This is a genomic window from Mixta tenebrionis (assembly GCF_006517625.1).
In the GTDB taxonomy this organism is placed as follows: domain Bacteria; phylum Pseudomonadota; class Gammaproteobacteria; order Enterobacterales; family Enterobacteriaceae; genus Mixta; species Mixta tenebrionis.
In genome coordinates this window covers 1-57,671 of sequence record NZ_VHQI01000017.1, presented here as the reverse complement: position 1 = coordinate 57,671, position 57,671 = coordinate 1, and the positions used below count along the sequence as shown (strand labels likewise).

Here is a 57,671-nt window from a genome sequence, read left to right as displayed (position 1 = left end):
CGGTTTCGGTTTCGGCTGTTCGATCGGTTTCGGCTTTGGCGTCTCTGCCGGCTTCGGTTTCGGCGGCTCGACGCGCGGCCTGGTGGAAACCACCGGCGGCGGTGCAACAACCGACGGCGCGCTGTTCTGCTGCGGCACGGTAGATCCGCTGTCCGCCGACTGCGGCGGACGGTTGCTGTTGCCGCCAATCGCCGCGCCAGCCCCTTCCGGCGGCTGGGTCGGCAGCGCCTGGGTTACCGGCGGCACCATATCGCCGTCCTGCTGATCGTCCGGCTTCGGCACCAGCGGAATCGCAGCGAACTCCTCTTTATAGTGCTTTTTTTGACCGTCAAGCAGGCCTGGCAAAACGATGACGCCGACGGCGACCAGGATGATCGTGCCGACCAGGCGGTTCTGAAACTTACTTGCCACTGCCCTTCTCCATATCTATCGCTTCCATGACCTGTGCTACCGTGTGGAAGGATCCACACACCAGCACGATATCCTGTTTCGCAGCCTGCTGCATCGCCGCCTGCCAGGCTGCGGCAACCGAGCCAAAGGCATCGGCGCGGTCCGTCGCCAGCACGGCCAGCAGCTGCTCGGCGCTGGCGCCGCGCGGGCCTTCCAGCGGCGCAACATACCAGCGATCAACCTGCGGCGCGAGATTTGCAAGCGTACCGGCGATATCTTTATCGTGCAGCATTCCCACCACCGCGCGCACCATGCCCGATTTCGGCAGCTGCGCCAGCCGCGAGGCGAGATAGCTGGCGGCATGCGGGTTATGCGCCACATCCAGAATCACCTGCGGCGCCTGCGCGACGGTCTGAAAACGCCCCGGCAAAATCGCCTTATCGAGGTGCTGACGAATTATCGCCTCGCTGACCTGCAGCCCGGAAACGCTGAGCGCAGCCAGCGCGGTCGCCGCGTTGGGCAGCGGCACCTGAGGCAGCGGCAGGTTCTCCAGCGTGAGGCGGCCATCGCTGAAGCGCCAGCCGTTCTCCTGCTGCTGCCAGCGCCAGTCGCGCCCCAGCTGCCACAGCCGGGCGCCTTTTTCTTGCGCCACGTCGGCAATGGTGTGCGGCATCTCCGGCTCGCCGACCACCGCCGGTTTCGCCGCGCGAAATACGCCCGCCTTTTCCCGCCCGATACTTTCGCGATCCGGCCCCAGCCAGTCGGTGTGATCCAGCGCAATACTGGTGATCACCGCCACGTCCGCATCAACAATATTAGTGGCGTCAAGACGCCCGCCCAGTCCAACCTCAAGGATCACGACGTCCAGCGCCGCCTGTTTGAACAGCTGTAGCGCCGACAGCGTACTGTATTCAAAGTAGGTCAGCGAGGTGGCGCCGCGCCCCGCTTCAATCGCGGCGAAGCTGGCGGTGTGGGCCGCCTCAGGCAGCTCTTCGCCCTGCACCCGTACCCGTTCGGTATAGCGCAGCAGGTGCGGCGAGCTGTAAACGCCGACGCGATAGCCCGCCGCCAGCAGCAGCGTTTCCAGCGTGCGGCAGGTGGTGCCTTTGCCGTTAGTGCCGGCAACGGTAAACACAAAGGGAGCGGGTTTTAACAGATCGAGCGAGCGGGCAACGCGTTCGATACGCGTCAGTCCTAAATCGATGGCCTGCGTATGCAGACGCTCAAGATAATAAAGCCACGCGGCCAGAGGCGACGTGGCTTGAGGAAGTTGAGGATTTTCCATGGGTCCCGTTCACAAAGTTACGGTTCACTGGAGAAAGGCGCCGCGCGCGACGCCTTTCCATCATCTGTCAGGCCTCGTGGCTCTCCGCTTCCGTCGGCTCAGGACGATCTTCGCTGTCCTGCAGCGGCGCGGGCAGATTTTGCATTTTCGCCAGCAGGCTCGCCAGTTTAAAACGCATTTCCGGGCGCCGGATAATCATATCGATAGCGCCCTTTTCAATCAGGAATTCGCTACGCTGGAAGCCCGGCGGCAGTTTTTCACGCACGGTTTGCTCAATAACGCGAGGGCCGGCAAAGCCGATCAGCGCCTTCGGCTCCGCCACGTTCAGATCGCCCAGCATTGCGAAGCTGGCGGAGACGCCGCCCATGGTCGGATCGGTCAGCACCGAAATATAAGGCAGGCCGCGCTCGCGCATTTTCGCCAGCGCGGCGCTGGTTTTCGCCATCTGCATCAGCGACATCAGCGCTTCCTGCATACGGGCGCCGCCGCTGGCGGAGAAACAGATCAGCGGGCAGTTATCTTCCAGCGCCTGTTCCACGGCACGCACGAAGCGCGCGCCTACTACCGAGCCCATAGAGCCGCCCATAAAGGCGAATTCAAACGCGGCGGCGACTACCGGCATGCTGTGCAGCGTACCTTTCATCACCACCAGCGCATCTTTTTCATCCGTCTCTTTCTGCGCCGCAGCCAGACGATCTTTATACTTTTTCGAGTCGCGGAACTTAAGAACGTCTTTCGGCTCCAGCTCGCTGCCCAGCTCGACCAGCGTGCCCTGATCTAACAGGCTGTGCAGGCGCTCGCGCGCGTGCATACGCATGTGGTGGTCGCATTTAGGACAAACTTCCAGGTTGCGTTCCAGCTCGGCACGGTAAAGTACCTGTCCGCAGCTGTCGCATTTCGTCCACACCCCTTCCGGGATATTTGCTCTGCGCGACGGGGTAATTGTGCTCTTATTGAGAATTCGTTCAATCCAGCTCATTGATGACCTTTCTGTTTGAACCTGGTGAGACCAGTTTTTCTTGTTGCTGCTAAAGCCGTCTTCAGCAGACCATAATTGTTGCTCATTAAACCATAACCGCTCAGCGCTGTGGATAAAAATCTGGTCATACCCCTGCGCCGCGCCGGCTTAAGACTGCTTTTGCCGCCGCGCCGCCCGACGATGGCGCCATACTTCAATCACGCCCGGCAGGATTGAAACCACAATAATCGCCACGATCAGCAGCTTCAGGTTTTCCTGCACCATCGGCAACGCGCCGAAGAAATAGCCCGCGTAGGAGAATAACACTACCCACAGCAGCGCGCCGGCCACGTTAAACAGCGCAAAATGGCGGTAGGACATATGCCCCATCCCGGCGACAAACGGCGCAAAAGTGCGAACGATCGGCACGAAGCGCGCCAGAATAATCGTTTTTCCGCCGTGACGCTCGTAAAAAGCGTGGGTTTTATCCAGATAGCTACGACGAAAAATACGCGAATTCGGGTTGCTGAACAACCTTTCGCCAAACAGGCGGCCGATCATATAGTTGACCGCATCGCCCAGCACCGCGGCAATCACCAGCAGCGTCACCATCATATGCACATTCAGATCGTTATCCGGCAGCGCCGCCAGCGCGCCCGCGACGAACAGCAGCGAATCGCCCGGCAGAAACGGCGTAACCACCAGTCCGGTTTCACAAAACAGAATCAAAAACAGAATGGCATACACCCAAATCCCATACTGCGCTACCAGCTCGGCGAGATGGACATCAATGTGCAGAATAAAATCAATAATGAACTGGATGAACTCCATAACTGTTCCTTAGCGGCAGCGCCTGAATGTTAATCTTCAAGAAAGAGTGGCCCCATTGGCGGGGAAGGTAAGGCGAAACGCGCCGGATAGTCGACGGCGACCAGATAAAGGCCCTCCGCCCTTGCCGTTGCGGCCGCCAGCTTGCGATCTTTAGCCGCCAGCAATTCAGCCATCCAGCCTTCGGGCTGATTGCCGCAGCCAATTTCCAACAGGCTGCCGACGATATTACGCACCATATGATGCACAAAGGCGTTCGCCTTGATATCCACCACCACGTAAGCGCCGTGACGGCTGACGTTCAGGTGCATCACATTACGCCACGGCGTACGCGACTGGCACTGCACGGCGCGAAACGAGGTAAAATCGTTCTCGCCCAGCAGACACTGACCGGCGCGATGCATTTTTTCCGCATCCAGCGGAAAGTGAAAGTGCGTGACGCCGCCGTGCAAAATCGCCGGGCGCAGCCGATGATTATAGATGACGTAACGGTAACGGCGCGCCGTTGCGCTGAAACGCGCGTGAAACTCCTCCGGCACCGCCTTTACCCAGCGCACCGCGATATCATCCGGCAGGTTGGCGTTGACGCCCAGCGTCCAGGCCGCATCTTTACGTTGCGAAGTGGTTTCAAAATGCACTACCTGCCCGGTGCCGTGTACGCCTGCGTCGGTGCGTCCGGCGCAGAACACCGTTACCTCGTGGTTCGCCACCTGCGACAGCGCCTGCTCCAGCCGCGCCTGTACGCTGCGTACCTCCTGCTGCCGCTGCCAACCGTAGTAGCGGCTGCCGTCATATTCAATGCCCAGCGCCAGTTTATAGGCGTCTGGATTTACCGCCTGCGTCATCAGTAGAGATACTCCTGCACCAGCTTCTCAGCGGTTTTGATCGCCATCAGCGCGCCGCCGAAGCGGATATTGTCAGCCACCGACCAGAACTGCAGCAGTTCCGGTATGCCGTAGTCGTTGCGCAGGCAGCCAAGGTTAAGATTGCAGTTGTCGGAAGCGTCGCTCACCGGGGTCGGATAAGTATATTCATCCGACAGTACAATCTCTTCGCTGCGCGCCAGCTCGTCACGCGCCTCTTCCGCCGACAGCGGACGCAGGGCTTCCAGGTGGACGATCTGCGCATTGCCGTAAAATACCGGCGCCTGCACGCTGCTCACCGCGATCGGCAGCCCTTCATCCTGCAGCACCTTACGCACCTGATCGACCAGCCGTCGCTCGCTGGCAACGCTGCCCGTTTCATCCGCCAGCTGCGGCAGCAGGTTAAACGCCAGCTGACGGCCGAAATAGTGCTCTTCCGCCGGTATGCCGTTGAGCAAACGCGCGCTCTCGCCCGCCAGCGAATCAACCGCCGCTTTGCCCTGCGACGACACGGAAAGCAGATTAGTTACCTGCAGTCGGGCCAGGCCCGCCTGATCGATCAGCGGCTTGATGGCGCACAGCAGCTGGCTGGTCAGGCTGTCGGCAACGCTAATAATATTGCGGTTGCGGTAATCAGCCAGCACCTGCGAATTAACGTCCGGCACCACCAGCGGCACGTCCGGCTCCAGCGCGAACAGATCGCTGCTGTCGATCACCAGACAGCCCGCGCTGGCCGCTTCTTCGGCATAGCGCGCCGACGCCTCGCGTCCGGCGGCGAAAAACGCCAGCTGCGCCTGCGCCCAGTCAAACTCGCCGGCCTCCTGCACGCGCAGCGATTTTCCGGCAAAGCGCACGCTCTCTCCGGCGCTGCGCTCGCTCGCCAGCAGATAAATTTCACCAACCGGGAACTGGCGTTCAGCCAGCAGCTCCAGTAAAGCGCTCCCCACTGCGCCTGTCGCGCCCAGTAGGGCAATATTCCAGCCGTCAGACATGGTGATTTACTCCAGACAATGACATAAAAACAGAAGGCGGTGATATTCACCGCCCGTTGATTCAGATTATTCCCCTGCGACGGCCAGCGACCGGGCAGCGCAGGAAAAATAAGAATTATGCTGGCCGCCAGACCGCATTAAAGCCCAGCTTTTGCAGCAGCTCTGCCGCCGCCGCGTCATCACACTGTACGCGCAGCGATGACCACTCGCGACGTTCCTGATACTGCTTGCGCAGGCGATCGAATTCGCCCGGCTGCCCGGCGACTTTTCGCAGCGGCGCATCGTCGCGGCGCACATCATACACCAGATGCGCCAGACGTTTTAGCGTTGCCTGATCGAGCGCGCCGTGAAGGGTGATATCACCAAACTCCGGCGCGGGCAGCAGCGTATCCAGCGCCACCTGCTGCGCGGCGCCGATAAAGCGCGTCCAGGCCTCAAATACCTGAGTGGTGCCGCGCGCTTTGCCTTCCAGCGTATAGCCGGCAATATGGGCGGTGCCGATATCGACGCGCTGCAGCAGCTCTACATTGAGATCCGGCTCCGGCTCCCAGACATCCAGCACCACGCTGAGATCGTTGCGCTGGCGCAGCACCCGCAGCAGCGCGGCGTTATCCACCACCGGCCCGCGGCAGGCGTTGATCAGAATGGCGTTCGGCCGCAGCGCGCGCAGCAAGGTGTCGTCCGCCATATGCAGCGTTTTGTAAGGGCCATCTTTAAACAGCGGCGTATGGAAGGTCAGCACGTCCGCCTGCGCCACCAGCGCTTCCAGCGGCTGAAAATCACCTTCATCGCCCCGATCGGCGCGCGGCGGATCGCACAGCAATGTTTTCACGCCCAGCGCTTCCAGCCGCTTTTGCAGGCGGCCGCCGACGTTGCCGACGCCGACAATGCCCACGGTGCGATCGGTAAGCTGAAAGCCGTCGCGCTCCGCCAGCATCAGCAGCGCAGAAAAAACATACTCCACTACCGCAATCGCGTTGCAACCCGGCGCGGCGGAAAAGCCGATGCCCGCGCGGGCGAGAAAATCCTCATCAACATGATCGGTACCGGCGGTGGCGGTGCCGACAAAGCGGATTTTTTTGCCGCTCAGCAGCGCCTCATTAACCTTAGTGACGGAGCGCACCATCAGCGCATCGGCGTCATCCAGCGCCGCCGTTGGAATGGGACGGCCGGGAACCGCAACCACCTCGCCCGTGCGGCTGAACAGCTCACGGGCATAGGGCATATTTTCATCTACCAGAATTTTCACTGCGACTTACCTGCATCGACGGAAAAGAGTAGCTTATGGTGCCACACTCCCTGCGAAAATTCATGCCGCCGCGTGCCGCCGGCGCGCGCGACGGCGGGTAAAAATTTTGCGGATTTTAACTATCCGCTGATAAACGGAGCAGCGTACACTGGCGCCCTCTGTTTTAAGGCGATATCACCATGAGCTTTCTTTTTCCTCTTTTTGCCGTCCTGATCTGGTCGGTTAACGCTATCGTCAGCAAACTCTCGGCTGGCGCCATCGATCCGGCAGCGATCTCCTTTTATCGCTGGCTACTGGCGCTGCTGACGCTGACGCCGTTTGTGCTGCCCGCCCTCTGGCGCAACCGCCGCCAGGTGATGTCGGTGTGGTGGAAGCTGCTGGTGCTGGGGCTGCTGGGCATGGTGCTCTATCAGTGCTTAACTTACTATGCGGCGCACAGCGTCAGCGCGCTGTTTATGGGCATTCTGAGCGCGTTGATCCCGCTGCTGACGGTGCTGCTGAGCGTGTTTATTCTGCGCCTCGCGCCGACGCTGGGCATTCTGCTCGGCACGCTGCTTTCATTCGGCGGGCTGGTATGGCTGGTAAGCCAGGGACAGCCCGCGCAGCTGCTGACGCACGGGCTGGGCAAAGGCGAACTGATGATGTTTGCCGCCTCTGGCTCATACGCGCTGTATGGCGTGCTGACCAGGCGCTGGGCGATCGATCTGCCTGGCTGGCAGAGTCTCTATATGCAGATTTTCTTCGGCGTGCTGCTGCTGCTGCCCGGCTTCCTGCTGGCGCCGGAGGTCGGCCTGACCGCGCAAAATATTCCGCTGGTGCTGTTCGCCGGCATTCCCGCCTCGATTATCGCGCCCTTTCTCTGGATTCAGGGCGTGCTGCGCATGGGCGCCAGCACCGCCAGCATTTTTATGAATCTGACGCCGATTTTCACCGCCGTCATCGCCGTGCTGTTGCTGCATGAAGAACTGCACGGCTACCACTTTATCGGCGGCGGCGTCACGCTGCTGGGCGTGATGCTGGCGCAGCGTCTGCGTCGGCCGCTGTTTAAACGCCGGTCGGATGGGGTAGCGAACAACGATTCGGCGGCCTGAGCCATTGGTAACGGCTTTGTCGCCCGATGCGGGACAGCCTTCATCACAGAAAAACCGGGCGCGGCGACGGTCGCGCCCCTGGATTTTTTACGCTCAGGATTGTTATTATGTCACTCTATTCCACCTTTCCGGTCGCCCCGGATATTGACCCGCCGTGTTAAGGATTCCGCCATGCAACCTCTTACTGGCCCAGGCGCGCCCCAGGGCGATCGCACAACTGTAGCCGGCCAGCCTTCGCGCGGCGGCACGCCCGGCGAGCAGCCGCTTTCTCCGACGCAGCGCACCACGCTGGAACGGCTGATCGTGCGCATTATGTCGCTCAGCCCGCTGAAGGCGCCGGAGCTGTGGGCCGGGCTGCGCCATGAGGTGGGAGTAAAAAACGATGCGGAGCTGCAGTCGCGCCATTTTCCCGCCGCCGAAAACTTTCTCAACGGCAGGCTGACGCAGGTGCAGAATAACCACGCCACGCGCCAGCTGTTGCAGCAGCTGACCGGACTGCTGCCGCAGGGCAACAATCGTCAGGCGGTGAGCGATTTTATTCGTCAGCAGTTCGGGCATACCGTGCTGAGTTCGCTGTCGCCGGATCAGCTGCGTCAGGTGCTGACCATGCTGCAAAACGGTCAGATGACCATTCCGCAGCCGCAGCTTAGCCGCAACAGCGATCGCACGCTGCTGCCCGCGGAGCATCAAACCCTGAATCAGCAGGTAGTGAAGCTGGCCGCCGCTACCGGCGAACAGCCCTCCGCCATCTGGACCTCCGTCCTGAAGCTGGTGGGGCTGAAAAGCGGCGATCCGATTCCCTCGCGCCATTTTCCGCTGTTAACTCAGTATCTGCAGGTGCGTCAGACGTTGAGCCAGCAGCATACGCCTACGCTACAGATGCTGGAGGCGGCGCTGAAGCATCCGCCGGACAGCACCGAACAACGACTGCTGGAGGATTACAGCCAGCAGCGTTTTCAGGCGACGCCGCAGACGGTACTCACCGCCGCGCAGGCGCAGGATCTGCTGAACCTGCTCTTCTCCCGCCGCGCAGAACGTGCCGGCGAAAGCGAAGCGCCGCGCGCCGCCGGCGAGATGAACCCGCAGCCGATTTACAACCCGCTGGTCGCCTGGCTGCCGACGCCGCTGCAGCCGCTGGCCGGCAAGCCGGTGCTGGCGCTGTTTATCGCCATGCTGCTGGCCGCTCTGCTAATCTGGCTGCTGGCGTAATCAGCAGCCGCAGTCGGGCAAGCTCTCCCGCCGTGGCCACTCTCCCGGCATCTCGCCGGCGACAACCGGATGACGGTCGCGCCGCCAAAAATCCAGCCCGCCGATCAGCTCCTTAACGCGCAGCCCGGCGCTGGCCAACTTCCATGCCGCTTTGGTCGAGCCGTTGCAGCCGATGCCGTCGCAGTAGGTGATATAAACTTTGCTGCGATCGAGCGTCGCCAGGCTTTGCGGCGTCATATCGCGATGCGGGAAGTTGACGGCGCCGCAGATATGTCCCGCGCGCCAGGCCTGCGGCGAGCGCGCATCGATTACCACAATCTCCGTTACGCCGTTGGCTAAATCTTCAGCGACATCCCAGGCATCAGCATAGCGGGCCAGTTTGCGCGCCAGCCATGCGGCGCTGTCGGCAGCGGCGGGCGGGGGAAAAGCAAGTACGGCGGAAGTTGTAGTCATGGTTTTCTCCAGTGAATGTTCTTTCATCATAGCGGCATATTGGTATGATGTCGGATACCCATTTCATCCCATTAATAAGACCGATTTTGGCCTCTCTCAGCGCGCGCATCATGATGCTGTACGACTCGCAAAGCGGCGTCACCCGCCGCCATCGTCTCTGCTGCGCGCTGCGTCAGGCGATCAACGAAGGCAGCCTGACGGCAGGCGCCCGCCTGCCATCTTCGCGCCTGCTGGCCGCTGAGCTGGGGCTGTCGCGCGTTACGGCGGAGGCTGCCTATAGCCAGCTGGAGAGCGAAGGTTATCTGCTGCGCCAGACCGGTCGCGGCACCTTTGTCGCCATTGCCCTGCGCGCGACGAAAATCGATGCCGCCGCGGCGGACGCGCCGCCTCCCGTGGCGCTTTCCCGTCGTGCCGCGGCGATAGTCGCCAGCGGCGGCTGTCAGGATCCCGCATTTCCCCACGCCTTCGCCGCCGGCTCGCCGGAGCTTCGCGCCTTCCCCCATCTGCTGTGGCGCAGGTTAACCGCTCGCCAGCAAAAACAGGGCAGCGCCCTGATGCGCTATGGCGATCCGCAGGGCTATCTGCCGCTGCGTCAGGCAATCGCCGCTTATCTGGCGCAGGCGCGCGGCGTGCGTGCATTGCCTGAACAGGTGATGGTTTTAACCAGCTCGCAGCAGGCGCTGCAAATGCTGGCGCTGCTGCTGCTGGATGATGGCGCAGAGGTCTGGATGGAAAACCCCGGCTATCCGGGCGCGCGCCACGCTTTTACCAGCGCGGGCGCTGACCTGACCGGCATTGCCGTGGACGATCGGGGCGCGATCCCCGCCGCTGGCGCGCCGCGGCTGATCTATCTGACGCCTTCGCACCACTATCCCACCGGAGCGGCGCTCAGTCTGGAAAGAAGGCTGGCATGGCTGCAGCTGGCGGAGCAGCAGCAGAGCTGGATTATAGAGGATGATTACGACAGCGAATTTTGGTACGACGCGCAGCCGATGCCTGCGATGCAGGGACTGGCGCGACACGGGCGCGTTATTTATCTCGGCACCTTTTCCAAATCGCTGTTCCCTTCACTGCGGCTGGCGTGGCTGGTGGCGCCCGAGGCGCTTATCGAGCCATTGATACGGCTGCGCAGCATTATGGATGGGCACAGCGCACAGCTGCCGCAGGCGGTGACCGCTGACTTTATTGAACAGGGGCACTATGCGGCGCACCTGCGCCTGATGCGCCAGCTCTACCACAGCCGCCGCGATTTACTGCAGGAGCAGCTCAACGCACGCCTCGCCGATCGGCTGCATCTGCTGCCCTGCCGCGGCGGCCTGCAGCTGACCGTGCTGCTGCGCCAGGGCGATGAGGAGACGCTGACCCGTCAGGCGGCGCGTCAACAGCTGTTGCTGCCGCCTCTGAATCCCTGCTGGCTACCCGCTTCATCCGCCGTACAGCAGGGTTGGCTGCTGGGCTTTTCCGCGCTGGATCGCATGGAAATCGTCAGCGGCGTAAACAAACTCGCGGCGCTGTTTTAAGCCGCCTTTTTCATCAGCAGCGACAGCAGGATACCGAGCGCGGCGCAGGCGGCAGCGGCAAGGTAAACCGAGCCGTAGCCCAGCGAGGTCGCCAGCAGCCCGGTTAGCGGACCGGTTACGCCATAGGCGATATCCTGGAAGGCGGCAAAGCCGCCCAGCGCCGTGCCGCGCACCTGCGGCGCCACCCGTTTTACTACTTCCACGCCAAGCGCCGGGAAAACCAGCGAGCAGCCGCAGCCGGTTAACGCCGCTCCGGCCAGCGCCATCCAGCCGTTGCTGGAAAATCCCAGCAGCAGCAGGCCAGCAACTTCAACCAGCAGCGACACCACCGCCACGCGCGTGCCGCCCAGGCGATCCGGCAGCGCGCCGAACAAGACACGCACCATAACAAAGGCGCAGCCGAACGCGCTCAGCGCAAAACCGGCGTTGCCCCAGTGACGCTCGGCAAACCACAGCGAGGTAAAGGTTCCGATCGCGGCAAAGCCGACGCCCTGCAGGGCCAGCGCGCTGCCGGGCGACAAAATCTGCCCCACCACGCGCCATAGCGCCGGGCGTTCGCCGCCCTGCACCGGCACCGCACGAATCCAGCAGTTGAGCGCCAGCGAAATCAGCGGCATCACCAGCGCTACCGCGCCAAGGCCGGTAAAGCCCCAGCGCGCATAGATCAGCAGCCCAAGCGGCGCGCCCGCCGCCAGCGCGCCGTAAATCGCCATGCCGTTCCAGGACATTACCAATCCGGAGCGCCGCGGCCCTACCAGCCCCAGCCCCCAGGTAAGATTGCCGGTCAGCAACAGGCTTTCACCAAAGCCAAGCAGCAGCCGCCCTACCACCAGCAGCGCAAACTTTCCCGCCGCGGCCAGCGGCAGCTGCGCCGCCAGCAGGTAAGCGACGCCCACCAGCACAATCGCCATCATGCCCTGCTGCGTAGTGATCTTGGCGCCGTGCCGATCGGCGCGCCTGCCCGCCAGGCCACGCGTCAGCAGCGTGGCAAGAAACTGAATACCGACGGCGATACCTACCATTAAATTGCTGTAACCCAGCTGCTGGTGAACAAACAGCGGTATAACGGGCAAAGCCAGCCCGGCGGTCAAATAGGTTAAAAAGACCGCAAATGAGGTACAGGCGATAAGTCCTGTCCCTTTTCTCGATGTGTTGATTGTCGTTTCAGACATTCGTCACGGTTCTCCTGCTATTGCGGGCGCACGTCAGCCGCGCGCCCTTTATGCCCGGCATTATCTGCCGAACCGGGTGCGTTGATTAACGTGAACGCTTACGCAACATCATGACGATGATGTTAATTAAAAGAAAAAACCACGTTAAAAAATAGGGTGTCTGCCAGCAGACGGCAGGAGTGTAATAGAAGTGACCGGGAGCACCAACAGCACCGGACGCTTTTTACCCTGCGGAGGGGAAAATGCGCACTGTTAAACAAAAATCAACTCCAGCGTCATCGCGCAGACACAAAAAAGCCCGGCGCAGGCCGGGCTGATATTAACGCTGCGCTTACTGATACTTACGCATTGTCAGCGTTGCGTTGGTGCCGCCAAAACCGAAGCTGTTGGACATTACCGTAGTCAGTTTACGCTCGGTGGTTTCAGTGATCAGGTTCATCCCTTCCGCCGCCGGATCGCGTTCTTCAACGTTGATGCTCGGTGCAATAAAGCCGTGCTCCAGCATCAGCAGCGTATAGATGGCTTCCTGTACGCCCGCCGCGCCCAGCGAGTGGCCGGTCATCGCTTTAGTAGCGGAGATAGCAGGCTGCTGGTCGCCGAACACTTCGCGAATCGCGCCCAGCTCTTTCACATCGCCAACCGGCGTGGAAGTGCCGTGCGTATTCAGGTAGTCGATCGGCGTATCAAGGCCCTGCATCGCCATCTTCATGCAGCGCACCGCGCCTTCGCCCGATGGCGCCACCATATCCGCGCCGTCAGAAGTGGCGCCGTAGCCGACGATCTCCGCATAGATATGCGCGCCGCGCGCCAGCGCGTGCTCCAGCTCTTCCACTACCACCATGCCGCCGCCGCCGGCGATAACAAAACCGTCGCGGTTAGCGTCATAGGTACGGGACGCTTTTTCCGGCGTTTCGTTATATTTGGTAGAGAGCGCGCCCATCGCATCAAATTCACAGGCCATTTCCCAGCTCAGCTCTTCGCCGCCGCCAGCAAAGACGATGTCCTGTTTGCCCAGCTGGATCTGCTCTACCGCGTTGCCGATGCAGTGCGCGGAGGTGGCGCAGGCGGAGCTGATGGAGTAGTTCACGCCGTGGATTTTAAACGGCGTCGCCAGACAGGCGGAAACGCCGGAGGCCATCGCTTTGGTCACCACATAAGGGCCAACGGCTTTCAGGCCGCGCGGACTGCGCATGGCATCAGCGCCAAACACCTGGAAACGCGGGGAGCCGCCGCCGGAACCGGCAATCAGGCCTACACGCGGGTTATTCTGGTACGCTTCTTCGCTCAGACCAGCGTCTTTAATCGCTTCAGCCATGGAGAGGTAAGCATAAATGGACGCATCACTCATAAAGCGCACGACTTTGCGATCGATGAGGCCGGCGGTATCGAGTTTTACGTTACCCCAGACGTGACTACGCATGCCGGAATCTTTCATTTCCTGAGAGAAGGTGATGCCAGAGCGGCCTTCACGCAGAGATGCCAGCACTTCTTCCTGGTTGTTACCAATGCTGGAAACGATTCCCAGGCCAGTAATCACCGCACGTTTCATTAAAATACCTCTTCCAACTCACTATTAGGATTTGACAGGCACTTTAGCGTACACTTGTAAGCCGAACAAGTCCGATCAGCAAAATTGTTGCGTAAATTTGCGTGAGCCTGCCGCTCCCGATAAAATCCTGGCACTGCCTGATAAATGAGCCATTCCCGTTGAATAACTCACCGATTGAACACGCTAAACTGGACTGGAACGATCAGGGTACACCTGTATCCCGAGAATTTGACGACGTCTATTTTTCTAATCAGAACGGCCTGCAGGAGACCGACTATGTTTTTCTCGGCGGCAACGGCCTGCCCGACCGCTTTGCTGACCATCCGCGCGCGCTGTTTATCGCTGCGGAAACCGGCTTCGGCACCGGCCTCAATTTTCTGACGCTGTGGCGGACGTTTCATCACTTCCGCCAGGCGCAGCCGCAGGCGCGGTTACGGCGCCTGCACTTTATCAGCATGGAAAAATTTCCCCTTACCCAGGCGGATCTCGCCGCCGCGCACGCGCGCTGGCCGGAGCTGGCGCCCTGGGCCGACGAACTGCGTCAGCAGTGGCCGCAGGCGCTGCCGGGCTGCCATCGCCTGCTGCTGGATGAAGGCCGGGTAACGCTGGACCTGTGGTTCGGCGATGTTAACCAACTAATTAACGATTTTGATGACAGCATGCAGCGCAGCGTCGACGCCTGGTTTCTCGACGGCTTCGCGCCGGCGAAAAACCCCGCAATGTGGACGCCCGCGCTGTTTAATGCCATGGCGCGGCTGGCGCGTCCTGACGCCACCTTCGCCACCTTTACCGCCGCCGGCTTTGTGCGACGCGGGCTACAGCAGGCGGGATTTACCGTCAGCAGGCGTAAAGGTTTCGGATCGAAGCGCGAAATGCTGTGCGGTAGGCTGGCCGCGGCGCCGGCGCGCTCCCTTGACACGCCCTGGTACGCACGCTTCCCCGCCGAAGGCGACGATATCGCATTAATCGGCGGCGGCGTCGCCAGCGTGCTGCTGGCGCTGGCGCTGCTGCGACGCGGCAAAAAGGTCACGCTCTACTGCGCCGACAGCGCTCCGGCGCAGAATGCTTCCGGCAACCGCCAGGGAGCGCTCTATCCGCTGCTTAACCAGCACGACCCGGCGCTGGCGCGCTTTTTCCCCGCCGCCTTTGATTTTGCGCGGCGGCTCTACGATCGTTTGCCGGTCGACTTCGCTCATCAATGGTGCGGCGTTACCCAGCTTGCCTGGGATAACAAAAGCGCGGAGAAAATCCGCCATATGCTGGCGATGGGATTGCCGGAAGCGCTGGCGCGGGCGGTGGATGCAGACGAGGCCTCACGGCTGGCTGGCGTACCGCTGGCCTGCGGCGGCATTCACTATCCTGCCGGCGGCTGGCTGGCGCCGCAGCAGCTGACGACCGCGCTGTTTGAGCTGGCCCAACAGCAGGGATTGCTGATTCACTGGCGGCACCGGCTGGAGGCGCTGGAGGCTGAAGATGGCGGCTGGCGGCTGCGTTTCGCCGATGAAAGCGCGACGCGGCATCAGAACGTGGTGCTGGCGAACGGGCATGCGATAACGTCGCTGGCGCAGAGCGCCAGGCTGCCGGTCTATCCGGTTAGCGGTCAGGTAAGCCATATCCCTACCCGCCCCGGCCTGACGGCGCTGAAGCAGGTGCTCTGCTATGAAGGCTATCTGACGCCGCTCAGCCCGGCGTTCGGCAGCCACTGTATCGGCGCCAGCTACCATCGCGGCGATACCTCCATCGCCTATCGTGAAGACGATCAGCAGGAAAACCGCGAGCGGCTGCGGCGCTGCCTGCCGGACTGCGCATGGACTGAGGCGGTAGACGTCAGCGCCGGCGAGGCGCGTAACGGCGTGCGCTGCGCCACGCGCGATCATCTGCCGTTCGCCGGCAACCTGCCCGACTATGAGGCTATACTGCGCTGCTATCAGGATCTGCCGCGCCAGCGTCAGCAGCAGCAGGAGATTGCTCCTGCGCCGGTCTGGCCCGGTCTGTTCGTACTCGGCGCGCTCGGCTCGCGCGGCCTGTGCAGCGGGCCGCTGGCGGCGGAAACGCTGGCGGCGCAGCTGTGCGACGAGCCGCTGCCGCTCGATCGCGCCACGCTGGCCGCGCTGCATCCTGGCCGTTACTGGGTGCGTAAACTGCTGAAGGGCAGGCCGGCAGGCTGATGCCGAACAAAGAAAGGGAGAAAACAATTGCGGCCCGCATCAGCGCTTCAGTAAAGCGGCCTTGCGGGTGAAGAGATGTGCAAGCTAAAGCGGCCCGCGGGCCGCTTTGTTATTCGGGTCAGGCTGGCTGACGCGCCTGCAGGAACAGATTATCCCACATGCCGATGACCAGCGCCTGATCGCGCGGCGAGAGTTCGCCGGCGGCGATGGCGTTTTGCAGACTATTCTGCACGTGGATCTGCAGGGCTTCCGCGGTATGTTCGCCGCTTTGCTCCAGCTCGGCGACCGCCAGAGTGAGGTGACCGCGCAGGTAGCCGCTGGCAAAAAGCTCATCATCCGTGGCATGTTCAACCATATCGTCAATCAGGGCCAGAATACGCGTTTCAAATTCTGCGATCATCTCAATTCCTCATTCAGTCGCGCCTCCGTTCAGCGCAGATCTTCCGGCCAGGGAAACTGCGCCGCCGTCAGCGGGGGCGTTTGATAAAAATGCTGAAGCTCAGCGATAAAACGAGCCGGACGCGCCGGGATCCCGTCTGCAAGATAGCGCATAACCTGTGCATGAACCTGACGCTGAAACGCAATGCGGTCCGGCTCATAATCTCCGTTGAGATTGTCACAGCTTACGTTGAAGGGAAAGCCTGCCGCCACGCTGAACATCCACTCCAGCGCCTGCGGTTTGATTTCTACTGACTCAAACTTATTCTGCGTTGCGGCATCGCGCCCGTCAGGGCAGTACCAGTAACCAAAATCGACCTGCTTACGACGCTCGGCCCCGGCGATGCACCAGTGCGAAATTTCGTGCAGCGCGCTGGCGTAGTAACCGTGGGCGAAGACTACGCGGTGCCACGGAGAGTCGTCGTCTGCCGGCAGATAGATCGGTTCGTCGTCGCCCTTAATTAAGCGGGTCTGAAATTCATCCTGAAAGCAGCGATCGAATAAGGTAATCAAATCCTGATAGTGATGTGTTGTGCTCATATCCATATATCGGTCAGCGGTAAAAAACGTGCAATTGTCGCATTTAGCATGCAGGTTGACGAGCATTATCAGCCGAAGTGGCTCAGCCACTGGCCGACAGCCGCGCCGTAATCTTCATACAGCAGCTTACCGCTCATCACTACCGCCACGATAACCACCATCGGGCGAATCAGCTTCTGCCCGCGCGTCAGTACCATGCGCGCGCCGAGCCGGGCGCCGCAAACCGAGCCAGCCAGCATCACCAGCCCAACGCCCCATACCACCTTGCCGCCAAGAATAAAAAATAGCAGGCTGGTCAGATTAGAGGTGAAATTCAGAACTTTGGCATGGGCGGTGGATTTAGCCAGGTTAAAGCCTGCCAGCGTTACGAAGGCCAGCGCATAGAAGGAGCCGGCGCCGGGGCCGAAAAAGCCGTCATAAAAACCAACCGCGCCGCCCGCTACCAGCGCAAAGGCCAGGCCATCCAGCCGCCGCTGGCGATCTTCCTCTCCCAGCCGCGGCATCAGCAGAAAGTAGAGGCCGATACCGATAATCAACAGCGGCAGCACCTGCCGCAGAAAGCCCGACTGGATATGCTGCACCAGCAGCGTGCCGCAGAGCGCGCCGATAAAGGTCATCGCAATATTGAGCCGCTGCTCGCGCAGCTTTACCGCGCCGCGCCGGACAAAATAGAGGCTGGCGGAAAAGGAGCCGCCGACCGCCTGCAGCTTGTTGGTTGCCAGCACCTGCGCGGGCGACAGCCCGGCGGAAAGCAGCGCGGGCACGGTTAACAAGCCGCCGCCGCCCGCAATCGAATCGATAAACGAGGCCAGCATGGCGATAACAAACAGCACTGCCAGCATGCCGGGAGAGACAATCCACCAGTCCATATCCGTTCCTAAAGTAAATGATTGTCCAGCAGCGCCTGACAGGATGGCGGTAACGGCGGCGGCGTGCGTTTTACCGGCGCGCCGCTGCCTGGTTTTTTCGGTATAAACCAGCTTTCCAGTTCGGCGCCGCAGCCGTCGCCCGGCGGCGGCGGAGCCTGCTCCTGACATTCCAGGCTTTCCGGCGGACAGCGCAGGCGCACGTGCATATGAGCGCGATGGCCAAACCACGGGCGCACCTTGCGCAGCCAGTCTCGATCGCTGCCGGCGTCGGCGCACAGCTGTTTTTTAATCGCCGGGTTAACGAAGATGCGCGTTACCTCATCATCTTTCGCCGCCAGCTTAATCAGGCTGGCGATCTCCGGCTGCCAGTGACGCGCCACCACGCGCTTGCCGTCCGCGCTGACTAAATCCAGCGGCTGCGGTTTCAGCAGCATCTGCGGAGTCCAGCGGCTTTTCGGCAGCTGCAGCCAGATATCCACATCCAGCCCGCTCTGATGGCTGGCGTGACCGCTGCTGAAGCGCCCGCCGGCCGCCATACCCATATCGCCGATCAGTACCTGACCCAGCCCCAGATTATGTACCTGCATGGTCAGGCGCTGAATAAACAGCACCAGATCGGGATGACCGTAATAGCGGCGCTGATCCTGGCGCATGACCTGATAGGCGGGATTATTCAGCGGCAGCGCCTCGGCGCCGACGATACAGCCGTTGGCGAAAGCGCCAATCGCCTGCGGCGCGCCGGGAATGGGCCGGGTAATGCTTTGCCACGGCGTGGCGGCCAGCGCGGCGCCGCTAAGCAGCAGACCCGCCAACAGAAGTAATCTTTTTTTCATGCTTTACCAACGAGGAACCGTGGTGGCGACGTCGGCGCACTGGGCGCGATGACGCAGCAGGTGATCCATCAGCACGATCGCCATCATCGCTTCGGCGATCGGTACGGCGCGGATGCCAACGCAGGGATCGTGGCGTCCTTTGGTGATCATCTCCACCTCTTCGCCGTCGCGGGTAATGGTTTTACCCGGCACGGTAATACTGGAGGTGGGCTTCATCGCCAGATGGGCGATCAGCGGCTGACCGCTGCTGATGCCGCCCAGAATGCCGCCGGCATGGTTGCTCTGAAAACCGCTGGCGCGGATCTCATCGCGATGCTGGCTGCCGCGCTGATTAATTACCGCGAAGCCGTCGCCGATTTCCACGCCCTTTACCGCGTTGATACTCATCAGCGCATGGGCCAGATCGGCGTCAAGGCGATCGAAAACCGGCTCGCCGAGGCCCGGCGGCACATGATCCGCCACGACGGTAACCCTGGCGCCGATGGAGTCGCCCTCTTTTTTCAGCGCGCGCATCAGCTCGTCCAGCGCCTCCAGCTTATCGGGATCGGGGCAGAAAAAGGGGTTTTGCTCCACCTGATCCCACGCTTTCAGCTCGCAGGCGATATCGCCCATCTGCGCCAGATAGCCGCGCACCGCCACGCCGAACTTCATGCGCAGATACTTTTTCGCAATCGCTCCCGCCGCGACGCGCATCGCCGTTTCACGCGCCGATGAGCGACCGCCGCCGCGATAGTCGCGCAGGCCATACTTCTGCTCATAAGTGTAATCAGCGTGGCCGGGGCGGAAGAGATCTTTAATCGCGCCGTAATCCTGCGAGCGCTGATCGGTATTTTCGATCAGCAGGCCGATGCTGGTGCCGGTGGTGACGCCGTCAAACACGCCGGACAGAATGCGCACCTGGTCCGGTTCGCGGCGTTGGGTGGTGTAGCGCGAGGTGCCCGGACGCCGCCGGTCCAGATCGTGCTGCAAATCCGCCTCGGTAAGCGGAATGCCCGGCGGCACGCCGTCGACGATGCAGCCCAGCGCAATGCCATGCGACTCACCAAAGGTGGTGACGCGAAAAATCTCTCCAATCGTGTTGCCTGCCATCTCGGCTCCGTTCTTGTGCGATTAATCTTTGAAGTATTTAAAGTGATGTTGTGCGTTGATAATCTGCTCGCGGGTAAGCATAAAGACGCCGTCGCCGCCGTTATCAAACTCCAGCCAGGTAAAGGGCACGTCGGGATACTGCTCGATCATATGCACCATGCTGTTGCCGACTTCGCAAATCAGCACGCCCTCTTCCTGCAGATAGTCTGGCGCGCAGGCGAGAATGCGCCGCACCAGTTTCAGACCGTCGCTGCCCGCCGCCAGACCCAGCTCCGGCTCATGGCGATATTCGCCCGGCAGATCGTCCATATCATCCGCATCTACATAGGGCGGATTGGTAACGATCAGATCGTATTGCAGCTTCGGCAGATCGCGGAACAGATCGGAGCGGATCGGCGTGACGTGATGGATCAGCCCGTGCTCTTCAATGTTCTGCTCGGCCACCGCCAGCGCGTCGACAGAGAGATCTACCGCATCCACTTCGGCCTGCGGGAAAGCATAAGCGCAGGCGATAGCGATGCAGGCGCTGCCGGTGCACATATCCAGGATATGCTGCGGCGGCTGGTTCAGCAAACCGGCGAAACGGTTGTTGATCAGTTCGCCAATCGGCGAACGCGGCACCAGCACGCGCTCGTCGACGTAGAACTCGTGACCGCAGAACCAGGCTTTATTGGTCAGATAGGCGACCGGAATACGCTCGTTAACGCGGCGAATGACGCGCTCAACGATACGGTGGCGTTCGCTGGAGGTGAGGCGCGCGTTGCGCATCTCTTCAGGAATATCAAGCGGCAGATACAGGGTTGGCAAAACCAGCTGAACAGCTTCGTCCCAGGGATTATCCGTGCCGTGGCCATACCAGATATTCGCCGCAGCAAAACGGCTGACCGCCCAGCGCAGCATGTCCTGAATGGTGTGCAGCTCATTCACTGCTTCATCGACGAAAATTTTGTCCAAGTTGCCCTCCACAGGCCGTTCCGTAATGACGGCGGTTAGTTTGCCATGAAGCGCGCCAGAATTCAGCGCAGCAGGGTGAAAAAGCTAACTTTTGTTTACAATGCGGGGTATCGTAGCCCTCAGGCCGTACAGGCCATGACGTTTAACATACAGAAATCAGGCAATATGAAGAGAAAAGAGCAGCTCAGCGACGACGATAAAGCGCTGTTTCGCCAGCTGATGACCGGCACCCGCAAGCTGAAGCAGGATACGATGGCGCATAAGCCCGCGCGTAAAAAAGCGCAGGTGTCGCTAAAGCGCCAGCTGTTGGAACAGGCGGATAACAGCCACTATTTTTCGGATGAATTTCAGCCGCTGCTGGCGGAGGTTGGGCCGGTGCGCTACGTGCGCAGCGACGTCAGCCATTATGAACTGAAAAAGCTGCGGCGCGGCGACTATACGCCGGAAATTTTTCTCGATCTGCACGGGCTAACGCAGCAGCAGGCCAAGCAGGAGCTGGGCGCGCTGATCGCCGCCTGTCGTCGCGAACATATTTTCTGCGCCAGCGTAATGCACGGGCACGGCAAACATATTCTGAAGCAGCAGACGCCGCTGTGGCTGGCGCAGCACCCGAACGTGATGGCCTTTCATCAGGCGCCCAAAGTGTTCGGCGGCGATGCGGCTCTGCTGGTGTTGATAGAGGTGGAAGAGTGGCAGCCGCCAGAGTTACCCTGACGGCCAGTGGCGTTACATCGCCTTCGCCAGCTTAGAGGGGCTGACCTGCCACTTCAGGCTGCCTTCGCCTCTGTCCGCATCAAAATCGATGCAGGCGATAGCGGAAGTGGCGAACATCGGCGGCGGCTCCTGCGGGCAAAGTTCCGCCACCAGATAGCCGACCAGGGGAAGGTGTGAAATTACCAGCACGGAAGCAACGCCCTCTTTGGCCAGCGCCTGCAGATAGCAGGCCACCAGCGCCGGATCGCCGCCCGGCGTCAGCTCAGGCAGCACCTCCTGCTCCGGCGGCAGCGGCAACGCCTCGCGTACCGTCATTAACGTCTGTTCCGCCCGTAAATAAGGGCTGACCAGCACCCGCTCAATATCCAGTGTCTGGCTGTTCAGCCAGCTCGCCATCTGGCGCGATTCATCACAGCCGCAATGGGTAAGAGGCCGAACCGAATCACTGGCTGCCTCAAGTGCAGCGTCGCCGTGACGCATGATAAAAACTTGCATAAAGCACCGCTGTTGTTTAACAAAATCGACGGATCATCGTGCTGTCCGACGCTTCATTCTGTGAATGAAGGCTGTGTTGTAACCTAATGGCTTGAGTATAGTCAACCGATTGTTTATTAAACGAGCTATTGGCAAAATATCGCGTCCTGCGTAGCAAAATCCCCGTTCGCTAAGCCGCTGAATCATTATGGTTATTCGTTTCTTCTGGAGATTTGTAAAATTTCTCGCCCTCTCCGGCGCGCGCGCGCAGCGCGGCACAGGGGGCAAAACGATCGCCATATTGATGCATCAGATTCCCTAATGTATTAACGACATTTGCCGCTCCCAGCCGATCGATATAATGAAAAGGGCCGCCGAGAAAAGGCGGAAAACCGATGCCGAAGACCGCGCCGATATCACCGTCGCGCGCGCTGCGCACGATCCCCTCATCCAGACAGCGCGCCGCCTCGTTGAGCATCATCATTACGCAGCGCTGCGCAATCAGCGCGCCATCGAGGCGATGCTGCGGCTGAATATGCAGCAGCGGGTAAATCGCTTTATCGGCGCGTTTCCCCTTGCCCGCTCCGTCATAGCGATAAAAACCGCGCCGGTTTTTCCGTCCTTTACGATTATCGTTCAGCACGGCGGCAAACGCCTGCGGCGCGGCGAAGCGCTCTCCCCAGGCCTGTTCCAGCACTGGCATAATTTTTGTGCCGACATCAATACCCACCTCATCCAGCAACCGCACCGGCCCCAGCGGAAAGCCAAACTTCACCAGCGCCTCATCAACCTTTTCAATCGGTTCCCCCTCCAGCACGCAGCGCATCGCTTCATTTATATAGGGGGCCAGAATGCGGTTAACGTAAAAGCCGGGGCGATCGGCTACTACGATAGCTATTTTTCCCTGGCGCTTAGCCAGCGCCACCGCGGCGGCGACAGTCGCGTCGGCAGTCCCCTGATGCGGTATCACCTCCACCAGCGTCATTTTGTCTACCGGACTGAAATAGTGCAGGCCGATAATTTTTTCGGGCCGCTGCGCCTGCGCGGCAATTTCCCCAATCGGCAACGAGGAGGTGTTAGAGGCAAAAATGGTGTGGGACGCGCAGTGCTGCTCAACCTCCGCCACCATCTGTCGCTTCAGGGCTAAATCTTCAAATACCGCTTCGATAATGACATCGCGCCGGGCGAAGCCGCGATAGTCAGTAGCGCCGGTAATCAGCGCCATCTGCCGCTGGCGCTGCGCCGCGGTTATCTGGCGACGTTTCACCCTGGCATCCAGCAGCTGCCAGCTATATTTCATTGCATGGCCGACGCCTTCCGCGCTGATATCCCTGATGCGCACCGGCAGCTGCGCCCTGATGGCGGTAACGGCAGCGATACCGCCGCCCATCAGTCCGCCGCCCAGCACGCCAATCGTCCGCAGCGGCGCAGGCTCGGCATCGGCGCCGCGATCTTTTTTCAACGCGTTAGAGGCGAAGAACAGATGGCGCAGCGCGACCGACTGCGGCGTCATCGCCAGCTCGCCAAAGGCGATCGCCTCAGCCTCATGACCAGCGCGCATGCCCTGCTCCAGCCCGATACGCACCGTTTCCAGCATGCGCCGCGTTGCCGGATAGTTGCCCTGGGTTTTCGCCTCGCTCTGGCGCGCCGCAAGGTTAAACAGCAGCGCGCGGCCCGCCGGCCCGTTCATCATGCGCTCACGCAGCGGCAGCCGGCGACGCGTTTTTTTTCCCTGTAGCGCCAGCGCCGCCGCCGTTTCCAGCAGGATGGCGTGCGGCACCGCCTCATCCACCAGCCCCAGCCTTAACGCCTGCTGCGCCCGCAGCGCCTTGCCGGTCAGCATCAGATTCAGCGCCTGCGAGGCGCCGATCAGCCGCGGCAGCCGCTGCGTGCCGCCGCTGCCCGGCAGCAGGCCCAGCTGTACTTCCGGCAGCCCCAGTCGGGTTTTATCATCCAGCGTGCAGACGCGCCTGTCGCAGGCCAGCGCCAGCTCCAGTCCGCCGCCGAGGCAGGCCCCATGGATCGCAGCCACCACCGGCAGCGGCAGCGCGGCGATTTCCGACATAATGCGCTGCCCCTGCTCCGCCAGCTGGCGCGCCTCATCAGCGCTGCGGCAGGCGTCAATCATGCTGATATCCGCGCCGGCAATAAAAGAATCCGGCTTGCCGGAGATAAAAATCAGCCCGGCCAGCTCCCGCTGCTGGCGCACCTGGGCGATAACGTTGCGAATCTCCTGAACAAACGCCGCTCTGAGGGTATTAATTTTTTCATTGGGCACGTCGATGGTCACCACGGCGATATTGTCGCCGCGCACGCTGAAATGAAATGCGGATTGCTGTGCCATAGTGTTATTCAACCTCCAGTACCATCGCCGCGCCCAGACCGCCCGCCGCGCAGGCGGTAACCAGCCCCAGCCCGCCGCCGCGCCGGCGCAGTTCGTTCAGCGTTTGAGTGATCATACGCGCGCCGGTGGCGGCAAAGGGGTGACCGTAAGCGATAGAACCGCCCAGCACGTTGAATTTCTCCTCATCCACCTCGCCCAGCGCCCGCTCGCGGTTGAGCTGCTCACGGGCGAAGCGCGCATCGTTAAACAGCTGCAGATTAGCCAGCGTCTGCGCGGCAAAGGCTTCGTGCATATCAATCAGGGTTAGATCGTTTAGCGTGACGCCGGCGCGATCCAGCGCCAGCGGCGAAGCGTAGGCCGGCCCCAGCAGCATATCCTGCCAGACATCGGTAGCGGTAAAAGCGTAGCTGCGCAGGTAGCCGAGCGGCGTAATCTCCAGCGCGCGCGCGCGGCTTTCCGTCATCAGCACCACCGCTGCTGCGCCGTCGGTAAGCGGCGTGCTGTTAGCCGCCGTCACGCTGCCGTGCCGCCGATCGAAGGCGGGGTGCAGCCGGGCGTAATCGTCAACGGCGCTGTTTTCACGCACGTTGTTATCCTGACGCAGCGCGTCACGCCACGGCGCCGCCCAGACGGTCATCACCTCGTCATCAAGTCGCCCTTCGCGCCATGCCTGCGCCGCGCGCTGGTGGGAACGATGCGCCAGCGCATCCTGGCGTTCGCGGCTGATGCCGTAGCTTTTCGCCATCTGCTCGGCGGTATCGCCCATGCGCAGGCCGGTAGAGTATTCCGCCACCGCTGGCGGCACCGGCAGCAGATCGCGCGGGCGCAGCCGGCTGAAGAGCTTAAGTTTTTTACCCAGGGTACGCGTTTTGCTGAGATCGACCAGCGTTCGGCTCAGCTTTTTGCTGACGCCGATCGGCAGTACTGAAGAGGAATCCGCGCCGCCGGCGATGCCGGCGCTGACATTGCCAGCCAGCATACTTTCCGCCAGGTTAGCGACCGCCTGAAAACTGGTGGCGCAGGCGCGGCTGACGCTGTAAGCGTCGGTGCTGATATTCAGCCCGCTGCTAAGAACGATTTCACGGGCGATATTGGGCGCTTCCGGCATTTGAATGACCTGGCCAAAGACCAGCTGCTCGATAATCTCTGCTGGTATTTCACTGCGCGCCATCAGCTCGCTGACCACCATACGCCCCAGCTCGATAGCCGGAATACCATGCAGCGCCGTGGCCTGACGGGCGAAAGGCGTGCGAAGCCCGTGGGTAATGGCGATGCGATCGCCCTGACGCGTCAGCAAAGGAAGCGCTCTGCTCATTATTTCCACCTGTTAACCACGACCGCAGCATCATTGCCAAAGAGGTCAGATCCGACCAGTGTTAACCAGTTTGTAACAAGCCGCCAGCGGCGCGCGCAGAAAATGAGAGCAGCAACACAGTTGCCATCGGCAGGAAAAATTAGCGGAAAATGAAGCAGGCGGGCGGAACAGACGGCGCCGTGGTACAGGACGCCGCCGCAGGAAGCTTAACGCAGGCCCAGCTGGAAAATCAGCGTTTCAGCCTGGCAGCTGAAGGTAAAATCGACGTCGAGAAGAACGCCTTCCGGCTGGTCAGTAAAACGCGCGTTAATTTCGCAGGGTTCAGATTCAACGCCGCGCGCTTTTTCGGTCAGCGTCGCCAGCATCGCTTCCGCCTGCTGACGGTCGTCAAACAGCCGCGACCAGGAAGCGGTGCAGTCGCTGTTATCCATTACGGTGCCCACATCCACACAGCAGCAGGCCGCCGTTTCATTGGCGCTACATTTATTCAGAGCATCACTCATTATTATCTCCCACTATTCGCTTTCAACGGCATGAATAAACTGTTCGCCATTTTACGCCGTTCATTCATTCATCACTAAATAGTGTGAGCGTTATCACTGATATTATTGATCTGGCGCAGAAATAAGGCGCGGCGACGGCGAAATTGCGCGCGTTTTTGTTACGTGGATCTTATTTCATCGATCACATTTGAAATATTTTAAAAACAATATTGCAACATACATGCAGGTCAGACCTATACTGTGCGCACTGGTCTGATTTGTGCGTCGTATTTCAGCCCCTACAATCCCCGGTCCCTTGTTACGTCGTGTAACAGAATTTATAAAAATCACATAATGAGGTTGTGGTCATGAACCATAAAAACCTGTGTGCAAAAACAGCGTTGGCGGCTGCAGTGGCGCTAGCTTCCGGCAATCTTTACGCAGCGGGCTTTCAGCTCAATGAATTTTCCTCGGTTGGTTTAGGACGCGCCTATTCTGGCGAAGGCGCAATCGGCGATACGGCGGCATCCGCCAGCCGCAACCCGGCTACCATGGCATTAATGGATCGCCCGATGTTTTCTATCGGTGCGGTATTTATCGATCCTGATGTAAATATCGATGGCGACACCGCCTCCGGCAACAGCCTGAAGGCGGAAAATATCGCGCCTACGGAGTGGGTGCCGAATATTCATTATGTGCATCCGATTAACGATCGCTGGTGGGTAGGCGCATCCGCCACTACCAATTACGGTCTGGCTACCGAGTTTAATAATGACTACGCCGGCGGCGCCTACGGCGGCAAAACCGATCTGCTGACCACTAACCTGAATTTAAGTACCGCCTGGCGTATGAATCAGCATTTCAGCTTCGGCGTGGGCTTTGATGCCGTTTATGCCAGGGCGAAGATTGAGCGCTATCTGGGCGAATATAGCGGCCTGGTTACCGCAGCGACCGGCATTCCGGCCCGTGCCGATACGCAGGTGGCGCACCTGAAAGGCGACGAGTGGGGCTACGGCTGGAACGCCGGCATCCTCTATGAAGTGGATGAGAATAACCGCTTCGGTCTGACCTATCGTTCTGAAGTAAAAATCGATTTCGACGGCGACTATAAGAGTTCGATTCCGCCGCAGCTGAATGCCATTACCGGCCCGCTCGGCCTGCCTTTCGGCACCGGCGGCAGTACCATTCCCGGCGCGCTGACGCTGAATCTGCCGGAGATGTGGGAAGTTTCAGGCTATCATAAAGTCGCGCCGCAGTGGGCGGTGCACTATAGCCTCGCCTATACCAGCTGGAGCCAGTTCCAGGAGCTGAAGGCCACCGGCAATAACGGTCAGGAGCTGTTCTATAAGCAAGAAGGCTATAAGGATGCTTACCGCATCGCGCTGGGCACCACTTATTTTTACGATAAGAACTGGACATTCCGCGCCGGTATCGCCTTCGACGACAGCCCGGTTCCGGCTGACAAGCGTTCAATTTCCATTCCCGATCAGGATCGTTTGTGGCTGAGCGCCGGCGCTTCCTACGCCTTTAACGATAATGCCTCGCTGGACGTTGGCGTCTCTTATATGCACGGGCAGAAAGTGACGGTTCACGAAGGGGTAGATCCGGTTGCCACCGCACGTAACGGCGCGCCCACCCCGTATGAATTCGATTCAGAAGGTAAAGCCTGGCTGTACGGCGCCAACTTTAACTATCGCTTCTGATAGCAGAGCTGAAAGGCAAAAAAGTAAAAAAGCGGGAGATTTCCCGCTTTTAACCGATAACGACCGTGACTGAGTAGGGAGGCCGGGCCGATCGTAAAGACGCAAAACATGTCATCCCTCACCGCTCGGCCCGCGCCGTCTCTGGCGCGGGACGCTTTACTCTTCTGCCCGGCCTCCCTGCGCCTTAAGTCTGTGCCACCATAAAGCGGAAACCTCCCGCTCTCTGATCTTACTCCGCATCAGCCGCGTCGATATCGTCCAGATCGCCTTCTATCGCCTGCGCGTTCGGATTCTCCATCGGCTTCAGCTTGCCGCCGTTCGCCAGGAAATCGTGCCGCTGGAAATAGGCGTTACGCACAAACGCATAGGGATCGCTGGTGTTGCGCAAAATCGCATCGGAATCGAGCAGCTGCGCGCGCGTCTCGACGCCCTCCAGCATCCATTTCCCGGCGGTCATCGGCCAGCTCAGCCAGCCCAGCACCGGATAGAGCGTATCTACGTAGTCGCCGCCATCCTCACGCGGCGTAAAACTGCCGTAGCCGGGCAGCACCACGTAAGGCCCGTAACCAACGCCCCAGGCGCCCAGCGTGCCGCCGAAACGCTGCGGCTCTTCGCGCGCCAGCTTCTCGTTAGCCATCCCGGCGACGTCAATAAAGCCGCCCATGCCCAGCACGGTATTCAGGAAAAAGCGGTTAAAGTGAATCATGCCGCGGTAGGGATCGCCGCGCAGAAAGGAGTTCACCATCGCCGCCGGCTCATCAAGATTGCCCAGGAAATTGCTGAGGCCGGTACGCGCCGGTACGGGCACGTAGTCGCGCCACGCCACCGCTACCGGACGCAAAACATAGGGATCCAGCACGTTGTAGTTAAAATTGAACATCGTGCGGTTAAACCCTTCCAGCGAATCGGAACGCCCCTGCGCTTCGCGGTTATCCTGAGAACTGGCGCAGCCGACTAACAGTATGCTCGCCAGCGCCAATCCCGTCAGGCGGTAGTTCATAATCTTCTCCCTGTACTGATTAAGTGCTTACCGCTTCAGGGCTGCTGCCGATCGATCTCAACAGCCAGATGCTGCTTGCCATCGAAGGGCGTTAGCGCGCTTTCGCCAAACCAGTCGCCGGTTTGCGGAGTAGCGCTGCCGTCGCGCACGATGCGCACGCGCGCCAGCACCTGATGCTGCGTGGAAAGCAGACGATCCGGCACCATGGCGTTGCTGTCATCCAGCGTCAGCGATAGCGGAAAATGACTCAGCGGCACTCTTTTGGCCGCTACCGGAACCGGTGAAACACCGTCGAAAACAGAAATATACATGACTCCGCCCTGCGGTAACATTTTTTCTGCTTCCGGCGCCAGCGTGATGGTTAGCGACAGCCGGCTGGTTTGCAGCCCTGCGGCGGTTTTCGCCTGTTCAATATTGCGCTTCACCTGCGCAACGCGCGTATCGCCTGCGGGCAACAGCAGCAGCATCGATTGCCATGCGCCGATGGCGCGCTGGTACTGCTGCTGCTCGAAAGCGTTAAACGCCGCAAGGCTAAGTATGCGCACATTATCGGGATTCTGCTTTAACATTGCGTTAAGCATCGCCTGCGCTTCGCGGTTATCCTGCGGATCGCTGGAGCGGGTCAGCACATCCGCATAGCTGAGCCTGATCTCTTCATTATTTGGCGCCAGCTGTAACGCACGCTGAAATGCCTGCACGGCGGTATTGCGATTGTTCAACACCATGCCGATGCGCCCCAGAATCAGCCAGTCATGCACGCTATCCTTATTCTGCTGCAGCGCGGTACGCAGACCCAGCCCCAGACGCGCCAGCTCCTCTACCGACATCGGCTTCGCCTGCGCATCCAGCAGACGCGCGCGCAGCGCGGGATATTCCGCCTGCACCTGCTGCCAGCCGACCAGCCCCGGCAGATCGCCGGTTTTCAGATAACAGCCCAGGCTGACCAGCACCAGCACCAGCGCGCCCGGCAGCAGCACCCAGCGGCTCAGCGGCCGTACGGGCGTGGCGGGCGTCGCATCGGCGGGAATATCCGCCAGCAGCGTCTGCTGCAGCTCCTGCACCATCGGCTGACGCGCGGCGATAACGCCCTGCGCCTCATCCTGTTCCAGCTCCGCCAGACGCTGCTGATAAAAAAGCTTATTCAGCGCATCGCGATCGACGGCGACAGGCCGCTCGCCGCGCCAGCCCGCCGCCAGCAACAGCACAATCGCTACCGCCAGCAGCGCCATCACTACCATCCAGAAAAGCGTCATTATGGTTTCCTGTCGCCGTTCAGCAGCGCGTCCAGCCGCTGCTGCTCCGCTTCATCCAGCCGCTCGCTCTCTGCCGGCAGACGGCGGCTGCGTAAAAAAATCACCAGCCCGCCCGCCAGAATAAACAGCAGCGGTCCGGCCCACAGCACCAGCGTCGATGCTCTTACCGGCGGCTGGTAGGTAACGAAATCGCCGTAGCGCGCTATCATATATTGCGTTATCTGCTCCTCGCTCTGTCCCTGCTTCAGCAGCTGATAGACTTTCATCCGCATATCGGCGGCGATCATCGCATTGGAATCGCCAATGCTGTTGTTCTGACATTTGGGGCAGCGCAGCGAGGCGGTCAGCTCGCGATATTGCTGCTCCTGCTGCGCGGAATCAAACTGCCAGGTTTCGATGGTCGCCAGCGCGCTCATGCTAACCAGCATCGCCGCCAGCAACAGAATTATTTTTCTCATCTCTCCGCCTCTTTGCTGTATTTTTGCCACAGCGGCGCCAGCTCCTGCTGCCAGACGCGATCGTTTAAATCGCCCGCATGGCGATAACGAATAGTGCCCTGGCCGTCGATCAGAAAGGTTTCCGGCGCGCCGTACACGCCCAGATCCAGACCGAGCATGCCGCTGCCGTCATACAGGCTGAGTGCGTAGGGATTGCCCAGCGTATTCAACCAGTTAATCGCTTTTGCGCGATCGTCTTTGTAGTTCAGCCCAACCACGCGCACGCCCTGCTCCGCCAGGCCGTTGAGGTATTGATGTTCGGCGCGACAGGTGGGGCACCAGGTCGCCCAGACGTTCAGCAGCAGCGGCCTGCCGTCCGCCAGCACCGACTGATCGAAAGTTTTGCCCGGCGACTCCAGCGACTCCAGCTTAAACAGCGGCACCGGCTTGCCGATTAGCGCCGATTCCAGCCGCGTCGGATCGTCGCCGTCGGCGTTGCGCGACAGCTGCCACATCAGCGCGGCAGCCAGCAGTAAAAACAGAATCAGCGGAATAAAAAGGATCTTCTTGTTCATACCGGTTCCCGTTGCGCTTTGTTACGGCTGCGATAGCGCGGATCGAGCAGGCAAAGCAGACCGCCGCAGGCCATAAGCAGGCCGCCGTACCATATCCAGCGCACAAAAGGTTTGTAATAAATCCGCACCGCCCAGGAGCCGTCGCTCAGCTCCTCGCCAAGCGCAGCATAGAGATCGCGCGTCAGCCCGCCGTCAATCGCCGCTTCGGTCATCATGCTGCGCGCCGCGCTGTAATAGCGTTTCTCCGCCCGCAGCGTCGCCTCCGGCTTGCCGTTGCGCGTCACGTCGATCAGCGCCACGCCGCCGCTGTAGTTCGGTCCCTGCAGCTCCCGCACTTCGCGGAACAGGAAGCGATAGTGGTGGATATCAACGCTGTCGCCGCTCTGCATACGTACGTCGCGTTCCACGCTGTAGTTCTGGCTGAAGGCGATACCGATTACCGTAACGGCCACGCCGAGATGGCCCAGCACCATGCCCCAGTGGCTGCGCGATAGTTTGGCAATGCCGCGCAGCAGGCTGTGCCGGTGCGTGGCGCGCTCGTGCAGTTCCAGCAGCGTCAATAGTATTACCCACAGCGCCATCATCAGCCCTACCACCGTCATCGCCTCGATGCGATCCTGCATCAGCCACGGCAGCAGCAGCGACAGCAACAGGGCGACCAGCAGCGCCAGCGTCAGCCGTTTCCACAGCTTTTGCGGCTCATCACGCCGCCAGCGTACCAGCGGGCCGACGCCCAGCATCAGCGCAAACGGCGCCATCAGCCAGCTGAACATGGTGTTGAAAAAGGGTTCGCCGATAGAGATCGAGCCAAGGCCCAGCTGCTTGTGCACCAGCGGCAGCAGCGTTCCCAACAGCACAATCAGCATCGCGGCGATCAGCAGCACGTTATTACCAAGCAGGAAAGATTCGCGCGACCAGAAAGCGTTTTGCACCCGGCTGCGCACCCGTCCCCCCTTGAGGGCATACAGCAGCAGCGAACTGCCGATCACTATCACCAGGAAAACGAGAATAAACATGCCGCGCGCCGGATCGGAGGCGAAGGCGTGAACCGATACCAGCACGCCCGAACGCACCAGGAAGGTGCCGAGCAGGCTGAGCGAAAAAGCGGTAATCGCCAGCAGCACCGTCCAGGCTTTAAAGGTGCCGCGCTTCTCCGTTACCGCCAGCGAGTGCATCAGCGCCGTCCCCGCCAGCCACGGCATAAAGGAGGCATTTTCCACCGGGTCCCAGAACCACCAGCCGCCCCAGCCAAGCTCGTAATAGGCCCAGGCCGAGCCCAGCACGATACCGATAGTCAGAAACAGCCAGGCGGCAATGGTCCACGGACGCGACCAGCGCGCCCAGGCGGTATCAAGGCGCCCGGCCATCAGCGAGGCGATGGCAAAGGCAAAGGCGACAGAGAAACCGACATAGCCCATATAGAGCAGCGGCGGGTGAAAAATCAGCCCGATATCCTGCAGCATTGGATTCAGATCGCGCCCGTCGATGGGAAAATCGGGCAGCGTGCGGGCAAAGGGATTAGAGGTAAAAATGATAAACAGCAGAAAGCCGAAGCTGATCATCCCCATCACCGCCAGCACGCGCGCAATGGCATCCTGCGGCATCGCGCGGCTAAAGATCGCTACCGCCAGCGTCCAGCCGCTGAGCATCAGCAGCCACAGCAGCAGCGAACCTTCATGCGCCCCCCAGGTGGCGGCGATGCGGTAGCCGAGCGGCAGCTGGCTGTTGGAGTTATTCGCCACGTAGGCGACGGTAAAATCATTAACGATAAAGGCGTGCGCCAGCAGCATAAAACTGCCCGCCACGCAGAGAAACAGCCCAACGGCAAGCGGACGCGCCAGCCCGATCAGGCGGCTATCCTGGCGCGATACGCCCCACAGCGGATAAACGCTTAACAGCAGCGATACGGCCAGCGCCAGGCAGAGCAGAAAATGCCCGATTTCCGGCATCATGGACGGTCACCCTGCGGCAGCGCCATCGCCGCCGGACGTTGATGGTTTTTCTTCATCGCGTCAGCGATTTCCGGCGGAGTATACTTCTCATCATGCTTCGCCAGCACCTCTTTGGCATGGATCTGATTGCCCGTCAGCAGCTCGCCCTGCGCCACGACGCCCTGCCCTTCCCGAAACAGATCGGGCAGGATGCCTTCATAGCTGACATCGACAACGCCGGTCGCGTCATAGAGCTTAAAATTAACGCGCAGCGTTTTCTCATCGCGCTTGACGCTGCCGGGCATCACCATGCCGCCGACGCGCAGCCGCTGGCCCGGCTCAGGCTTCGCCAGCGCCTCGCCTTTGCCGTTAATAATTTCGCCGGGAGTGTAGAAAAGATCGATATTCGAGCGCAGCGCGTACATCACCAGCGTTGTCGCCAGGCCCAGCCCCATAAGGATCGCCACCACCACATAAAGCCGATTTTTACGACGGGTATTCACATTATTCTCCTGCCGCCTGGCCTGCGGCCTGTTTCATTTTTGCCGCCCTGATGCGACGTTCACGCGCCTGATGCTGCCGGACGCTGTTTAACAGCTGGCGGCGCTGCCAGCAGGTATGCGCAATCAGCAGCGCCAGCGGCAGCAGGGTAAAACAGACGGCCAGCCAGACATAAAAGCCGTAGCCGCCCATCGCCAGAAAATCCTGCCATGATGCAAACGCGAGGCTCATGCGGCGTCTCCTTTTCTGTTTACCAGCGCGACAACCCAGGGGCGATGACGCTCGGTCAGTAAAATCAGGTTACGCAGGCGCATCAGCGTCAGCGAGATAAACAGCAGCAGATAGCCAAGGATGGACCAGCGCAGCGGGCTGCGCATTACGGGGGCAATGGCCTGCTGCATCACGCCCGAAGAGCCCTGATGCAGCGTGTTCCACCACTGAACGGAAAAATGGATGATGGGAATATTGACTACGCCGACAAGAATTAAAATTCCGGCGGCGCGGCCGGCAAGACGCCGATCGCTAAAAGCGTTATACAGCGCGATAACGCCCATATAGAGGAACAGCAGCACCAGCTCCGAGGTTAAGCGCGCATCCCAGATCCACCAGGTGCCCCACATCGGCTTGCCCCAGGCGGAGCCGGTAACCAGCGCGATAAAGGTAAAGGTGGCGCCGACCGGCGCCATAGCGGCGGCGGCTAAATCCGCCATTTTCATCTGCCACACCAGGCCGATAAAGGCGGCCACGGCCATCGCGCTGTAAACGCCCATCGACCAGATAGCCGCCGGCACATGAATATAGATGATGCGATAGCTCTCGCCCTGCTGATAGTCCGGCGGAGCAAAAGCAAATCCCCATCCCCAGCCGATAAACAGCGCCGCCGCCGCCGCCAGGGCAAACCAGGGAACCAGTCGGCCGCAAAACTGATAAAGCCGTTCCGGCTTAGCCAGCTGATGTATCCATTTCCACATGATTATCGCTCACAGTAAAATATAAAACGGTTGCGCTCAGTGCAGGCTGATACGCAGCGCCGCCGCCGTAGCGAAAGGCGCAAGAGTTGCGCTGGCCGCCAGCATAGCGCCCAGAATCGCCAGATAGCCGTTAATCGGCAGCCCCATACCGGCTGCGTCGATGGCCGCGCTGGCGAAAATAAGCACCGGCACCGCCAGCGGCAGCACCAGTAAACTCAGCAAGACGCCGCCGCGGCGCAGACCGACGGTTAACGCCACGCCAATAGCGCCCAGCAGGCTGAAGACCGGCGTGCCCAACAATAGCGTCAGCGCCAGCGCCCACCAGCTGGCAAAATTAAGCGACAGCAGCAGCGCCGCCAGCGGCGAGAGCAGCAACAGCGGCAGGCCGGTAATCATCCAGTGCGCAATAACCTTGCCCAGCACCGTGACCGGCAACGGCGTCGGCAGCAGCAGCAGCTGTTCCAGCGATCCATCGGCAAAGTCGTCGCGAAACAGCCGCTCCAGCGCCAGCAGCGAAGAGAGCAGCGCGGCTACCCACACCACGCCCGGCGCAATACGCGCCAGCAGCTGCGGCTCAGGGCCGATGCCCAGCGGAAACAGCGTAATCACGATTAAGAAAAACCACAGCGGGTTAATAACTTCAGCGCCGCTAAGAAAAGCGATGCGCAGCTCCCGCCGAATAACGCGCCACAGCATCAATTCGCCTCTCCCGCCGTCAGGCTTATTTTTCGCAGCGGCCAGGCGGCAGAGGGCAGCGGCTGGTGCGTCGTCAAAATAACGAGGCCGCCGCGCTGAGCGTGCTGCACAAAGAGCGCCATCAGTTTTCCCACTCCGTTAACATCTATCGCCGTCAGAGGTTCATCAAGGATCCAGACCGGCGCTTCGCTGAGCCACAGCCGCGCCAGCGCGACGCGACGCTGCTGACCAGCCGAAAGCTGCGCCACGGCTACCTCTTCAAAGCCCAGCAAATCGACAGCCTCCAGCGCGGCAAAGCGCTGCTCTTCATGACATTCAGCGTGATAAAAGGCGAGGTTTTCCAGCGGCGAAAGCACGTTTTTTACCCCCGGCTGGTGCCCCAAAAACAGCAGATCGCGGTGCCAGCGTTCCCGCTGTCGCCGTAGCGCCTCTCCCTGCCAGCGCACCTCGCCGCGATCGGCGCCGCTGAGGCCCGTCAGCACGCGTAGCAGCGTGGTTTTACCTGCGCCGTTCGGTCCTTCAATCTGGACGATATCGCCACGGTTTATCGCAAAATGAAGTTCGCTGAACAGCGTGCGTTCATCGCGTATACAGGTCAGATTGATGGCTTCCAGCATGGGGGGAAATATCGCACTCTTAAATCGGGTCGCGATAATAACATAAGTCAGTATCACTCCGAAGCCTGTCCGGCGGCTGCGAACTGTTTGATTTGCTTAAACAACCTGTATCAGATCAAGTTTTTGGCGAAAAATACAACGATCTTAAAGCCCCGTTACTTTTTTGCCAAAAAACAGTCACATTTTACTTACCTGAAACCTGGCTACGCTTAAATCACCATTTAAAGCCATCGGGGGCGCTATGTCATCGCAGCAGCAGGAACATGAACCGGAAGTCGAAAGCGAAGAAAAGGAACAGGGAGAAGAGATAGAGGTTGACGAAGAGCGGCTTCCCTCACGCGCGGCGGCCATTCACGAACAGATACGTCAGGATGGGGAGAAAGAGCTGGAACGAGACGGCATGGCGCTTCTGTGGTCGGCGATCGCCGCCGGACTTTCGATGGGCGCCTCGCTGATGGCGAAAGGTATCTTTCAGACCCACCTGGCTGACGTGCCGGGCGCTTTTTTGCTGGAAAATTTAGGCTATACCTTTGGATTTGTCATCGTAATTATGGCGCGTCAGCAGCTGTTTACCGAAAACACGGTTACTGCCGTACTGCCGGTGATGCACAAGCCATCCGGCAGTAATTTTCTGCTGCTGCTGCGCCTGTGGGGCATAGTGCTGCTGGGAAATCTGATTGGCACCGGGCTGGCGGCGCTGGCCTTTGCACAGATGCCGATTTTTGACGAGCCGACGCGTCTCGCCTTTACCCATATCAGTGAAAAAGTTATGGCGAATCCGCCGGGCGAAATGTTTGCAAACGCCATCGTGGCTGGCTGGATTATCGCCACTATGGTGTGGATGTTTCCATCGGCTGGCGCCGCGAAGGTGCTGATCATCGTGATGATGACCTGGCTGGTAGCGCTGGGCGATCTATCGCATATTGTCGTTGGTTCGGTAGAGATCTGGTATCTGGTTTTTACCGGCGCGCTGCCCTGGCAGTCGTTTATCTGGCCTTTCGCCCTGCCTACCCTTATTGGCAATATTATCGGCGGCACCTTTATCTTTGCGCTGCTCAGCCATGCGCAGATCCGTAACGATATGAGTAATAAAGCAAAAGCCGCGGCGGAAGCCGAGCGTAAAAAGCAGGCGCAACGGCAGGAAAAAACCGGCAAAAAGAACGCCTGAGCGTCAAGCTGTCGATATTATAAGCAGTCAGGCGGGTAAGTGGTTAATCTGCGGCAAAAATTGCGCTATACTGCCCGCCGCCGTCCCCTTAGTTAAATGGATATAACGAGCCCCTCCTAAGGGCTAGTTGTAGGTTCGATTCCTGCAGGGGACGCCATATTGACACTACCTACCGCTCCTTTACGTTACCAAACCCCCTTACTTTAAGGCTTAAGCACCCAGCTGAGTTATCCAGCATTATCCACTATTCATTGATTACACCGATATTTTGTTGGCATATTGCAGGCATAATTAAAACCCCCGTGGTTTTATGTCCGTACCTTTGCCCTAAAGCAAAGCTTCAGGAGAGATCGTATTGCCTGACTGACCGGCAGCCTTCCTGTTCGTTCCGTCATCAGGCAGGAAGGTTTGGCACCTGCAATACCGCTTCGGGAATAAAGAAACAGCTTTGGACGTTGGCCTCTCCCTTGAGATGTGATCCATGGGAGTCAGAGTAAAACAGACTGACGTAAAGCTGGGGTTGATTAACAGTGTCAATCCAGCTCAGCAGAAGCAGGTAATAAAGCAATAAAAAGGAAGCTGCCGCTTATTCGTTTAGCGATATCGCCAATGAGTGGCATATGCACAAGTTCAGAGTCTGTTTACATAGCTATACCGGTTAGATGCAATGAATATTCAATAATAACATTCTGTCACTAACCGGGCATAGGGAAGTGAAATAAGTAGTAATGGTGGTATTTCCCTGGATGTCGAAACCTGCAATTAAATAAGGCTCATTGAAGCGAGCCTGTAAAGTGAAAATGAGTTGCTTCCCGGTAATTTGTCTAAATTTTTGTGATCCCCTCTATCATCTTTAAGCGTGTATCGCTCTCGTCAAAAGTATATACTTTCGGCTTACGCCCAATTTCATTTGCAACCAGTTCATCAAAGTAATTCACCTGCGTCATATTTTGTAGATGAAAGCGTTTAGATCCATGAACGGCCCAAATTTCTCCGTTTTTTCCGTTGGCTTTTTTTACATACCTAAAAATCATATCTTCTAACTCCTTATTTTTATTACTGTTTGCATTGTTATCTGTATCATTACTCGTGTTACTGTTTACGAGAAGGTTGAACCAGTATCTGGCCTGGGACTGTCTGGCCGGTTGGTTTGGGTTGTAGGGTCGTTCATAATAACGAATGAAAATATCAGCCAGATATTCCGGTGGTTGTTTACTTTGTGTAAATTGCCTGAATGTCATAGAGGGATGATAAAATTGCTGATTATTTTCCACTTCCCATTCAAGGCGCTTACACTGGCTGATTACATCCTGGTAAACCAGTCCGTTTGATTTTGCCCAATTGATATATTTTGTAGCTGGCGTCCATTGTACTAATCCATAGCCACCGGACATATTACCGACCAGATCGGATTCCCAACGATCGGCAATAATTCCACTTTCAGATTGCATATTACCTAATACCGCTGCGACTGCCTGACTGCTCCATCGTCGCCCCGTCAGATAATTCCATATCCGTTGGGCTGTTTCTTTTTGGCCCACAATTTCCTCCTTAGTTTACGCAGTGCAATAAGGCACAGATATAACACTGGCTTTCATCAGCTCGTTTCGTTAAGCATTTTTAATGTCAGCGTTACTGCCTTAATACTATTCTTTTGTGGAGGGTCCACCAGTCCTTGCTGTTTACTCAGGAATGGCAAAACAAACCTCACTAACAACAGCTGTTATTTTGTCCAAAATTCAACATTCGCCTTGCTAAAAAAACAAAACCCCAGCGGCCAGGCTGGGGTTTAAATGATGAATAATTTTTAATAAAAAATTACAACGTCGTTAATCGTAATAACTATTTAACTATTTCAAATTAACAGATCCTTTGTAACTATGCATTCATTCTTAATAGCACCTTTACGGTGCATAATGTTTCATATTAAAAAAAGATTTAATGGCCCGATCTCATAAACTATTATCAGCAGAAAACGCCATTACTTATCCTGCCTGAAGCAGCAGATAACCACGACGGCTCTTAGTGTTCCAGGGCGATGGCGCAGACGTGATCGATAGCGGAAAGCTGCGTGTAGAGCTCAGGCAGCGTCATTTTTTTTCTGATCACCACCTTAAGATTGACCTCAACCTTCCCCTTTTTCAAATCGCGAATAGTAACAGCCTCAATAATATTTCGCTGCTGATAAATAGTATCCGTTAACGTTTTTAGCCCTGATTTCTCATCAAGAATGACACGGATTTTTACTTTGCCCGGCAGGTGATTTTTACTTTGCAAAAAAACAACAAAGTAGCTGAGTTTGATCGCCAGCAGGAATAAGCCGGTAGCAAGCAGCGCGTGAACAAAAAAACCAGCGCCGCTGATTATCCCCACTCCAGCAGAAGCCCAGACGATGGCGGCCGTTGTCAGACCTGAAATCGCATCGTCATGACGGTGCAGAATCACGCCGGCGCCCAGAAACCCGACGCTGCTGATAATTTGCGCGGCCAGCCGCATCGGATCGCTACGGATATTGCTGGAAAGCGCGGCGTAATACTCCGCCGACTGAATAGATACAACGGTGAGTATACAGCTTGCTACCGCAATAATAGTGCAGGTTTTAAAGCCGACAGGTTTCCCTTTTGATTCCCTTTCCAGCCCGATCGCCCCTCCCAGAATAAAAGCGACGCCGGTTTTACATAACGTTATTAAAAGCGTCTCTCCCTGACCCGATAAAATTACCGCCAGAGTATTCATTATTATCCTCCGGAAACATCCTGCGATAGTCCAAAACAGTACTTCTCTTTATCCGCCCGGCCAGCGCTATGGCGTATAGCTGTGAATATAGTGTTCTATCAATGAAAGCAGCCGTTTATTATCTATGCTTTGCAATATCTGGATCGCTGCGCCTGTCGGTACCGGAACGCCGACATCCAGGCGTAGGGCATCACGGCCATAGCGACAGGTCATCCCGCGCGTAATGCCGTCCAGTGAAACATCCAGATAGTCTTCCGCGATTGCGGCCAGTGAAGGATCAAGCAGCCAGGCGACGGTTAACACATCGTGGATCCAACATCCGGGCAGGTTACGAGTCTGCATGGAGTAAGCGATCCATGGCCGGATAGTTTGTTCCAGATAGCGGCTCAAAATATTATCTGCTTTGGCCAGGCGATCCAGATCGGTATGAAGCATTTGGGTTTGTGTCGTGACATCCATCGGAACCAGCGTAATCGGCGCTCCGCTGGTTAATACGACATGGGCAGCCTCTGGATCCAGACCAAAGTTAGTATCTTTTATATAGCCGGCAACGTTAAAGGCTCCTCCCATAATGACGATATTTTTTACCGCAGAGACCATCGCGGGATAGAGCTGCAACGCAATCGCAACGTTGGTCAGCGGGCCGGTCGCCACCAGCGTTATTTCGCCAGGGTTGTTGCATATAAGCTCACCGATAGCGTTAGGCGCCAGCGGGCTTGTCGCCTGGCAGGATGCCGGAGCAGGAACCGCTGACCACAGTTCGCGCAGACCGAAACGATCTATCCCGTTATCCAGCCTGTCGCGCCACGGTTCGGGATCTTCCAGCAGCGCTTGAGAAGCGCCCCGGTATACCGGTAACGCCAGGCCCAGTTGCTGAATTAAATCGCGGGCGACGGCATATCCCGTTGCGACCGGGGTATTACCCGCTACCACAGATATCATTTCCAGAGAGATTTGCGGCGCGGCGATAGCCAGCGCCAGCGCCAGACCGTCGTCAATATTGGCGCCAGGGATGCCGTTGCCCGGATCGCAGTCAATAATAATGCGCATCGGTTCGCCTTCAGCCCTCTTCGGGGCGCACTTCATATCCTTGACAGCCACACGACTCTCCCACTCTTAAATAGAAATCAAATTCAACGCGACGCACTTCTCCATCCCAGCTTTTCAGCATATCAATTGCAGCACGCGCCATTTTATCTACCGGCTGGCGAACCGCCGTCAGTGACGGGACGTTATAAGCGGATTCCTCTGTTGCGTTAAAGCAGACCAGAGCGACATCCTGTGGAACACCCAGCCCCTGTTCCGCCAAAGCGCGCAGGCAGCCAAGCGCCTGCAGCTCATTGGTAGCGAACAGCGCGCGCGGCACGCTTCCTTGCAGCATACGTTTTGTCGCCTCATATCCGCCTGCTCGCGTATAGTTGGTAGCAAAGATCCACGCCGGGTTAATGCTCAGCGCCGCTTCCTCCAGCGCCCTTTGCCATCCCCTTATACGATCCTGAGTATTAAGCATTTCACGCGGGCCGCAGATAATACCGATCTCCCGGTATCCGTGGCTGATGAGATGACGCGTCGCCTGCCAGGCCGCCAGCTGTTCATCAACCTGAATAACGCTGACGTTTAACCCTGGATCTACGCGATCCAGCATGACGCATGGTGTTCCGCTCTGCTGGATTAGCCCAATATGTGGATGCCGATCGACGCTGGTATAAATCAGACCGTCAACCTGACGATGTAACATATTGTTGATAAGCTCACGCTCACGCCCGCTGTTATCGCCGGCGTCCCCCAGCAGCAACACCTTGCCGTCAGCAAAAGCCTCGCGCTGCAGCGCATGCGCCATTGAAGCGATAAACGGATTGGAGATATCAGGCGCGACCAGGCCGTAGGTCTGCGTACTGCCCGAAGCCAGCGCGCGCGCTATGCCATTCGGGCGGTAGCCGGTTTTCTCAATAGCCTGAAGCACGCGCTGCCGGGTCGCCTCCGCAACGGGGCGCGGACCATTATTGATAACGTAGCTGACTACCGCCACTGACGTTCCCGCCTCGCGGGCTACGTCGGAGCGCGTTACGCGCTGCAAATGTGATTGGGTCACAGGGCACCTACCTGGTTCAGATTAAGCCATTTTTTCCAGACAGCATAAGGCGTTGCAACCCAAAAATCCCGGCTGAAGCATGTGCATTTCAGTTCTACCGCCTTTAAATCGCATCCTCCGGCAGGTTAAGATCCCGTCCACGCGTTTCCGGGGCGAAAAAGGTGGTTGCCAGGCCGATAGCTGCCATACATACAAAATAGAGGGCGATAGGCCACCAGTGTCCATAGAAAGAGAGCAATGCCGAGGCCACCAGCGGAGCCGTTCCGCCAGACATAATAGAACCCAGCTCTTTAGCAAATGCCATTTTAGTATAACGGTTGGTTACGCCGAACAGCTCGACGCCCCAGGCAGCCTGCACGCCGAAAATGCCCAGCGACGCCAGCGCCATTCCTGTGACGATGGTGGCGATAACAATCCAGGGCTCACGCGTATCCAGCAGCATAAAGGCTGGAAAAGCGTAGAGAATCAAAAGCAGGCAGAACCAGCGGTAGGTGATGCGTCTGCCGAACCGGTCAGAAAGCCAGCCCGCCAGAGGAATAATGGCGAACCCCAGCACGGAAGCGAGGAATACGGCAACCGTCGGTACGGATTTATCTACCATCAGCACCTTGGCGACATAGCCAATGATAAATCCCTGAGCGAGGTAAGAAGGGCCATTCTCGCCGATGCGCAAGCCGACCATCGTCCAGAATGCTCTGGTACGCCGCCAGAAACTACGGGTGTCGTGGCGCTGCATCTCCTGCCCCTGCTGCAGCGCACGCGCGCGTTCTGTCTGTAGCTGAGCTTTTTGCCGCTCAAAAACCGGCGTTTCGCGCATATGGCGGCGGATTAACAGGGCCGCTGCGGCAATGAAAATGCTGCACAGGAATGGAATGCGCCATCCCCAGCTCAGTAAATCCTCTTTATCCATTTGTAATACGATCAGCCAGACCAGCGAAGCCAGCAATGTCCCACTATTGGAACCCAGGGCAATGATTGAAGAAACCAGCCCGCGTCGCTTTACGGGCGCATATTCGCCCAGCATAACGGTGCCGCCTGAAAGTTCCGCTCCGGCCCCCAATCCCTGAGAAAAGCGCAGAATAACCAGGCATATCGGAGCCCATACTCCAATCCGGGCATAGCTGGGGATTAGCCCTATCAGCATGGTTGATAGCCCCATCAGCCCAATAGTGATAACCATAACAACCTTACGGCCATGACGATCGCCTATCCAGCCGAAAAGCAGCGCACCGATGGGACGGGCAATAAAACCGACGGAATAGGCGGCAAAGCTGGAAAGCAGAGCCATAACGGGCGTCGCCTCCGGAAAAAAGACGTCGCCGAAGATAATGCCGGCAGCAAGACCGTAGAGGGCGAAATCAGCGTATTCCATGGTTGTGCCCAGCCAGCAGGAGAGCGTCGCACGCCAGAATTCGCGGCGCCCCTCAGGGGTTGCCAGACGTTCCTGTGCGGCCTGTTGATCGCCGGACGGAGGAACAGAGGTTGAATGAGTGTTCATAAGGAATCCTTAAAGTAACTGTCAACAAAGGGCTGCAGGCTTATCCCGTTCCCATTCTACTCGCGTAGATAGCGATTTTTTTAACGCAGAGTAATAGATCTACCCGCGTAGCTTAAGCAAGTGGAAAGATGAAATTTGCAGCGGAGATCACTTATATCTTTTGTTTGTTACAATCACTTGAATCCTGGCGTGAACGTCCTCGCAAAAGCCGCCAGCCGCGACGTAAGATAAAATGACAGCCGGTGCGGAATGGCCTACTGCTAACACGCTAAATTAAGCTAAAAATTTGCTGCGGGACTCAGAATAACAGCACATGTTTACAGGTAATCTCTTCCACATTCCGGCGAGACAATAAAAATGCCCGCCGTTTGGCGGGCTGGCAGGCAATAATTACAAACAATCAAACTGACTAAGCCCCATCTTCAATTACATATAATCCTGGATGATAGGCTAAATTTATATCGCCAATATATGGCTTAAGGATATTTATGGATTCTTGCTCACTGACATTCTCACAAATCATCCTGGGCTCACAAAAAACGATAACGAGTTAAAAGCAGTGACGAATGAACAGAACGGAAGAAGTTAAGTTACGCAGGGTTTTCTGAGATATGGATTTATTCATTATGGGCATGCGCAGGAAAACTTACGCGCATGGCCTTCAATCAGTAAAGCTATTATGAAGATTTATTCGGCATTGAGCTTAAAGCGCTAACAGATTTTAGCACTGTCGAAAGCGCCAAACCGGAACTCATGCTGTCTTAAATCTGCCTGAGGGAAGCGCTGATGCTGGTGCTAGTGCTGGTGCTGGTGCTGGTGCTGGAGCCTCCGATGTTATGTACTGCTTCAGCGAATGGTTTATATGCATCACGTTGATCCCCCAGAAGAGAGTGCCGCTTACTTAACGGCAAAGTCAGGACGGCATCTGGCTAAGGCGCCATTAATTGTTCTAAGATATCCTTTTCCTGTAAGCGCTTCTTATTAGGAATCTATCTCCCTTTCGGGCGAAGATGGAACGATAACCGCTTCCCTTGCATATAAAATCGCCCCTAAAACATTAGCGTTTTTCGTATGCATACAGCCGATGATTCTGGTGGTTAGTAGCTTGTTGAAGCGGGAACCGATCTGATAATAGGCCTCCCGCAGTTTCTCTATCAGCCAGCTTTCTTCGCTAATAGCGCCGCCGATGCATATCACCTCAGGATTAAAGGTCATGGTAAGCGTATACAGCCCCATAATGTTATGCTGGCACCATTCATCGATTGCCAGCTGCGCTTCTGGATCGCCATTAAGATATCTTTGGCAAACCGACTTGCCGTCAGTAACGCTTTTAGCTGCCGGAACTCTGGCGTTATAGGCGGCCAACAGCGCGCTGACGGAAGCCGCGCTGCCAATACCGCGTATTTTCCCCTTCTCTACGGAAAGTGGAATATGTGAGAATTCGCCGGCAATACCGTTCTCACCAGAAATTATCTTATCGCCCAGACAAAGACAGCCGCCGATGCCGGTACCGATAATCCAGTAAGCGCTGGATTTCGTATGCCTTCCGTTGCCCATTTTAAGTTCGCAACAGGCAGCAGCTTTTCCATCATTTAAGGTTTTTATCGGGAGATGAAGCCTTTTCGCTACTTCAGCGTTAACGTTGGTGCCGCAGATAATCTCAAGGCTGCTGGCCGCTTTAGATAACACCCTCGATGATTTATCGATAACGCCGGGCGCGCTGATACCCACCAGTTGAACGGCTGAGTCATCAACGCCCTGACACAGATAATCATAAAAATCCTGCGCCGCATCGAAGCCGAGCGTAGGTTTCTGCCAGGCGCTGATTATCCTGTAGCGGTCATCGACAACGGCATATTTTATAAAGCTGCCGCCGATATCAATCCCTAAATAATGCATGCTCTTTCCCGCATAATGTTAACGGTTAAACAGACAGACGTCTGGCAATCGGATCTTTTATCTCTGTGCCCTCTAACCTGGCGATTGCCTCTGCAAAACGGGGGAGATATTTTCGATGTGCTATAAATAACTCATCTATTACGCGCTTCGCCGTTTCGCCGCCGGGGATCAATGGATTCATGATAAAAGCCTGCAGCGCCAGGCCATAATCCCCGGTAACAGCGGCTTCACAGATGCACAGCTCCATATTCTTCATCAGCTGAAGCCAGCCCCTCTCGGCGGGCGCCAGGCGCCCAAAGGCGATGGGTAATGCGCCTGCCGCGCCGATAAAGCAGGAAACCTCAACCGCACAATCGTCATCAAGATCCGCCACGGCGCCGTCATTGCGGGTGGAAACCACAATATGTGAATGTTTGTTGTTATAGATGGCGGAGATAGCTTCACACGCTGACTCAGAATAGTAGAGCCCTCCTCGCTGAGATAAAAGTTCAGGTTTGGTGCTGAGCGTTTGATCCTGATAGAGCGCCAGCAGCTCCGCCTCCATTTGCTGGACTTTTTCTGCTCTGGTGCCGGTGGTTTGGTATTCTTCGATTCCGCGCTTTAGCGTCTCCTCCTGCCGGTAATAATAGCGATGGTAGCCGCAGGGCAGCAGGTTCATCCGATCCAGCTGTTCTCGCAGGAAAGGAACCTTGTGAATATTGGCCGGTATGCCTGTATCCCGGTTGTTGTACATGGCATCGATAATTTTTGCAGTAACATCATCACCGTTATGGTCAAAAACGCGGTGCCAGTGAAAATGGTTCAGCCCGGCAAATTTATAGGTAAGTTCCGACAGGGTGGCATCGATAGATTGCGGCTCTTTCATCATTGCGTTAACCGGCACGTTGCACAGCCCAATAACGCGCCGCCAGCGGGTATATCTGAGAATAGCCTCGGTAACCATGCCGCTGGGGTTGGTGAAATTAATCAGCCACGCGTTTGGGCACAGCGCCATCATATCTTCGATTATCTCGATAATTACCGGGATGGTTCGCAGAGCTTTAAAAATGCCGCCGGCCCCGTTAGTTTCCTGGCCTAACAGCCCGTATGAAAAAGGAATTCTTTCATCCTTTATTCTTGCTTCCAGCTGCCCGACGCGAAACTGGGTGGTAACAAAATCAGCATCTTTTAATGCCGCTTTACGATCCAGCGTACAATGGACTTTTACGCGGTAAGGAGAGGCGTTCCACATTCTTTGCGCCAGCTTGCCTACAATCTCCAGCTTGTTTTTGCCTTCCTCAACGTCCACCAGCCACATTTCAGTAATAGGCAATTCATCATAGCGTTTTATGAAGCCATCGATCAGTTCCGGCGTATAGGTGCTGCCGCCGCCGATAGTTACTATTTTTAAAGACTTTCTTTGCATTTTAACTTCCTTTTCTTTTCCGGCGCGAGTTGATGTTTAACCGCCGGCAAAAACATGCGCTAACCCTTACTCTGCTGATTCTTCTCTTTTTCCAGATAGATCCTGTCCTGGATAACCATAAACGGATAGTAGATCAGCACCGATACGATAATAACGACCATCTGAACAATAACCCCTTTATATCCCTGCAATATAAAACCAGACAGAATGGGCGGCATTGTCCAGGGAACCTGTATTGCGGTAAAAGGTGGTAAAAATCCGCTGGCGATCGCCATATATATAACGGTCAGCGTAACAATAGGCACGCATAAAAAAGGCACAATCATAATGAAATTATAAACAATCGGCAGGCCAAAAATAATTGGCTCATTGATATTAAATAAACCCGGTAGCAGAGCCAGCCTTGATATATCTTTCATCTGCTTCGATTTTGCACGCAGCAGCGCCGCGATTAGCAAACCGATAGTCACGCCGGTGCCGCCCGCTTTCACAAAGTAGTCAAGCACCTGCGGCGTCATAATATAGGCCCCGGCCGATATTGATAATGTTCCTGCAGCGGCCAGCTGCGCATTTGCCAGGGAGTTAGCCGTCAGTACCGGAAGGATCGGACCCATGACGATATTAGGCCCGTGCAACCCCATCCAGAACAGAAGCGCGCACAGGAAAACCATGATCACCGCTCCGATCCAGGTATCAGTTAACATCTGCATCGGCGTTTGCAGCCCGGTAAAGATAAATTCGGTGAGAGTGGTATTCATTGCGTTAAAAACGCAAAACGCCATCATCGACAGCAGCATAATAACAAATCCGGGGATAACGGCGATAAATGCATTAGCTACGCCATCCGGCACGCCGGCGGGCATCTTTATGGTTATCTTCCTCTTAACGAAAAAGCAAAATATGACGGATGAGAGTAAGCTGATAATTATCGCTGTAATCACGCCCTGACCGCCGGTCCATAATTTTGGTATAACCGCCTCTATCTCTTCGCCGCCAGGCGCGCTAACCGAAGAAGATGAAACGATCAGGAAAGATATTAATGCCGTTATCGCGTTAGATATGCCATCCACACGTTCATTTTTGGCGTAATGATAGGAAATTCCTAAAACTGAGATAATGGCGATAATATCAAATGTCGATCCGACAACTTTGTTTATCCCGCTATCCCAGCGTTCTCCGAAGAGCGAGGCCATAAAATCCTGATATCCCGCCACGGGCAGATTAGCGGCCAGTAAAAATAGCGAGCCTATGAGCGTTGCCGGCATAGTTAAAATGAACCCATCCTTTAAAGCCACCAGGGCTTTAGTACTGGCAATACGCGCAAGTATATTAAGACAGCTTTCTAAGCTGTTAACTGTTTTGTTATTCATGCTATCCCTTCCCCTGCTGGAGCCTGTAAAAAACTGTATTTTTCTTAATTTTCACGCAGGGGAATATAACTATCACCCTGTGTTTTTATCACCTTCAGCAATCGGTAAAATATCCCCCTATCATTACTACTGTGGAATAGCGGTACGTCACAAAATCACTATTCCTTAGTAAATATTCGATTGCTATTAGCTGAATTTAGTTAATTCCCGATCTTGCAATTAACATAAATAAAACAAAAACAATGATAATAAATAATTATTTTTAAACGTAAGAAACAATTGCCTGAAGAAAAGTGTTGCGGAGGATTAATTGAGACAGGGTTATGCCTGGCGATAAAACTACCGCCAGAAAATTATCAAGAAGGAGTTGAAGACAGGAAGTTAGGGTTGGCGTCTGAAAGTGATTAGAGAACAGATGCTGGTGGCTGGTGGCTGCCGAATGGCGAATGGCGAATGGTAGATAGTAACCGATGGCCGGCGGATGATAGCCAGTAAATAGTGGTTGAACGCTGGCGACCAACGAATAGCTGGCGGCCAGTGACGGCTAACCAACCGATGGCTAATGAGTGCTGGTTGCCGTCTAACAACCGGCGGCTGGCGGCTAAAAACTGAAATCAGACACGGGAAAGAAGAGGGAGCGGAAAAATAACAAATTCGGCCGTAAAGCTACCAGCCGGAATGCCGAAACCAATGGGAGAAGGCGCCGCACAGTAACTACCCAGCGCCGTTGAAAATTCAACCGCCCAACCAGCGACTTAAATCGGGGGAGGCATTTACCGCTCAGAGCGAAACACTCATATTGCCGCTAAGCCTTTAAGGGCGCCCGGCGAATCAATCTTCTTTAAACGGCAGCAGCCTCAGGCTGTTATCGCCGGCCTCAAATACGCGCGGCCTGTCCGGATCCAGCTCTTCCCGTTCCAGCACCTGCTTCCAGCTGCTCTTTTGCGTATCAGGATGGCGGAACAGCCCCACTACCGCCACAAATTTAGCGTCGGCTTCCATCGCCATATCCAGCGAAGCATCACCGCCCGGCTTTAACACCACCTCACGACTGGCAAGCAGAACATCACCCAGCAGCACCTCATCCTCTTTTAACAGCTGCTGATAAACCAACTTATCGAACAAGGCACGATCTTTGAGCTGATAAATACGGATCACTACTGGCTCAGAGAGCGAATTATTTTCACGAGCGTCAGTATTCAATGCGCCACGCGCCATAAAATCAAGGCGCAGCACCTTGATCTTTTTATAAAAAATAGAGGATACGGCGCTTTTGGTGCCGTCACTGACGCTCTGAGTCAGCCCACAACCGGCAAGGCCGACAGCCAGCAGCGGCAGCAGCCAGAAAGCAATTTTAGTCAAATTTGTACGTAACACGTCGATTTCCTTTTATCTGTGTTGCGGGCCGCAAGCCGTCATAGTTTCCCAGTTCAGTAGTAAAGGTTGGCGGCACATCATCGGGAACGTGGTTTTCCTCAACGCCCAGCACGCCGTTCATTCCCAGCCAGAGCGGCGCTTCGCCAAGCGGCGGAACGGACAGCAGATCGGTGCTCAGAGTCAGGCGAATTTTGGCCTTAAAGCGCCAGCCGAGATAGACGCGCAGCATCACTAAAAAATCCTGATAAAGCGGGCCTTCCGGCATCCAGCCCCGCGCCTCGGCAGCATTATCAGTGAGCAGCTCGATTAATAGCTGACTACTGGTATCCATTACCTCATCGCCCAGCGGCGTATTGCCGTCCAGCAAGAAATCTTCGTCATCGATAAAACCAGGAGGCCGTTCGATCGCCACGGGCCGCAGGCAGTAAGGACTGACGCGCGCCGTGGTGTTCGGCGCCAGAAGCTGCACCAGCGCCTGTATGCCCTCCGCGGTTTTCCCTGGCTGGCGCAGCACGCTGAGCAACGCGAGAAAGCGTGAGATCGGAGTGGCGATATGATTTGCGGTTCCCGGAATGCCCAGCCCCACCAGCCCCAGCAGCGACTGCGAAATATTATCGCTTCCGCCCGGCTCAAAGGTGGCGGGCCAGGAGTACTTACGCCAGATGCGATAAAACTGCGTCAGAATGCGATGGCTGAAGATATCGAGAAAGCGCTGCTGCGCCTCGTGCCCTTCTCTGCCCTGAGCGATATCGTCAAGATAGGCCGGCGGCAACGGAGAATCGACGCCGTACAGTCCCATAAACGTGGTACGTATCGTTGGCGGCGCCGCTGCATTCTCTTCGTCATACTCCACGCTTTTCAGCTCGCTGGCCGGAAATCCCATTCCCGGATGCGGCCGAAAACGTACCGGATCGTCGGCAGGATGGCTGGTACTGCCCATTAACGGCTTGCCCGGCTGCTGTTTTTCCAGAAGCTGGCAAAAACGATAGAAGTTGATCCGCGTCAGCTCCGCCTCCAGCCGCGGCGTTAGCCGGGAATACGGCGATTGTGTTTCTCTTCCCATTCCAGACGCTCCCCGGTCGGTTGCAGGATAATAATCAGGCGGTTAAACAAATAGATATCGGTATAGAGCGCAAAGAAGCGACTCAGCATTTCGCCAAACAGACAGATATCGCCCCTGCCGGCAAAGCCGCCGCTGTCGAGCGTCACCTCTATCTGTACGCCGCGCAGCAGGTAACCCTGTTCAAAACGCTCGGTTTCACCATGGCGGACATCGACAATCGCCTCCAGCCGACGCCGATTCATTTCACCGTTGGTCCACTCATACAGCGCCAGCGTTCCACGCAGCACTTCCGCATTATCCATCATTGAAAGGAAGTTGGTTCCCAGATGGCTCAGCACGCGCCAGTGAAAACGATCGCGATCGGGCGGGTAGCAGGGCTGCGTCGGCGCGCAGAGATTACGCACCCGAATACTTGCCGAGGTGGTTTTCATTACCGTATCCAGCACCGTGCTTTGCAGCGCCCGCCGCGGCAGCTGGCCGTTGGTTCCGGTCAGCGTCAGCGATAAGCTTTCATCCGCCGGCACCGTATGATTATCAAAGGCTTCGCCGCCGAGGATCAGCCAGGTGTTATGCAGGCCGGAAGGCCCGCGCCGCACGCGGGTATGGTAGTAATACTCCGGCGCCTCATGGCGCAGCATGCCGCCTTTGTGACGGAAGCTGGAGAACGGCACATAGGTATGGTTGCCGGATGACATTACCGAATCTACCGAATAGATTTCAGTATGGCCGTCCTGCACGCGCATCGGACGCAGCAGATACTCCGTTTCCAGCGAGTTCAGCGTCAGCGGATCGGACTCCAGCGGGAAGAGGTTGATCACCGGCACGCAGTTAAGGCGCAGATGCTTTTCCGTAAAGCTGAAATCGTGCTGCCAGCGCTCGGCCAGTACGATATCGATCTCAAACCATTGCAGATCGGCGGGGAAATTCGCCGTTTCCAGCCCGTGCAGGCCGGTAAACATAAATTTTTCGCGGAAAGTAAAATATTCCAACAGCAGCTGATAGCCGCTGAAGCTGCTGCTTCCTTTCGGCCACAGGCCGTCTTCATCGCCAAAACCCAGCGCGCTAAAATGGCCGTTCAGCGGACGCCGCTCCGCATCTCCCGGCAGCCGTAGCCACAGGCGCGCAACATTCATGGTAAAAGCTTCATGCATCGCGCTGGCAAGCGGCGCGTCGGCGTTAAAATAGAGCGGAAGCGTGCTGAGATCGATGCGGCTCCAGTCGGCCAGCGGGCTACAGGCAAAATGCAGGCTGATGACCGAGCGCCCATCGCTATCGGTGGTCAAGGCGGCGCGCTCCAGCGACAGCGGCTGCAGGCCAATTTCTTTGGTGGTGGTATAACGGCAGCGCGTGCCCTTTTCGCCAATCGGCCGGGAGAGCACCTCAAAGCCTTTTGCAATGCGCATCATCTCTTTCATTTCGCGCCAGTCCGGCGTGAATTCGACAATGGACATGGACGGAACGGTACGCAGATAGTGCGGCCATAGCAGGCTGACCAGCCCTTCGGTTAATTCCGGCAGATCGTCATCCAGTTTCTCGCGCAGCCGCCCCATTAAAAAGGCGAAGCCCTCAAACAGACGCTCAACATAAGGATCGCGCGCGCCGGCCTTATCCAGGTTTAACATCGCCGCCCGATCGGGATGCGCGCGGGCGAACTCTTCGCCCGCTTCAAGCAGGTAACGCATTTCAGCGTCATAATAACGCAGGGTTAGATCATCCATTAATGCACCTAAATTATTATTTATTTCATTTTTCTGCGGAAAAAAAGGTAAATAAGGCATGAAATTGAGCAGTTAGTGCTTTCTTTAGGACATTTTGTCCAACCTTAACAATATTTCTCCGAGTCTTTCATGTCCATCATCACCCCGAATTAGATTTTTATTTAACTCATAAAATTGTTCTTCACCCGGAGTTTTAACCAGCAGCCCGAAAGTTTTTTGGTTATTATGAACGAGTAAAACATCATCTAAAGGAATACGATAAGTTTCTGCATAAAGTCCCGGCGTGAGAATCAGACTTCCTTTATCCAGAGCGATAAAGGTACGACTTCTATGAAAGCAACCATTAATAAAGAGCAATAAAAACAAGATAAATAAAGTTTCATTACCACCCACCACGCAATTCAGAAACATCCCACCGAATATAAAAACTATCAAACCATTAATCAAAAAATGTATGGTTTTAAATTTCAATTGCACATCGTTAACTTTAATTACCTCATCTGAAAGTGGCTCCATTGGCTGTTTCAGCCCATTAGCATTATCAATCTTAAGCTGAATCTTATTCCTATATGCAGCCTTCTGAATAGATTGCTGATTATGCAGTTGAGCAGCAACTTTTGCTACTTGCTGGTTTTTTAATTTTTCGACACTGTAGAAACAGCCAAACATAAAAGCTATTCCTGTTGGCAGCATAAGGGCTGAACCTAAAACCCCCACTATAAGCAGCGGCGGCTTTGCCACTGGCGATAATGCTATTCTTCCATGCTATCCATTTCTGCTGCCTCGCTATTTTTAACCAGCAGCTGTGCCGTGGTTGCGGCGTCAACGCTGAAAATCTGCTCCGGCAGGCTGAAGCCGCGCAGCGCCAGCAGCGCCAGCGGCCCTTTTCCCAGCTGCGATCGCAGCACCCACTGCAATGTACGCCCGTCCGGCGTGTTAAAACTCATCATCCACTGGCTGCGGTCAAGCTGCTGCCGCTTGCCCTGCTCCAGCCAGCGGATAAATCCCCAGGTACCGCTGTAATCGCCAAACAGTCTCGCACCTGCGCTGGTGGTGCTCCAGGTAAGCATTGTACCCGGTTTCCAGGTATCACCCGGCCAGCGGAACGTTTGCCAGTCAGCCATCTGATTAAAGTAGCGCAGCTTTTGTCCATCAATGGTCAGCTGCGTTTCTACCACCTGCGCAGCCGGGCGCGCCTGCAGTTCGAAGCTGATGCCCTGGCTGCCGTCGGTAAACAGAATATCCGACAGCTGGCTTAGCTGGTTGACGGCTTTCAGGAATTGCGGGTTAAACGTCAGCCCCTGACTGTTGGTTTTATCCGGCACCCACTGGCTGCCCTCTTTATGCAGTACGCCGCCAAGTTCGCTGGTTAAAAAGCGCTCAATTCGTCCGCTATCCTTACGTATAAACTCCGCCAACATCGGCAGGGAAGCATCGCTTTTGCTGGCGACAAAGGGATAACGCCCTTCAAACGCCGTGCGCCAGTTTGCCACTATTGCCCGGCTCCAGCGGGCGTTCAGGCTGGCAGCCGAGGGCTGCAGTACCGTTTCCCAGGCCTGGGTTAGCGGTTGAACAAACATCGTTTGCCCAAAACCGTTCCACTCTTCGCCCAGGCTGGCGGAGATCAGGCTGCCGTACTGCTGGGTATCGGTCAGATCGACACTCTTGCCCTGAAAAACTGTTTGCGCCAGCGTCTGCATCATCTCCTGCGGATCCGATGCGCTGGCTACCTGCTGCAGGCGCAGCCTCACGCGCGTGATGCGGGTCAGGTAAGTTTGCAGGCTCAGCGTGCTGTCTGCCGACATAAGGTTGCTGGCCGTGTTTTTACCCATTAGCGACAGCAGCGGCCCAAAAGTTTCGTCTAGCGGCCCCTGCGGCCCGGCGGCGCTTTGATCGATCGCCGGTTTTTCTTTGTTGCCGATCAGATCTTTCGCTGATTTGATGAGCGAATCCGATAGCCCCTGGCCGCGTTGTCCGGTCTGTCCCTGCCAGGAAAGCGTATTCATCAACGCAATCACCGGCGACTGGCGCACGTCGCTCATCAGCGTTAACTGATCCGTAACGTCGGCAATATTGTGCGCCGGGTTCCAGCGCAGGCTGTTAAGGAAGTTAAGCCAGCTTCCGGCAAAATCGGTGAAATAGCGTTGGGTAAGACGTGCCTTCAGCGCCTCCGGCGAAATATCTGCGGCAACCGTTTTACGGCTGTCGCTTAGCACCCAGTCGATCTCATCGCGGCGAGAGTTTGCCGCTTTTTCGATAGCCTGCTGAACGCCGCCTTCCCATGCCTGACGCGTAAACATGCCCGGCACCATCTCATCGGTAGTAAACAGACGGCGCGCATCGGTTCCGCTGGTCATATCCTCCAGCGTCACATCGGCAAAATTGCGCCGTACCGATTTAAGCATGTTCTGATAGAGTGTACTTTCCGCGTTGCGACGCCCAATCTGTTGCAGCAGCACCTGACGGCTCTGGGTGACCAGTTCAGCATCAGGCATGGTTTTCCACTGCGGCTGATGCGGCAGCTCATCAATATAAAATCGCCATAAATCAGCGGCAAGGCTCTGCCACAGGCTGGTTGAGAAACCCGCGCGTTCCGGCTGCACCGCTTTCATGGTTTGCGCATAGAAGGCGCTGTCAGCTTTATCGGGATGCGCCATCATCAACCAGGCTTTCAGCTGGTCATAACCCGCTTTGGCCAGCTCCGCGCGTTGCGCGCTGTTTGGTGCGGTATTGGTGAGCTTCATCAGCTTAGCCGCCAGCGCCTCGTTTGCCGCATCGCGGATAAGCCGGTTGTTAGCCACGCCATACCAGGGCAGCATCGCGCCCAGCAGCTGTTGATTATGATCCAGGCCAAAACGCTGATACCACGGCGCGCCTTTCTGCAGAGCGTGTTGTAGCCGTCCGGCATCATTACGCAGCTCATGCAGGGCGATCAGCTGGGCATCAGTGAGCGCCCGGCTTTCCGCCAGAGTATGGGCTTTTTCCGCAACGGAAACGATTTGCTGGCGGTTAATGATAAATGACAGCAGCAGGCCCGCGATCCAGACGCCGGTAAATATCAATGACGACCAGGCCAGCACCTGCTCCCAACGCATACCGACGCGGCGCCCGCGTACGCGCGCGCAGTCGGCAACGATCCCCTGCCAGCTGGCGGGAAGCGTCAGCGCATGGCGATGCAGCGGCGAAAGCACCGCGCTGCCGCTAACCTCTGCGTCAAGCGACGGCTCCGGTTGATTTGCCAGGCTGAACATCAATCCACGCAGCGGAACGCGCTGCTGCGCGCCGTGCAGCCAGGGAGCGAGGCGAGCTTTCCAGCCCTCGCTTTCCCCGCGCTCCAGCCGCTGCGCCAGGCGCAGCAGGAAATCGCAGGCGTGGTTTTGCGCAACCTGCGCCATTCCCTGCTCCCGCAGCTGCGGCAACAGCCTGTTAAGCTGCGCCGCCACATCGTCCGGCACAGCCCGCGCCGGCAACGTCACTCCCACGGCCTGGTTTATTCTTGCCGCCTGAGGCCAGTCACTGCTGCAGAGCTGCCACAGCCAAACCGGCGGCTGATAACGCAACGCCTCGCCTGCTTTTTCCAGCCCGCGTAAATCGTTATCGCTTAACTGCGGCGTCAGATTTTGCTTCTCGCCGATAACGCGAACGATTCCGTCCAGCGGGCGGCTGCGGCGCAGTTTACGCAGGGCCTTATATTTTTCACTGTCGCTATCGGCGGCCAGGCTGCCGCCATAAATCAGAACGGTACGGTCACCTTCCAGCCACAAACTGGCCTGTAAACCAGGAATAAGCTGGCCGATGGCGGCGTCATCGCCGGCGACCAGCAGCAGGCGGACTTTACCGCGCCAGAAAGGGCCGTAGCGACGACGCAGGTATTTTTTTAACTGCTGTAAACCGGCTACTGCCGATGATAATTTATCTGTACTATTCTGTGCATAATTATCGCTGTGCCCGGAAGACAGCGATTTGGCTTTGCGGTAAACGCTTTTGCCATAAAAATATGACATAAAAAAGAAGAGGATAATAAAAAGAAGCAGGCTTCCGGTTAAAACCATAAATAAAGTAAATAAGCGCTCCTGCCAGACAGATTCTGGAGTAACATTTAACAATAGAGGTTGATTTTTTATTACAAGGCAAATAATAACTCCAAGACATAAAAAAACAAATAAAACTAACCATAACTGAAATGTTTTAGACTTCAATCCTTTTAAAATATTATCCACTCTCGCCTCCGAAACAGAGTGATCAGATATAGCTACGTTTTTTTAATTAGAGATATTCTCTTCACGACACCAGGTATATAATTAGCTATTTACCGGACGAACGACCAGACACCATAAAGAAGTATCCTGTCTACACTTGCTTACTACTAAGTGTGATGATGAGTAGCTGTTAGAGCCTGCGCCTGCAGCAAGTATGATTGCAAGCCATGGCGTAACAAGTCCAATATCGCCACTACGATTATTAATGTTAATAAAATTATCAGTGAGTAAATTACTCTGCGAATCGACAATACAGCCAGAAAATAATATTTCCGTAGCTTCTTCACTATTTATGCCGGCCAACCAAAGCAAGTTAATTTCTTCAATGGTTGTTTTACCCCATAATAAAGCGTTGCCTATTGTATCACTGGTTATTTCAGGCGAGGATTTTTCAGGCCTGTGAATATGAGCGATGCAGTTTTCCAAATAAAGGTTTTCTGGCGATGAATGAAGAATTAAAGCAACCGCTGCTTCTCCTTCGCCATTTTTTATTTCCGTATGAATTTTAACTGAAAGTATCAATAGCGTACCGATAGCCTGTTCATTATCCAGCCAGTTATCAATATCAGTTAAACCAAACTGTGAAGAAAAAATGATTTGAGCTTGAGGTGGTACCTGCGGACCAACGCATTCATCAATGGCCTTAACGGCATCCTCTGTTAATATGCTATCACTATCGACCTGTATAATTACTTTAACAACCGCTGAATTATTTATTTGCAGCAATTCCTTCTGGATTTCTTCGTCGATAAGGAGAAACTGAATTTGTTTGATTATCCGACAGGTAACAGGCTGGCCTTTATCACTGAAGTAAGCCTTGTGATCAACACTCTGGGTTAACTCATTGACTACAGCTGGCAATACTACCCCTTGCGATAACATAAATTGCTCGGTCAACACTCCAGAAGTAACAATATGAGGCAGACGTACACAAAATCCTTTTAATGCTAAATAGCGTTGTCCGCGCTGGATTTCATCAGCTATATCTTTTTCACGTTCATGATTCCAGCCATCGGACAAACTTATGGATACGAGATATATTAACCAGCGCAGGCTAAAAAAAATTAGCCATGATAATACTGGCACACCAACTACATAAATCCAAAAAAACATTATCTGGTTTTCTTTATTGGTTGGCCATAACCATGCGACTAATAAGCCGTTGCATACTGTCATAATAAACAAGAAAAACAACCAGCGTTTTAATAACGGCGGTTTTTTACGTTTAACAACAGGCGGAATAATTGAGAGATCGACAGGCATTATTTTAACGTCTTTGCGTTGCTAAGGGATGAGATTAATTTACAGCCGCAGGTACACTTATGCCCATGAAATGCAACTGGCAAACCATTATCTTTCATCGTCGGATGACCTTCCGCTATATATGACGGGTTATGACCTGGAATAGGGCAGCTTATAGGATCGTTTAAACGAGCCACACCAATACCCGCAAATTTCATATTGACGGAACCCGAGAGCACCTTACCACCATGTGTTGTTTTATCACCAATACGAACGATACCCTTCATTCCTTTGTCCCTCTTTTAATTTTTTTGTTTATCTTTTTGCATGCTGCTAGCTATTTTCCACCGCCGTCATCGCCCGCTTTTTGTCCACCATGCT

At 56.7% G+C, this 57,671-nt stretch carries 52 protein-coding genes and 1 tRNA gene (1 of these 53 running past the window's edge); 8 read left to right on the top strand and 45 right to left on the bottom strand.

Features of this window, described 5'->3' with window-relative positions; all coding sequences use genetic code 11:
* From dedD to pdxB, 7 genes are all read right to left on the bottom strand, one after another.
* Positions 1-411 carry the 5' portion of a cell division protein DedD gene (dedD, locus tag FKM52_RS19835; RefSeq protein WP_141177878.1) on the bottom strand. The gene continues 288 nt to the left of window position 1, outside the view, so only the first 411 of its 699 coding nucleotides appear in the window; the start codon lies at positions 409-411; the stop codon falls past the left edge of the window.
* Positions 401-1,675, bottom strand: a complete 1,275-nt coding sequence (gene folC / locus FKM52_RS19830) for a bifunctional tetrahydrofolate synthase/dihydrofolate synthase (RefSeq protein WP_141177877.1) — start codon at positions 1,673-1,675, stop codon at positions 401-403. The genes dedD and folC overlap by 11 nt, the downstream gene beginning before the upstream one ends.
* A 67-nt stretch (positions 1,676-1,742) precedes the next feature.
* Complete coding sequence (accD, locus tag FKM52_RS19825) at positions 1,743-2,654, bottom strand: acetyl-CoA carboxylase, carboxyltransferase subunit beta (protein WP_141177876.1); 912 nt, start codon at positions 2,652-2,654, stop codon at positions 1,743-1,745.
* A 147-nt stretch (positions 2,655-2,801) separates the two neighbouring features.
* The gene (locus FKM52_RS19820) at positions 2,802-3,464 is read right to left on the bottom strand and encodes a DedA family protein (RefSeq protein WP_141177875.1); all 663 of its coding nucleotides are present in this window, start codon (positions 3,462-3,464) and stop codon (positions 2,802-2,804) included.
* A gap of 29 nt (positions 3,465-3,493) precedes the next feature.
* Positions 3,494-4,306, bottom strand: a complete 813-nt coding sequence (gene truA / locus FKM52_RS19815) for a tRNA pseudouridine(38-40) synthase TruA (protein ID WP_141177874.1) — start codon at positions 4,304-4,306, stop codon at positions 3,494-3,496.
* The gene (locus tag FKM52_RS19810; protein ID WP_141177873.1) at positions 4,306-5,316 is read right to left on the bottom strand and encodes an aspartate-semialdehyde dehydrogenase; all 1,011 of its coding nucleotides are present in this window, start codon (positions 5,314-5,316) and stop codon (positions 4,306-4,308) included. The genes truA and FKM52_RS19810 overlap by 1 nt, the downstream gene beginning before the upstream one ends.
* Positions 5,317-5,431: 115 nt before the next feature.
* Positions 5,432-6,565, bottom strand: a complete 1,134-nt coding sequence (gene pdxB / locus FKM52_RS19805) for a 4-phosphoerythronate dehydrogenase PdxB (RefSeq protein WP_141177872.1) — start codon at positions 6,563-6,565, stop codon at positions 5,432-5,434.
* A gap of 179 nt (positions 6,566-6,744) precedes the next feature.
* On the opposite strand from pdxB, the gene FKM52_RS19800 reads away from it, so the two are divergent.
* A complete protein-coding gene (locus FKM52_RS19800; RefSeq protein WP_141177871.1) occupies positions 6,745-7,656 on the top strand; it encodes a DMT family transporter in 912 nt (303 codons plus the stop codon).
* A gap of 171 nt (positions 7,657-7,827) precedes the next feature.
* Entirely contained in the window at positions 7,828-8,865 is a 1,038-nt protein-coding gene (gene flk, locus FKM52_RS19795) for a flagella biosynthesis regulator Flk (RefSeq protein ID WP_141177870.1), read from the top strand.
* Here flk and FKM52_RS19790 read toward each other — a convergent pair whose 3' ends face one another.
* Positions 8,866-9,318, bottom strand: coding sequence for a rhodanese-like domain-containing protein (locus FKM52_RS19790; protein WP_141177869.1), 453 nt, complete (start codon positions 9,316-9,318; stop codon positions 8,866-8,868).
* 110 nt (positions 9,319-9,428) lie between these two features.
* On the opposite strand from FKM52_RS19790, the gene pdxR reads away from it, so the two are divergent.
* On the top strand, positions 9,429-10,838 hold the full coding sequence (gene pdxR / locus FKM52_RS19785; RefSeq protein WP_141177883.1) for a MocR-like pyridoxine biosynthesis transcription factor PdxR: 1,410 nt from the start codon (positions 9,429-9,431) through the stop codon (positions 10,836-10,838).
* Here the strand turns inward: pdxR and FKM52_RS19780 are convergent.
* Entirely contained in the window at positions 10,835-12,010 is a 1,176-nt protein-coding gene (locus FKM52_RS19780; RefSeq protein ID WP_141177868.1) for an arabinose transporter, read from the bottom strand. The genes pdxR and FKM52_RS19780 overlap by 4 nt on opposite strands.
* A 331-nt stretch (positions 12,011-12,341) precedes the next feature.
* Positions 12,342-13,559, bottom strand: coding sequence for a beta-ketoacyl-ACP synthase I (fabB, locus tag FKM52_RS19775; protein ID WP_141177867.1), 1,218 nt, complete (start codon positions 13,557-13,559; stop codon positions 12,342-12,344).
* A gap of 158 nt (positions 13,560-13,717) precedes the next feature.
* Here fabB and mnmC point away from each other — a divergent pair, with 158 nt between their 5' ends.
* Positions 13,718-15,727 carry a bifunctional tRNA (5-methylaminomethyl-2-thiouridine)(34)-methyltransferase MnmC2/FAD-dependent 5-carboxymethylaminomethyl-2-thiouridine(34) oxidoreductase MnmC1 gene (mnmC, locus tag FKM52_RS19770; RefSeq protein ID WP_141177866.1) on the top strand — a complete coding sequence of 670 codons (2,010 nt, stop codon included), beginning with the start codon at positions 13,718-13,720 and terminating at the stop codon, positions 15,725-15,727.
* Positions 15,728-15,845: 118 nt separating this feature from the next.
* Here the strand turns inward: mnmC and FKM52_RS19765 are convergent, their stop codons facing one another.
* The 6 genes from FKM52_RS19765 to prmB all read right to left on the bottom strand — a co-directional run bounded on the left by FKM52_RS19765 (position 15,846) and on the right by prmB (position 20,450).
* Complete coding sequence (locus tag FKM52_RS19765; RefSeq protein WP_141177865.1) at positions 15,846-16,127, bottom strand: YfcL family protein; 282 nt, start codon at positions 16,125-16,127, stop codon at positions 15,846-15,848.
* A gap of 29 nt (positions 16,128-16,156) precedes the next feature.
* On the bottom strand, positions 16,157-16,705 hold the full coding sequence (locus FKM52_RS19760; RefSeq protein WP_141177864.1) for an elongation factor P hydroxylase: 549 nt from the start codon (positions 16,703-16,705) through the stop codon (positions 16,157-16,159).
* A gap of 68 nt (positions 16,706-16,773) precedes the next feature.
* Positions 16,774-17,574 carry a sulfite exporter TauE/SafE family protein gene (locus FKM52_RS19755; protein WP_141177863.1) on the bottom strand — a complete coding sequence of 267 codons (801 nt, stop codon included), beginning with the start codon at positions 17,572-17,574 and terminating at the stop codon, positions 16,774-16,776.
* 8 nt (positions 17,575-17,582) lie between these two features.
* Positions 17,583-18,407: a penicillin-insensitive murein endopeptidase gene (gene mepA, locus FKM52_RS19750; RefSeq protein ID WP_141177862.1), complete on the bottom strand. Its 825-nt coding sequence runs from the start codon at positions 18,405-18,407 to the stop codon at positions 17,583-17,585.
* Between the two features lie 3 nt (positions 18,408-18,410).
* Positions 18,411-19,496, bottom strand: a complete 1,086-nt coding sequence (gene aroC / locus FKM52_RS19745) for a chorismate synthase (protein ID WP_141177861.1) — start codon at positions 19,494-19,496, stop codon at positions 18,411-18,413.
* A gap of 21 nt (positions 19,497-19,517) precedes the next feature.
* Positions 19,518-20,450 carry a 50S ribosomal protein L3 N(5)-glutamine methyltransferase gene (gene prmB, locus FKM52_RS19740; protein WP_141177882.1) on the bottom strand — a complete coding sequence of 311 codons (933 nt, stop codon included), beginning with the start codon at positions 20,448-20,450 and terminating at the stop codon, positions 19,518-19,520.
* Between the two features lie 165 nt (positions 20,451-20,615).
* Here prmB and smrB point away from each other — a divergent pair, with 165 nt between their 5' ends.
* Positions 20,616-21,164, top strand: coding sequence for an endonuclease SmrB (gene smrB / locus FKM52_RS19735; RefSeq protein WP_141177860.1), 549 nt, complete (start codon positions 20,616-20,618; stop codon positions 21,162-21,164).
* Between the two features lie 12 nt (positions 21,165-21,176).
* On the opposite strand, the gene sixA is transcribed toward smrB, so the two are convergent.
* From sixA to FKM52_RS19715, 4 genes are all read right to left on the bottom strand, one after another.
* On the bottom strand, positions 21,177-21,659 hold the full coding sequence (sixA, locus tag FKM52_RS19730) for a phosphohistidine phosphatase SixA (protein ID WP_141177859.1): 483 nt from the start codon (positions 21,657-21,659) through the stop codon (positions 21,177-21,179).
* Between the two features lie 169 nt (positions 21,660-21,828).
* Entirely contained in the window at positions 21,829-23,982 is a 2,154-nt protein-coding gene (fadJ, locus tag FKM52_RS19725) for a fatty acid oxidation complex subunit alpha FadJ (protein WP_141177858.1), read from the bottom strand.
* 4 nt (positions 23,983-23,986) lie between these two features.
* Positions 23,987-25,297: an acetyl-CoA C-acyltransferase FadI gene (fadI, locus tag FKM52_RS19720; RefSeq protein ID WP_141177857.1), complete on the bottom strand. Its 1,311-nt coding sequence runs from the start codon at positions 25,295-25,297 to the stop codon at positions 23,987-23,989.
* Between the two features lie 206 nt (positions 25,298-25,503).
* Entirely contained in the window at positions 25,504-25,800 is a 297-nt protein-coding gene (locus FKM52_RS19715; protein ID WP_141177856.1) for a YfcZ/YiiS family protein, read from the bottom strand.
* 347 nt (positions 25,801-26,147) lie between these two features.
* On the opposite strand from FKM52_RS19715, the gene fadL reads away from it, so the two are divergent.
* Entirely contained in the window at positions 26,148-27,482 is a 1,335-nt protein-coding gene (gene fadL, locus FKM52_RS19710) for a long-chain fatty acid transporter FadL (RefSeq protein WP_141177855.1), read from the top strand.
* Positions 27,483-27,711: 229 nt separating this feature from the next.
* On the opposite strand, the gene mlaA is transcribed toward fadL, so the two are convergent.
* From mlaA to ccmA, 10 genes are read right to left on the bottom strand one after another with little or no spacing between them, the layout of a single operon-like run.
* Positions 27,712-28,482 (bottom strand): phospholipid-binding lipoprotein MlaA, encoded by a 771-nt coding sequence (mlaA, locus tag FKM52_RS19705; RefSeq protein WP_141177854.1) that lies wholly within the window; start codon positions 28,480-28,482, stop codon positions 27,712-27,714.
* Between the two features lie 35 nt (positions 28,483-28,517).
* Complete coding sequence (gene ccmI, locus FKM52_RS19700; protein WP_141177853.1) at positions 28,518-29,735, bottom strand: c-type cytochrome biogenesis protein CcmI; 1,218 nt, start codon at positions 29,733-29,735, stop codon at positions 28,518-28,520.
* Positions 29,735-30,193 carry a cytochrome c-type biogenesis protein gene (locus tag FKM52_RS19695; RefSeq protein ID WP_141177852.1) on the bottom strand — a complete coding sequence of 153 codons (459 nt, stop codon included), beginning with the start codon at positions 30,191-30,193 and terminating at the stop codon, positions 29,735-29,737. The genes ccmI and FKM52_RS19695 overlap by 1 nt, the downstream gene beginning before the upstream one ends.
* A complete protein-coding gene (locus tag FKM52_RS19690; RefSeq protein WP_141177851.1) occupies positions 30,190-30,747 on the bottom strand; it encodes a DsbE family thiol:disulfide interchange protein in 558 nt (185 codons plus the stop codon). The genes FKM52_RS19695 and FKM52_RS19690 overlap by 4 nt, the downstream gene beginning before the upstream one ends.
* Entirely contained in the window at positions 30,744-32,699 is a 1,956-nt protein-coding gene (locus tag FKM52_RS19685; RefSeq protein ID WP_141177850.1) for a heme lyase CcmF/NrfE family subunit, read from the bottom strand. Before FKM52_RS19685 ends, FKM52_RS19690 begins: the two co-directional genes overlap by 4 nt.
* Positions 32,696-33,181, bottom strand: coding sequence for a cytochrome c maturation protein CcmE (gene ccmE / locus FKM52_RS19680; RefSeq protein ID WP_141177849.1), 486 nt, complete (start codon positions 33,179-33,181; stop codon positions 32,696-32,698). The genes FKM52_RS19685 and ccmE overlap by 4 nt, the downstream gene beginning before the upstream one ends.
* A gap of 1 nt (position 33,182) precedes the next feature.
* On the bottom strand, positions 33,183-33,410 hold the full coding sequence (gene ccmD, locus FKM52_RS19675; protein WP_141177848.1) for a heme exporter protein CcmD: 228 nt from the start codon (positions 33,408-33,410) through the stop codon (positions 33,183-33,185).
* A complete protein-coding gene (locus FKM52_RS19670) occupies positions 33,407-34,150 on the bottom strand; it encodes a heme ABC transporter permease (RefSeq protein WP_141177847.1) in 744 nt (247 codons plus the stop codon). Before FKM52_RS19670 ends, ccmD begins: the two co-directional genes overlap by 4 nt.
* A gap of 36 nt (positions 34,151-34,186) precedes the next feature.
* A complete protein-coding gene (gene ccmB / locus FKM52_RS19665; RefSeq protein ID WP_141177846.1) occupies positions 34,187-34,846 on the bottom strand; it encodes a heme exporter protein CcmB in 660 nt (219 codons plus the stop codon).
* Positions 34,846-35,463 carry a cytochrome c biogenesis heme-transporting ATPase CcmA gene (ccmA, locus tag FKM52_RS19660; protein ID WP_141177881.1) on the bottom strand — a complete coding sequence of 206 codons (618 nt, stop codon included), beginning with the start codon at positions 35,461-35,463 and terminating at the stop codon, positions 34,846-34,848. The genes ccmB and ccmA overlap by 1 nt, the downstream gene beginning before the upstream one ends.
* A 241-nt stretch (positions 35,464-35,704) precedes the next feature.
* Between ccmA and FKM52_RS19655 the strand changes: the two genes are divergently transcribed.
* Both FKM52_RS19655 and FKM52_RS19650 read left to right on the top strand, forming a co-directional pair.
* Positions 35,705-36,631: a formate/nitrite transporter family protein gene (locus tag FKM52_RS19655; protein ID WP_141177845.1), complete on the top strand. Its 927-nt coding sequence runs from the start codon at positions 35,705-35,707 to the stop codon at positions 36,629-36,631.
* Between the two features lie 82 nt (positions 36,632-36,713).
* A tRNA-Arg gene (locus FKM52_RS19650) sits at positions 36,714-36,788 on the top strand.
* Between the two features lie 667 nt (positions 36,789-37,455).
* On the opposite strand, the gene FKM52_RS21840 is transcribed toward FKM52_RS19650, so the two are convergent.
* The 15 genes from FKM52_RS21840 to FKM52_RS19575 form a co-directional block, all read right to left on the bottom strand.
* On the bottom strand, positions 37,456-38,172 hold the full coding sequence (locus tag FKM52_RS21840) for a phage tail tip lysozyme (protein WP_220446301.1): 717 nt from the start codon (positions 38,170-38,172) through the stop codon (positions 37,456-37,458).
* Between the two features lie 481 nt (positions 38,173-38,653).
* Entirely contained in the window at positions 38,654-39,367 is a 714-nt protein-coding gene (locus FKM52_RS19640) for an MgtC/SapB family protein (RefSeq protein WP_141177844.1), read from the bottom strand.
* Between the two features lie 66 nt (positions 39,368-39,433).
* The gene (locus tag FKM52_RS19635) at positions 39,434-40,417 is read right to left on the bottom strand and encodes a nucleoside hydrolase (protein ID WP_141177843.1); all 984 of its coding nucleotides are present in this window, start codon (positions 40,415-40,417) and stop codon (positions 39,434-39,436) included.
* A gap of 10 nt (positions 40,418-40,427) precedes the next feature.
* Positions 40,428-41,459: a LacI family DNA-binding transcriptional regulator gene (locus tag FKM52_RS19630; RefSeq protein WP_141177842.1), complete on the bottom strand. Its 1,032-nt coding sequence runs from the start codon at positions 41,457-41,459 to the stop codon at positions 40,428-40,430.
* A 103-nt stretch (positions 41,460-41,562) separates the two neighbouring features.
* Positions 41,563-42,957, bottom strand: coding sequence for an MFS transporter (locus tag FKM52_RS19625; protein WP_141177841.1), 1,395 nt, complete (start codon positions 42,955-42,957; stop codon positions 41,563-41,565).
* Between the two features lie 981 nt (positions 42,958-43,938).
* Positions 43,939-44,856, bottom strand: coding sequence for an ROK family protein (locus FKM52_RS19620; protein ID WP_141177840.1), 918 nt, complete (start codon positions 44,854-44,856; stop codon positions 43,939-43,941).
* 25 nt (positions 44,857-44,881) lie between these two features.
* Positions 44,882-46,261, bottom strand: coding sequence for a 6-phospho-beta-glucosidase (locus FKM52_RS19615; RefSeq protein ID WP_141177839.1), 1,380 nt, complete (start codon positions 46,259-46,261; stop codon positions 44,882-44,884).
* Positions 46,262-46,320: 59 nt separating this feature from the next.
* Positions 46,321-47,631 (bottom strand): PTS sugar transporter subunit IIC, encoded by a 1,311-nt coding sequence (locus FKM52_RS19610; RefSeq protein ID WP_141177838.1) that lies wholly within the window; start codon positions 47,629-47,631, stop codon positions 46,321-46,323.
* 831 nt (positions 47,632-48,462) lie between these two features.
* Positions 48,463-49,008 carry a type VI secretion system lipoprotein TssJ gene (gene tssJ / locus FKM52_RS19605; protein ID WP_141177837.1) on the bottom strand — a complete coding sequence of 182 codons (546 nt, stop codon included), beginning with the start codon at positions 49,006-49,008 and terminating at the stop codon, positions 48,463-48,465.
* Positions 48,986-50,071 (bottom strand): type VI secretion system baseplate subunit TssG, encoded by a 1,086-nt coding sequence (gene tssG / locus FKM52_RS19600; RefSeq protein ID WP_141177836.1) that lies wholly within the window; start codon positions 50,069-50,071, stop codon positions 48,986-48,988. The genes tssJ and tssG overlap by 23 nt, the downstream gene beginning before the upstream one ends.
* Positions 50,035-51,789: a type VI secretion system baseplate subunit TssF gene (gene tssF, locus FKM52_RS19595; RefSeq protein WP_141177835.1), complete on the bottom strand. Its 1,755-nt coding sequence runs from the start codon at positions 51,787-51,789 to the stop codon at positions 50,035-50,037. Before tssF ends, tssG begins: the two co-directional genes overlap by 37 nt.
* A gap of 84 nt (positions 51,790-51,873) precedes the next feature.
* Positions 51,874-52,530 carry a hypothetical protein gene (locus tag FKM52_RS19590; RefSeq protein ID WP_141177834.1) on the bottom strand — a complete coding sequence of 219 codons (657 nt, stop codon included), beginning with the start codon at positions 52,528-52,530 and terminating at the stop codon, positions 51,874-51,876.
* Between the two features lie 11 nt (positions 52,531-52,541).
* Positions 52,542-56,009 (bottom strand): ImcF-related family protein, encoded by a 3,468-nt coding sequence (locus tag FKM52_RS19585; protein ID WP_141177833.1) that lies wholly within the window; start codon positions 56,007-56,009, stop codon positions 52,542-52,544.
* A gap of 81 nt (positions 56,010-56,090) precedes the next feature.
* Positions 56,091-57,311: a hypothetical protein gene (locus tag FKM52_RS19580; protein ID WP_141177832.1), complete on the bottom strand. Its 1,221-nt coding sequence runs from the start codon at positions 57,309-57,311 to the stop codon at positions 56,091-56,093.
* Positions 57,311-57,577, bottom strand: a complete 267-nt coding sequence (locus FKM52_RS19575; RefSeq protein WP_141177831.1) for a PAAR domain-containing protein — start codon at positions 57,575-57,577, stop codon at positions 57,311-57,313. Before FKM52_RS19575 ends, FKM52_RS19580 begins: the two co-directional genes overlap by 1 nt.
* Between the last annotated feature and the right edge of the window lie 94 nt (positions 57,578-57,671).

Bases quoted from the DNA above. Each gene is read 5' to 3' on its own strand.
- folC (WP_141177877.1), bottom strand. From the start codon at position 1,675: ATGGAAAATCCTCAACTTCCTCAAGCCACGTCGCCTCTGGCCGCGTGG.
- accD (WP_141177876.1), bottom strand. From the start codon at position 2,654: ATGAGCTGGATTGAACGAATTCTCAATAAGAGCACAATTACCCCGTCG.
- FKM52_RS19820 (WP_141177875.1), bottom strand. From the start codon at position 3,464: ATGGAGTTCATCCAGTTCATTATTGATTTTATTCTGCACATTGATGTC.
- truA (WP_141177874.1), bottom strand. From the start codon at position 4,306: ATGACGCAGGCGGTAAATCCAGACGCCTATAAACTGGCGCTGGGCATT.
- FKM52_RS19810 (WP_141177873.1), bottom strand. From the start codon at position 5,316: ATGTCTGACGGCTGGAATATTGCCCTACTGGGCGCGACAGGCGCAGTG.
- FKM52_RS19800 (WP_141177871.1), top strand. From the start codon at position 6,745: ATGAGCTTTCTTTTTCCTCTTTTTGCCGTCCTGATCTGGTCGGTTAAC.
- flk (WP_141177870.1), top strand. From the start codon at position 7,828: ATGCAACCTCTTACTGGCCCAGGCGCGCCCCAGGGCGATCGCACAACT.
- FKM52_RS19790 (WP_141177869.1), bottom strand. From the start codon at position 9,318: ATGACTACAACTTCCGCCGTACTTGCTTTTCCCCCGCCCGCCGCTGCC.
- pdxR (WP_141177883.1), top strand. From the start codon at position 9,429: ATGATGCTGTACGACTCGCAAAGCGGCGTCACCCGCCGCCATCGTCTC.
- FKM52_RS19780 (WP_141177868.1), bottom strand. From the start codon at position 12,010: ATGTCTGAAACGACAATCAACACATCGAGAAAAGGGACAGGACTTATC.
- fabB (WP_141177867.1), bottom strand. From the start codon at position 13,559: ATGAAACGTGCGGTGATTACTGGCCTGGGAATCGTTTCCAGCATTGGT.
- FKM52_RS19765 (WP_141177865.1), bottom strand. From the start codon at position 16,127: ATGATCGCAGAATTTGAAACGCGTATTCTGGCCCTGATTGACGATATG.
- FKM52_RS19760 (WP_141177864.1), bottom strand. From the start codon at position 16,705: ATGAGCACAACACATCACTATCAGGATTTGATTACCTTATTCGATCGC.
- FKM52_RS19755 (WP_141177863.1), bottom strand. From the start codon at position 17,574: ATGGACTGGTGGATTGTCTCTCCCGGCATGCTGGCAGTGCTGTTTGTT.
- mepA (WP_141177862.1), bottom strand. From the start codon at position 18,407: ATGAAAAAAAGATTACTTCTGTTGGCGGGTCTGCTGCTTAGCGGCGCC.
- aroC (WP_141177861.1), bottom strand. From the start codon at position 19,496: ATGGCAGGCAACACGATTGGAGAGATTTTTCGCGTCACCACCTTTGGT.
- smrB (WP_141177860.1), top strand. From the start codon at position 20,616: ATGAAGAGAAAAGAGCAGCTCAGCGACGACGATAAAGCGCTGTTTCGC.
- sixA (WP_141177859.1), bottom strand. From the start codon at position 21,659: ATGCAAGTTTTTATCATGCGTCACGGCGACGCTGCACTTGAGGCAGCC.
- fadJ (WP_141177858.1), bottom strand. From the start codon at position 23,982: ATGGCACAGCAATCCGCATTTCATTTCAGCGTGCGCGGCGACAATATC.
- fadI (WP_141177857.1), bottom strand. From the start codon at position 25,297: ATGAGCAGAGCGCTTCCTTTGCTGACGCGTCAGGGCGATCGCATCGCC.
- FKM52_RS19715 (WP_141177856.1), bottom strand. From the start codon at position 25,800: ATGAGTGATGCTCTGAATAAATGTAGCGCCAATGAAACGGCGGCCTGC.
- fadL (WP_141177855.1), top strand. From the start codon at position 26,148: ATGAACCATAAAAACCTGTGTGCAAAAACAGCGTTGGCGGCTGCAGTG.
- mlaA (WP_141177854.1), bottom strand. From the start codon at position 28,482: ATGAACTACCGCCTGACGGGATTGGCGCTGGCGAGCATACTGTTAGTC.
- ccmI (WP_141177853.1), bottom strand. From the start codon at position 29,735: ATGACGCTTTTCTGGATGGTAGTGATGGCGCTGCTGGCGGTAGCGATT.
- FKM52_RS19695 (WP_141177852.1), bottom strand. From the start codon at position 30,193: ATGAGAAAAATAATTCTGTTGCTGGCGGCGATGCTGGTTAGCATGAGC.
- FKM52_RS19690 (WP_141177851.1), bottom strand. From the start codon at position 30,747: ATGAACAAGAAGATCCTTTTTATTCCGCTGATTCTGTTTTTACTGCTG.
- FKM52_RS19685 (WP_141177850.1), bottom strand. From the start codon at position 32,699: ATGATGCCGGAAATCGGGCATTTTCTGCTCTGCCTGGCGCTGGCCGTA.
- ccmD (WP_141177848.1), bottom strand. From the start codon at position 33,410: ATGAGCCTCGCGTTTGCATCATGGCAGGATTTTCTGGCGATGGGCGGC.
- FKM52_RS19670 (WP_141177847.1), bottom strand. From the start codon at position 34,150: ATGTGGAAATGGATACATCAGCTGGCTAAGCCGGAACGGCTTTATCAG.
- ccmB (WP_141177846.1), bottom strand. From the start codon at position 34,846: ATGCTGTGGCGCGTTATTCGGCGGGAGCTGCGCATCGCTTTTCTTAGC.
- ccmA (WP_141177881.1), bottom strand. From the start codon at position 35,463: ATGCTGGAAGCCATCAATCTGACCTGTATACGCGATGAACGCACGCTG.
- FKM52_RS19655 (WP_141177845.1), top strand. From the start codon at position 35,705: ATGTCATCGCAGCAGCAGGAACATGAACCGGAAGTCGAAAGCGAAGAA.
- FKM52_RS19640 (WP_141177844.1), bottom strand. From the start codon at position 39,367: ATGAATACTCTGGCGGTAATTTTATCGGGTCAGGGAGAGACGCTTTTA.
- FKM52_RS19635 (WP_141177843.1), bottom strand. From the start codon at position 40,417: ATGCGCATTATTATTGACTGCGATCCGGGCAACGGCATCCCTGGCGCC.
- FKM52_RS19625 (WP_141177841.1), bottom strand. From the start codon at position 42,957: ATGAACACTCATTCAACCTCTGTTCCTCCGTCCGGCGATCAACAGGCC.
- FKM52_RS19620 (WP_141177840.1), bottom strand. From the start codon at position 44,856: ATGCATTATTTAGGGATTGATATCGGCGGCAGCTTTATAAAATATGCC.
- FKM52_RS19615 (WP_141177839.1), bottom strand. From the start codon at position 46,261: ATGCAAAGAAAGTCTTTAAAAATAGTAACTATCGGCGGCGGCAGCACC.
- FKM52_RS19610 (WP_141177838.1), bottom strand. From the start codon at position 47,631: ATGAATAACAAAACAGTTAACAGCTTAGAAAGCTGTCTTAATATACTT.
- tssG (WP_141177836.1), bottom strand. From the start codon at position 50,071: ATGGGAAGAGAAACACAATCGCCGTATTCCCGGCTAACGCCGCGGCTG.
- tssF (WP_141177835.1), bottom strand. From the start codon at position 51,789: ATGGATGATCTAACCCTGCGTTATTATGACGCTGAAATGCGTTACCTG.
- FKM52_RS19580 (WP_141177832.1), bottom strand. From the start codon at position 57,311: ATGCCTGTCGATCTCTCAATTATTCCGCCTGTTGTTAAACGTAAAAAA.
- FKM52_RS19575 (WP_141177831.1), bottom strand. From the start codon at position 57,577: ATGAAGGGTATCGTTCGTATTGGTGATAAAACAACACATGGTGGTAAG.